At 46.7% G+C, this 57,671-nt stretch carries 58 protein-coding genes (2 of these 58 only partly in view); 39 read left to right on the top strand and 19 right to left on the bottom strand.

Annotation, left to right across the window (positions count from 1 at the left end; translation table 11 throughout):
- On the bottom strand, nt 1–1,935 hold the 5' portion of the coding sequence (locus tag ICN45_RS02280) for a PAS domain-containing sensor histidine kinase (RefSeq protein ID WP_216172616.1). The gene continues 582 nt to the left of window position 1, outside the view; the window shows 1,935 of its 2,517 coding nt (coding positions 1–1,935); the start codon lies at nt 1,933–1,935; its stop codon lies beyond the left edge, outside the window.
- Between the two features lie 204 nt (nt 1,936–2,139).
- On the opposite strand from ICN45_RS02280, the gene aceE reads away from it, so the two are divergent.
- Genes aceE through lpdA form a run of 3 tightly spaced genes read left to right on the top strand, consistent with a single transcriptional unit; the run spans nt 2,140 to nt 7,974 of the window.
- Entirely contained in the window at nt 2,140–4,836 is a 2,697-nt protein-coding gene (gene aceE / locus ICN45_RS02275) for a pyruvate dehydrogenase (acetyl-transferring), homodimeric type (RefSeq protein ID WP_216172614.1), read from the top strand.
- 15 nt (nt 4,837–4,851) lie between these two features.
- Nucleotides 4,852–6,171 carry a dihydrolipoyllysine-residue acetyltransferase gene (gene aceF / locus ICN45_RS02270; RefSeq protein ID WP_216172612.1) on the top strand — a complete coding sequence of 440 codons (1,320 nt, stop codon included), beginning with the start codon at nt 4,852–4,854 and terminating at the stop codon, nt 6,169–6,171.
- 9 nt (nt 6,172–6,180) lie between these two features.
- Nucleotides 6,181–7,974 carry a dihydrolipoyl dehydrogenase gene (gene lpdA, locus ICN45_RS02265; RefSeq protein ID WP_216172609.1) on the top strand — a complete coding sequence of 598 codons (1,794 nt, stop codon included), beginning with the start codon at nt 6,181–6,183 and terminating at the stop codon, nt 7,972–7,974.
- A gap of 102 nt (nt 7,975–8,076) precedes the next feature.
- On the opposite strand, the gene ICN45_RS02260 is transcribed toward lpdA, so the two are convergent.
- On the bottom strand, nt 8,077–8,640 hold the full coding sequence (locus tag ICN45_RS02260; protein ID WP_216172606.1) for a phasin family protein: 564 nt from the start codon (nt 8,638–8,640) through the stop codon (nt 8,077–8,079).
- Nucleotides 8,641–8,820: 180 nt separating this feature from the next.
- On the opposite strand from ICN45_RS02260, the gene ICN45_RS02255 reads away from it, so the two are divergent.
- On the top strand, nt 8,821–9,708 hold the full coding sequence (locus ICN45_RS02255; RefSeq protein WP_216172604.1) for a DMT family transporter: 888 nt from the start codon (nt 8,821–8,823) through the stop codon (nt 9,706–9,708).
- Nucleotides 9,709–9,815: 107 nt separating this feature from the next.
- Nucleotides 9,816–10,835, top strand: coding sequence for a serine hydrolase (locus ICN45_RS02250; protein WP_216172601.1), 1,020 nt, complete (start codon nt 9,816–9,818; stop codon nt 10,833–10,835).
- An 11-nt stretch (nt 10,836–10,846) separates the two neighbouring features.
- On the opposite strand, the gene ICN45_RS02245 is transcribed toward ICN45_RS02250, so the two are convergent.
- From ICN45_RS02245 to ICN45_RS02185, 13 genes are all read right to left on the bottom strand, one after another.
- The gene (locus tag ICN45_RS02245) at nt 10,847–11,671 is read right to left on the bottom strand and encodes an IclR family transcriptional regulator (protein ID WP_216172598.1); all 825 of its coding nucleotides are present in this window, start codon (nt 11,669–11,671) and stop codon (nt 10,847–10,849) included.
- Between the two features lie 114 nt (nt 11,672–11,785).
- Nucleotides 11,786–12,820, bottom strand: coding sequence for a quinone-dependent dihydroorotate dehydrogenase (locus tag ICN45_RS02240; RefSeq protein WP_216172595.1), 1,035 nt, complete (start codon nt 12,818–12,820; stop codon nt 11,786–11,788).
- Between the two features lie 9 nt (nt 12,821–12,829).
- The gene (locus tag ICN45_RS02235; protein ID WP_216172592.1) at nt 12,830–13,576 is read right to left on the bottom strand and encodes an arginyltransferase; all 747 of its coding nucleotides are present in this window, start codon (nt 13,574–13,576) and stop codon (nt 12,830–12,832) included.
- Nucleotides 13,573–14,310, bottom strand: coding sequence for a leucyl/phenylalanyl-tRNA--protein transferase (gene aat / locus ICN45_RS02230; RefSeq protein ID WP_216172590.1), 738 nt, complete (start codon nt 14,308–14,310; stop codon nt 13,573–13,575). Before aat ends, ICN45_RS02235 begins: the two co-directional genes overlap by 4 nt.
- A gap of 10 nt (nt 14,311–14,320) precedes the next feature.
- Entirely contained in the window at nt 14,321–14,881 is a 561-nt protein-coding gene (locus ICN45_RS02225; protein WP_216172587.1) for an NUDIX hydrolase, read from the bottom strand.
- A gap of 9 nt (nt 14,882–14,890) precedes the next feature.
- A complete protein-coding gene (locus ICN45_RS02220) occupies nt 14,891–16,714 on the bottom strand; it encodes a chorismate-binding protein (RefSeq protein ID WP_216172584.1) in 1,824 nt (607 codons plus the stop codon).
- 34 nt (nt 16,715–16,748) lie between these two features.
- Nucleotides 16,749–17,324: a peptidylprolyl isomerase gene (locus ICN45_RS02215; RefSeq protein ID WP_216172581.1), complete on the bottom strand. Its 576-nt coding sequence runs from the start codon at nt 17,322–17,324 to the stop codon at nt 16,749–16,751.
- A 76-nt stretch (nt 17,325–17,400) separates the two neighbouring features.
- Nucleotides 17,401–18,027, bottom strand: coding sequence for a 2-hydroxychromene-2-carboxylate isomerase (locus tag ICN45_RS02210; RefSeq protein ID WP_216172578.1), 627 nt, complete (start codon nt 18,025–18,027; stop codon nt 17,401–17,403).
- A 21-nt stretch (nt 18,028–18,048) separates the two neighbouring features.
- Nucleotides 18,049–19,362, bottom strand: coding sequence for a replication-associated recombination protein A (locus ICN45_RS02205; protein WP_216172575.1), 1,314 nt, complete (start codon nt 19,360–19,362; stop codon nt 18,049–18,051).
- Nucleotides 19,363–19,369: 7 nt separating this feature from the next.
- Nucleotides 19,370–19,849 carry a DUF3429 domain-containing protein gene (locus ICN45_RS02200; protein WP_369411456.1) on the bottom strand — a complete coding sequence of 160 codons (480 nt, stop codon included), beginning with the start codon at nt 19,847–19,849 and terminating at the stop codon, nt 19,370–19,372.
- A 58-nt stretch (nt 19,850–19,907) separates the two neighbouring features.
- Nucleotides 19,908–20,762 carry a 3-hydroxybutyryl-CoA dehydrogenase gene (locus ICN45_RS02195; RefSeq protein ID WP_216172572.1) on the bottom strand — a complete coding sequence of 285 codons (855 nt, stop codon included), beginning with the start codon at nt 20,760–20,762 and terminating at the stop codon, nt 19,908–19,910.
- Nucleotide 20,763: 1 nt separating this feature from the next.
- On the bottom strand, nt 20,764–21,471 hold the full coding sequence (locus tag ICN45_RS02190; RefSeq protein WP_216175587.1) for a glutathione binding-like protein: 708 nt from the start codon (nt 21,469–21,471) through the stop codon (nt 20,764–20,766).
- Between the two features lie 47 nt (nt 21,472–21,518).
- On the bottom strand, nt 21,519–22,718 hold the full coding sequence (locus tag ICN45_RS02185; protein WP_216172569.1) for a methionine aminotransferase: 1,200 nt from the start codon (nt 22,716–22,718) through the stop codon (nt 21,519–21,521).
- Between the two features lie 91 nt (nt 22,719–22,809).
- Between ICN45_RS02185 and yaaA the strand changes: the two genes are divergently transcribed.
- The gene (gene yaaA, locus ICN45_RS02180; RefSeq protein ID WP_216172565.1) at nt 22,810–23,586 is read left to right on the top strand and encodes a peroxide stress protein YaaA; all 777 of its coding nucleotides are present in this window, start codon (nt 22,810–22,812) and stop codon (nt 23,584–23,586) included.
- A complete protein-coding gene (locus tag ICN45_RS02175; RefSeq protein WP_216172562.1) occupies nt 23,586–24,797 on the top strand; it encodes a DUF2863 family protein in 1,212 nt (403 codons plus the stop codon). The genes yaaA and ICN45_RS02175 overlap by 1 nt, the downstream gene beginning before the upstream one ends.
- Nucleotides 24,798–24,883: 86 nt before the next feature.
- On the opposite strand, the gene ICN45_RS02170 is transcribed toward ICN45_RS02175, so the two are convergent.
- Nucleotides 24,884–25,264 carry a hypothetical protein gene (locus tag ICN45_RS02170; RefSeq protein ID WP_216172559.1) on the bottom strand — a complete coding sequence of 127 codons (381 nt, stop codon included), beginning with the start codon at nt 25,262–25,264 and terminating at the stop codon, nt 24,884–24,886.
- A gap of 11 nt (nt 25,265–25,275) precedes the next feature.
- Entirely contained in the window at nt 25,276–26,265 is a 990-nt protein-coding gene (locus ICN45_RS02165) for a malate dehydrogenase (RefSeq protein ID WP_216172554.1), read from the bottom strand.
- A 150-nt stretch (nt 26,266–26,415) separates the two neighbouring features.
- Here ICN45_RS02165 and ICN45_RS02160 point away from each other — a divergent pair, with 150 nt between their 5' ends.
- The 24 genes from ICN45_RS02160 to ICN45_RS02045 all read left to right on the top strand — a co-directional run bounded on the left by ICN45_RS02160 (nt 26,416) and on the right by ICN45_RS02045 (nt 48,924).
- On the top strand, nt 26,416–27,153 hold the full coding sequence (locus tag ICN45_RS02160) for a GntR family transcriptional regulator (RefSeq protein WP_216172551.1): 738 nt from the start codon (nt 26,416–26,418) through the stop codon (nt 27,151–27,153).
- A gap of 132 nt (nt 27,154–27,285) precedes the next feature.
- Nucleotides 27,286–27,705 (top strand): succinate dehydrogenase, cytochrome b556 subunit, encoded by a 420-nt coding sequence (sdhC, locus tag ICN45_RS02155; protein ID WP_216172548.1) that lies wholly within the window; start codon nt 27,286–27,288, stop codon nt 27,703–27,705.
- Between the two features lie 31 nt (nt 27,706–27,736).
- Nucleotides 27,737–28,102, top strand: coding sequence for a succinate dehydrogenase, hydrophobic membrane anchor protein (sdhD, locus tag ICN45_RS02150; protein ID WP_216172545.1), 366 nt, complete (start codon nt 27,737–27,739; stop codon nt 28,100–28,102).
- A gap of 4 nt (nt 28,103–28,106) precedes the next feature.
- On the top strand, nt 28,107–29,885 hold the full coding sequence (sdhA, locus tag ICN45_RS02145) for a succinate dehydrogenase flavoprotein subunit (RefSeq protein WP_216172542.1): 1,779 nt from the start codon (nt 28,107–28,109) through the stop codon (nt 29,883–29,885).
- A 16-nt stretch (nt 29,886–29,901) separates the two neighbouring features.
- The gene (locus tag ICN45_RS02140; RefSeq protein WP_216172539.1) at nt 29,902–30,606 is read left to right on the top strand and encodes a succinate dehydrogenase iron-sulfur subunit; all 705 of its coding nucleotides are present in this window, start codon (nt 29,902–29,904) and stop codon (nt 30,604–30,606) included.
- The gene (locus ICN45_RS02135; protein WP_216172536.1) at nt 30,603–30,872 is read left to right on the top strand and encodes a succinate dehydrogenase assembly factor 2; all 270 of its coding nucleotides are present in this window, start codon (nt 30,603–30,605) and stop codon (nt 30,870–30,872) included. Before ICN45_RS02140 ends, ICN45_RS02135 begins: the two co-directional genes overlap by 4 nt.
- Before the next feature lie 82 nt (nt 30,873–30,954).
- A complete protein-coding gene (gene gltA / locus ICN45_RS02130; RefSeq protein ID WP_216172533.1) occupies nt 30,955–32,268 on the top strand; it encodes a citrate synthase in 1,314 nt (437 codons plus the stop codon).
- Nucleotides 32,269–32,285: 17 nt separating this feature from the next.
- Nucleotides 32,286–33,695 carry a 3-isopropylmalate dehydratase large subunit gene (leuC, locus tag ICN45_RS02125; protein WP_216172530.1) on the top strand — a complete coding sequence of 470 codons (1,410 nt, stop codon included), beginning with the start codon at nt 32,286–32,288 and terminating at the stop codon, nt 33,693–33,695.
- A 13-nt stretch (nt 33,696–33,708) separates the two neighbouring features.
- Nucleotides 33,709–33,915, top strand: a complete 207-nt coding sequence (locus tag ICN45_RS02120; protein WP_216172526.1) for a hypothetical protein — start codon at nt 33,709–33,711, stop codon at nt 33,913–33,915.
- 24 nt (nt 33,916–33,939) lie between these two features.
- Nucleotides 33,940–34,587 carry a 3-isopropylmalate dehydratase small subunit gene (leuD, locus tag ICN45_RS02115; RefSeq protein WP_216172524.1) on the top strand — a complete coding sequence of 216 codons (648 nt, stop codon included), beginning with the start codon at nt 33,940–33,942 and terminating at the stop codon, nt 34,585–34,587.
- 23 nt (nt 34,588–34,610) lie between these two features.
- Nucleotides 34,611–35,681, top strand: a complete 1,071-nt coding sequence (leuB, locus tag ICN45_RS02110) for a 3-isopropylmalate dehydrogenase (RefSeq protein WP_216172521.1) — start codon at nt 34,611–34,613, stop codon at nt 35,679–35,681.
- A gap of 41 nt (nt 35,682–35,722) precedes the next feature.
- Nucleotides 35,723–36,880 (top strand): aspartate-semialdehyde dehydrogenase, encoded by a 1,158-nt coding sequence (gene asd, locus ICN45_RS02105; protein WP_216172519.1) that lies wholly within the window; start codon nt 35,723–35,725, stop codon nt 36,878–36,880.
- Entirely contained in the window at nt 36,880–38,268 is a 1,389-nt protein-coding gene (locus ICN45_RS02100; protein WP_216172515.1) for a FimV/HubP family polar landmark protein, read from the top strand. Before asd ends, ICN45_RS02100 begins: the two co-directional genes overlap by 1 nt.
- An 18-nt stretch (nt 38,269–38,286) precedes the next feature.
- The gene (gene truA, locus ICN45_RS02095; protein ID WP_216172512.1) at nt 38,287–39,117 is read left to right on the top strand and encodes a tRNA pseudouridine(38-40) synthase TruA; all 831 of its coding nucleotides are present in this window, start codon (nt 38,287–38,289) and stop codon (nt 39,115–39,117) included.
- A 17-nt stretch (nt 39,118–39,134) separates the two neighbouring features.
- Nucleotides 39,135–39,797 (top strand): phosphoribosylanthranilate isomerase, encoded by a 663-nt coding sequence (locus tag ICN45_RS02090; RefSeq protein ID WP_216172509.1) that lies wholly within the window; start codon nt 39,135–39,137, stop codon nt 39,795–39,797.
- A 45-nt stretch (nt 39,798–39,842) separates the two neighbouring features.
- Nucleotides 39,843–41,036, top strand: a complete 1,194-nt coding sequence (trpB, locus tag ICN45_RS02085) for a tryptophan synthase subunit beta (protein WP_216172506.1) — start codon at nt 39,843–39,845, stop codon at nt 41,034–41,036.
- A gap of 17 nt (nt 41,037–41,053) precedes the next feature.
- Nucleotides 41,054–41,851: a tryptophan synthase subunit alpha gene (gene trpA, locus ICN45_RS02080; RefSeq protein ID WP_216172503.1), complete on the top strand. Its 798-nt coding sequence runs from the start codon at nt 41,054–41,056 to the stop codon at nt 41,849–41,851.
- Nucleotides 41,852–41,857: 6 nt separating this feature from the next.
- Nucleotides 41,858–42,745: an acetyl-CoA carboxylase, carboxyltransferase subunit beta gene (gene accD / locus ICN45_RS02075; protein ID WP_216172500.1), complete on the top strand. Its 888-nt coding sequence runs from the start codon at nt 41,858–41,860 to the stop codon at nt 42,743–42,745.
- 4 nt (nt 42,746–42,749) lie between these two features.
- Nucleotides 42,750–44,075 (top strand): bifunctional tetrahydrofolate synthase/dihydrofolate synthase, encoded by a 1,326-nt coding sequence (folC, locus tag ICN45_RS02070; protein ID WP_216172498.1) that lies wholly within the window; start codon nt 42,750–42,752, stop codon nt 44,073–44,075.
- Between the two features lie 3 nt (nt 44,076–44,078).
- Complete coding sequence (locus ICN45_RS02065; protein ID WP_216172494.1) at nt 44,079–44,906, top strand: SPOR domain-containing protein; 828 nt, start codon at nt 44,079–44,081, stop codon at nt 44,904–44,906.
- Entirely contained in the window at nt 44,906–45,472 is a 567-nt protein-coding gene (locus ICN45_RS02060; protein ID WP_216172492.1) for a CvpA family protein, read from the top strand. Before ICN45_RS02065 ends, ICN45_RS02060 begins: the two co-directional genes overlap by 1 nt.
- Before the next feature lie 4 nt (nt 45,473–45,476).
- On the top strand, nt 45,477–47,015 hold the full coding sequence (gene purF / locus ICN45_RS02055; protein ID WP_216172489.1) for an amidophosphoribosyltransferase: 1,539 nt from the start codon (nt 45,477–45,479) through the stop codon (nt 47,013–47,015).
- Nucleotides 47,016–47,075: 60 nt separating this feature from the next.
- Nucleotides 47,076–48,284 (top strand): O-succinylhomoserine sulfhydrylase, encoded by a 1,209-nt coding sequence (locus tag ICN45_RS02050; protein ID WP_216172485.1) that lies wholly within the window; start codon nt 47,076–47,078, stop codon nt 48,282–48,284.
- Nucleotides 48,268–48,924, top strand: a complete 657-nt coding sequence (locus ICN45_RS02045; protein WP_369411455.1) for a class I SAM-dependent methyltransferase — start codon at nt 48,268–48,270, stop codon at nt 48,922–48,924. The genes ICN45_RS02050 and ICN45_RS02045 overlap by 17 nt, the downstream gene beginning before the upstream one ends.
- Here the strand turns inward: ICN45_RS02045 and ICN45_RS02040 are convergent.
- On the bottom strand, nt 48,914–50,020 hold the full coding sequence (locus tag ICN45_RS02040) for an ABC transporter ATP-binding protein (protein ID WP_216172482.1): 1,107 nt from the start codon (nt 50,018–50,020) through the stop codon (nt 48,914–48,916). The genes ICN45_RS02045 and ICN45_RS02040 overlap by 11 nt on opposite strands.
- Entirely contained in the window at nt 50,020–50,673 is a 654-nt protein-coding gene (gene modB / locus ICN45_RS02035) for a molybdate ABC transporter permease subunit (RefSeq protein WP_216172479.1), read from the bottom strand. The genes ICN45_RS02040 and modB overlap by 1 nt, the downstream gene beginning before the upstream one ends.
- A 107-nt stretch (nt 50,674–50,780) precedes the next feature.
- Here modB and ICN45_RS02030 point away from each other — a divergent pair, with 107 nt between their 5' ends.
- From ICN45_RS02030 to soxB, 8 genes are all read left to right on the top strand, one after another.
- Nucleotides 50,781–51,116 carry an ArsR/SmtB family transcription factor gene (locus ICN45_RS02030; protein ID WP_216172476.1) on the top strand — a complete coding sequence of 112 codons (336 nt, stop codon included), beginning with the start codon at nt 50,781–50,783 and terminating at the stop codon, nt 51,114–51,116.
- Nucleotides 51,117–51,150: 34 nt separating this feature from the next.
- On the top strand, nt 51,151–52,551 hold the full coding sequence (soxC, locus tag ICN45_RS02025; protein WP_216172474.1) for a sulfite dehydrogenase: 1,401 nt from the start codon (nt 51,151–51,153) through the stop codon (nt 52,549–52,551).
- Nucleotides 52,535–53,626: a c-type cytochrome gene (locus ICN45_RS02020; RefSeq protein WP_216172472.1), complete on the top strand. Its 1,092-nt coding sequence runs from the start codon at nt 52,535–52,537 to the stop codon at nt 53,624–53,626. Before soxC ends, ICN45_RS02020 begins: the two co-directional genes overlap by 17 nt.
- 90 nt (nt 53,627–53,716) lie before the next feature.
- The gene (gene soxY, locus ICN45_RS02015) at nt 53,717–54,169 is read left to right on the top strand and encodes a thiosulfate oxidation carrier protein SoxY (protein ID WP_216172470.1); all 453 of its coding nucleotides are present in this window, start codon (nt 53,717–53,719) and stop codon (nt 54,167–54,169) included.
- Between the two features lie 55 nt (nt 54,170–54,224).
- Entirely contained in the window at nt 54,225–54,533 is a 309-nt protein-coding gene (soxZ, locus tag ICN45_RS02010; protein WP_216172468.1) for a thiosulfate oxidation carrier complex protein SoxZ, read from the top strand.
- A gap of 44 nt (nt 54,534–54,577) precedes the next feature.
- The gene (soxA, locus tag ICN45_RS02005; protein ID WP_216172467.1) at nt 54,578–55,390 is read left to right on the top strand and encodes a sulfur oxidation c-type cytochrome SoxA; all 813 of its coding nucleotides are present in this window, start codon (nt 54,578–54,580) and stop codon (nt 55,388–55,390) included.
- 19 nt (nt 55,391–55,409) lie between these two features.
- Entirely contained in the window at nt 55,410–56,048 is a 639-nt protein-coding gene (gene soxX, locus ICN45_RS02000) for a sulfur oxidation c-type cytochrome SoxX (RefSeq protein WP_216172465.1), read from the top strand.
- 45 nt (nt 56,049–56,093) lie between these two features.
- Nucleotides 56,094–57,671: the 5' portion of a thiosulfohydrolase SoxB gene (gene soxB, locus ICN45_RS01995; protein WP_216172463.1), read on the top strand. Its footprint extends 153 nt past the window's final position; 1,578 of the gene's 1,731 nt are visible here — the first part of the coding sequence; its start codon is at nt 56,094–56,096; its stop codon lies off the right edge, out of view.

Here is a 57,671-nt window from a genome sequence, read left to right as displayed (position 1 = left end):
GTGGGCTTGTTCGGATGCTTTTTCCAGCGCAGGAAGAATTTCTTTATTGAGGGCGGGATCAATATGACCATCGAGGCGCTTGGCAACGCCCATGCAGTAATTCGAGATTGCGGAGAGTGGTTGATTTAATTCGTGTGCTAGCGAAGAGGCCATTTCACCCATCGTCGTCAGACGACTTGTAAATTGCATGCGTTCTTCTTGTTGGCGGGCCAATTCATCAGCCTCTTTACGCATCGTAATATCAGTGGCAATTAACAATTGCGCAAGATGGCCATCTACCCAGGGGATAAAACGACGGCGAACCTCGTACCATTGATTGATATCGTCAAGCTGAATTTCTTCTGATTCAGATTCTTGATACAAGAAAGAGGTCGGAATCCCCGGCGGTGATTCATGAAGATCTTCCGCAATATCATGCAAGGTCTCGATGTTATTGCTGTCTCCAGCTAATCTGAAGTGACCTTTTGAATCATTACCAAAGTTCTCACGATAGAAACGATTGGCAAACAACAGCTCATCCGTTTCAAGGTCTACTACTGACACTGCGGCGTCCAAGCCTTCAAGAACAGTAATGAAGCGCTCTTGAGAGGCGGCTAATTCCTCGCGAATTTTTTTCGGCTCTGAGATATCAATTAATGAAGTGACCCAGCCAGTTTGCCTGCCTTTTTCATCAATCAGTGGAGCGATAAAGGTACGAGTTTGTATGAGGGTACCGTCACGGCGCAAAATGGCCCCCTCAATTCCTGCTTTGGATACGATCTCTGACTTCAGGGCCCGATTCATCTTTTCTCCAAGCTCCTCTCGCCTGTCATCAGGCCAGAATGGAAAAGGCGGTGAGAGACCAATCAGTTCTTTAGGAGACCAGCCAGTCATGTCGCAAAACGCTCGATTCACATAAGTAATGCGTTTTTGCATGTCATGTGCCCGAATCCCAATAGGCGTGGAATTTTCCATGGCATTTCTAAAGCTGGTTTCGGTACGCAGATTGGCCTCTGCTTCTTGACGTACTTGCATCTGCCTTAAAACAGACCATAAGCTCCAGACGACGAAAGCACATAAACCAATTACCACCCCAATCAACATGCGGAAAGTCAGATTGGTAGGGGGTGGGTAGGTATCTATCTGCAGCGTGAGGTTTGGGCTGAGCACACCGATGTCCAGGCTAGTCTGATTACTAAATGCCCGCTTGGGCATGCCCCGATCTGAAGAGATGGCGAGTACTTTTTCATTATCGGTTAAGAGTGTGAAGCGGTAATGGGCTTTGAGCTCTGCTGGTATTACCTCTAAGACTCCTTGGGCGGTATACAGGGCTGCCAAGTAGCCAACAATTTCTCCGCCAGCAATATTGGGCACCACTTGCCAGAAAACTACCTTTCTTTCATTTGCTAGAGGATCATCTTCTGACGTATTTAAGGAAATGAACGGACTAAATGCTGCTCGACTCGTAGTGCGACTTAATTCAATCGCGCCGGCAAGCCCAACATTGATCAGCTGTTCGTTTGGATTTTTCCGGGGGGAGTCTGCTTTGGGATCGTGCGGGGGTGCCGTCCATTGGACTTGGCTTTTTTCATTTAACGCAATAATTTTGATGAATTCATGATTATTAAAGACCAGGTCATTAGCTTGTTCATAGGCGATTTGTTTTAGCTTGACTTGCTCTTCACTGGCGACAATTTCACGGTTGATTGTGGTCAGTGCATCAAAATTATTCACAAATCGCAATTGGATGCGCTGCTTAGCAAAAGACAACTCTCTGAATAGAGCAGACTCTTGTTGAGTCTTTTCCTGCAAATGCAGCGTGCCTAAGATGACACCCATAACGGATGTAAATAGAACAATTGCTAGTAAGGGTGTGTATACGAGTCTAAATCCCCGTATTTTTCGGAGCCATTTGAATGGGCTGAGGAGTAGGCTAGATAAAGCTGAAAATTTCATGAATGAGGGTCATTTTGCCCTATTAAAGCCCAGAAATTCCATATTTCGACGCCCTAGTTTGTAAATCTTGCATTGCAATAAAATATCATATTATGAGAAATACTATCATTATGTGGAAAATTGCTTGTTTACACTCATATACCTTCCTAGAATATTGCCTATAAAGTTAATTACTAATAATGATTTATATATCGGAGATAAATTATGGCTGCCGTTCCAGACCAAATTTTAGGTAAACAGAATGCCCTCGATGCGGATCCAGGTGAGACCCAAGAATGGTTGCAAGCCCTTGATGGCGTCATTCGTAATGAGGGTGCTGAGAGAGCTGCCTACTTAATCGATCAACAAATTTCTCATGCGCGAGTCAATGGTGTAGTTCAACCTTTCCACGCAGAAACTCCTTACATTAATACGATTCCCGTTGAGAACCAAGCGCGTTTACCTGGTGATCAAAATGTAGAGCATCGTATTCGTTCTTATACACGTTGGAATGCAATGGCGATGGTCTTGCGCGCTAATAAAGATACCAATGTCGGCGGACACATTTCTTCCTTCCAGTCTGCAGCCACTTTATATGACGTCGGTTTCAATCATTTCTGGCATGCACCCTCACCAGAACATGGGGGTGATCTGATTTTTGTTCAAGGTCACTCAGCCCCAGGGATATACGCAAGAGCCTATATGTTGGGCCGCTTGTCAGATGAGCAACTAAATAATTTCCGCCAAGAGGTCGGTGGTAAAGGAATTTCTAGTTACCCACACCCATGGTTAATGCCGGATTTCTGGCAGTTCCCAACAGTATCTATGGGCTTAGGTCCGATCATGGCGATTTATCAAGCGCGCTTTATGCGTTACTTGCAAGACCGTGGATTTATTAAACATGAAGGCCGCAAAGTCTGGGCATTCTTGGGTGACGGCGAAACTGATGAGCCAGAATCCTTAGGTGCAATTGGTATGGCTGGCCGGGAAAAGTTAGATAATCTGATTTTTGTAGTGAACTGTAATTTGCAACGCTTGGATGGGCCGGTACGAGGTAATGGGAAAATTATTCAAGAGTTAGAGGGCGAGTTCCGCGGCGCGGGATGGAATGTCATCAAAGTGGTGTGGGGTGGTCACTGGGATGCTTTATTTGCTCGCGACAAAAAAGGCATCTTGATGCAACGCCTTGGTGAGATCGTTGATGGTCAATATCAAACCATGAGATCGAAGAATGGCGCTTATATCCGTGAAATCGTTTTCAATACACCAGAGCTCAAAGCCTTGGTGAATGACTGGAGTGATGATGAGATTTGGCAACTGAATCGTGGCGGCCATGACCCCTATAAGGTGTATGCCGCATTCCATGCAGCCGTAAACCATCAAGAGCAGCCAACGGTGATCTTGGCGCACACCATTAAAGGATATGGCATGGGCGGATCTGGTGAGGCGATGAATATTGCTCACCAAGCGAAGAAGATGAATGACGATGATGTGCGTCGTTTCCGGGATCGCTTTGAGATTCCCGTTAAAGATGAACAGTTAGATGACATGCCTTTAGTAAAGTTTGCTGATGGCAGTCCCGAGTTGGAATACATGAGGACGCGTCGCCAGGAGTTGGGTGGTTATTTACCGCAACGCCGTACGAAGGCAGAAAGCCTGCCAGTTCCCGCCTTGGATGTCTTCGCTCCCTTGCTGGAAGCAACTGCTGAAGGGCGTGAGATTTCTACCACGATGGCTTTTGTCCGTATGCTCAACACCGTTGTGCGCGACAAGGTCTTAGGTAAGCGCGTAGTGCCGATTGTTCCGGATGAGTCACGTACTTTTGGTATGGAAGGCATGTTCCGCCAGTTGGGTATCTGGAGTCAGCTTGGTCAACTCTATACCCCAGAAGATCATGATCAATTGATGTTCTACAAAGAGGATAAGACAGGGCAGATCTTGCAAGAGGGCATTAACGAAGCTGGTGGCATATGCGATTGGATTGCAGCTGCTACTTCTTACTCTACGCATGGTGTTCCCATGCTGCCTTTTTATATCTTCTACTCCATGTTTGGTTTCCAGCGCGTGGGTGACTTAGCTTGGGCAGCAGGAGATATGCGCAGCCGAGGCTTCCTCTTAGGCGGTACAGCTGGTAGAACAACCTTGAATGGCGAAGGTCTCCAACATGAGGATGGCCATAGTCACCTTTGGAGTGGAGCGGTTCCAAATTGCATCAGCTATGACCCGACATTTTCATTTGAATTAGCCGTAGTGATTCAGGATGGTATGCGTCGCATGTTGACTGAGCAAGAGGATGTGTATTACTACATTACTTTGATGAATGAGAACTATGCTCATCCAGGAATGCCAAAGGGTGCAGAAAATGACATCATCAAGGGCATGTACAAACTGAAGTCGGTTGGTGATGCTAATGCGAAACTGCGTGTGCAACTTCTCGGCTCAGGAACGATCTTCCGCGAAGTGATTGAAGCAGCAGAAATTTTGCATCAAGACTGGGGTGTTGCTTCTGATTTATGGGGTTGCCCAAGTTTCACTGAGTTGGGACGCAATTGGGCTACAGTGCATCGTGCCAATCTCTTGAATCCAACATCAACACCCATTCTTTCTCATGTTGAGAAATGCTTAAAAGATACATCTGGCCCGGTGATTGCTGCCACTGATTATGTTCGCTTGTTTGCTGAGCAGATTCGTCCAGCTATTCAGCATCTGGGTCGTCGCTATGAAGTATTGGGTACTGATGGCTTTGGTCGCTCAGATACTCGTGAAAAACTCCGTGACTTCTTTGAGGTAGATCGCCGTTGGGTTGTCATCACAGCATTGAGATCTTTAGTTGATGCAGGTCAGCTTGATCGTCAAAAGCTCGCTGAAGCAATCAAGAAATACAACATCGATACCACTAAACCAAACCCAATGACGGTTTGATAAGAGATAAATAATATGAGTCAAATAATCGAAATCAAAGTCCCGGATATTGGAGATTACAAAGATGTGCCTGTGATCGAAGTCTTGGTAAAAGCCGGCGATCAGGTTGAGAAAGAACAATCGATTGTTGTTCTCGAATCCGATAAAGCCACCATGGATGTTCCTTCATCACACTCCGGTGTTGTGAAGGAGGTCAAAGTGAAGATTGGTGACAGCCTATCTGAAGGCTCCGTGGTGATTACCTTAGAAGAAGCTGCCGCTAGTGCCACTAGTACAGCTGCTCCTGTTCAGGTAAGCCCTGCAGTAGCGCTAGCAACAGCGCCTGCAGCTGCCAAGCCTGTTGCCGTTGAACCTCCGATTGTGCGCGCACCAGCACCGCCTCCCATCAGCAATACATTGCCACCAGTGGATTCAGTGGTAAGCCATGCAAGTCCATCAGTGCGTAAATTTGCTCGCGAGCTTGGCGTAACAATTACGCAAGTGAAGGGCTCTGGTCCCAAAGACCGGATTACTCAAGAAGATGTGCAAGCTTTTGTCAAAGCGGCCATGAGTGCCGGCGCTGGTAATCCTGCCAATGCATCTAGTGGCGGTAGTTTGGGTGGCCTCAATTTGATTCCTTGGCCGCAAGTGGATTTCACAAAGTTTGGTGAGATTGAACGTCAGCCACTGAACCGGATTAAGAAACTCACTGCAGCAAACTTGGCTCGCAACTGGGTCATGATTCCTGCCGTGACTTATCACGAAGATGCAGACATTACGGATTTAGAGGCTTTCCGCGTGATTACCAATAAAGAGAATGAGAAAAAGGGCGTCAAGATTACGATGCTCGCTTTCTTGATGAAGGCGGCTGTAGCTGCTCTGAAAAAATACCCAGAGTTTAATAGCTCACTCGATGGCGATGATTTGATTCTCAAGAAATATTTCAATATTGGATTTGCTGCCGATACCCCGACAGGTTTGGTAGTGCCAGTGATTAAACATGCCGATAAGAAGGGTATCTTTGAGCTTGCCCAGGAAACTTCGGAGTTAGCAGCGCTTGCGCGTGAGGGCAAATTAAAGCCAGACCAAATGCAAGGCGCAAGCTTCACGATTTCTTCCTTAGGCGGCATCGGTGGCACCTATTTCTCACCGATCGTGAATGCTCCAGAGGTTGCCATCTTAGGGGTAAGTAAAGCGGCGATGAAACCCGTATGGGATGGTAAACAATTTGTTCCACGTCTCCTGTGCCCTCTCTCACTCTCTGCAGATCACCGCGTTATTGATGGTGCATTGGCTACGCGTTTCACTGTCTACATTGCCCAACTCTTAGCCGACTTCCGTCGCGCTAGTCTGTGAGGAGGGTCTATGGCTAAGCAAACGATCCTTGTTCCGGATATTGGTGATTACTCCGACATACCCGTGATTGAAGTCCTGGTTAAGGTCGGAGATGTGATTGAAAAAGAGCAAGCCTTATTGGTGCTTGAGTCCGATAAAGCAACCATGGAAGTTCCTGCAGATGCCGCAGGAACGATCATCAGCATTGCCCTGAAGTCAGGCGATAAGGTCAGCAAAGGGAGTGTGATTGCTGAGATAGAGACGAGCGCTGCATCTACCTCAACTCCTGCAATACCAAGCGTACCACCTGCAGCACCAGCAGTATCAACCTCGGCACCGGCTGCACTTGCACCAACTCCAGTAGCTGGGCAGTACAGCGGCAAAGTAGATCATGAGTGCGAAGTATTGGTACTAGGTGCAGGTCCTGGCGGTTATAGTGCGGCCTTTCGCAGTGCGGATTTAGGTATGAACACCGTGTTAGTGGAGCGATACCCCACTTTGGGCGGTGTCTGCTTGAATGTCGGTTGCATTCCATCGAAAGCATTGCTGCATACCAGCTCCGTAATGGAAGAAGTCAAGACCATGGCTAAACATGGCATTACCTTTGGCGCGCCGAAGATCGAGATCGATCAATTGCGTGGCTATAAAGAGTCAGTGATTGCAAAACTCACCGGTGGACTAGCTGGTATGGCAAAAGCCCGCAAGGTAAAAGTTGTGCGGGGCTTGGGTCGTTTCTTAGACGCTAATCATGTCGAAGTAGAGATGACGGATGGCTCTGGTCAAGATCTGACAGGACAAAAAGAAGTGATTCGCTTTCAGAAAGCGATTATTGCTGCAGGTAGCCAGCCTGTCATGTTGCCTTTCTTACCCGAAGATCCACGGATTGTGGATAGTACTGGCGCCTTATTGCTGAAGAGTATTCCCAAAAGAATGCTGGTAATTGGTGGCGGCATTATTGGTTTGGAGATGGCTACTGTTTACAGTGCGCTCGGTTCACGGATTGATATTGCAGAGATGATGGATGGCCTGATGGCGGGCGCTGATCGTGATTTAGAAAAAGTCTGGGAGAAGTTCAATGCCGGACGTTTCGAAAAAATTATGCTCAAAACTCGTGCTACTAAAGCGGAAGTCAAACCCGATGGGATACAAGTCACTTTTGAGGGCGACAATGCACCAGCACAGCCACAAACATACGACTTGGTATTGGTAGCAGTTGGTCGTACTCCGAATGGTAAGAAGATTGATGCAAGTAAAGCAGGTGTGCAGGTAGACGAGCGGGGCTTTATCCCGGTCGACAAACAAATGCGCACCAACATCCAAAACATCTTCGCAATTGGTGATCTAGTTGGTCAGCCGATGTTGGCGCATAAGGCGGTACACGAGGGTCATGTTGCAGCAGAAGCAGCGGCAGGGCAGAAGTCTTATTTCGATGCGAAACAGATCCCATCCGTTGCCTATACTGATCCTGAAGTAGCTTGGGCTGGCTTGACTGAAGAGCAATGTAAAGCGCAAGGCATTGCTTACGAAAAAGGGTTATTTCCGTGGGCTGCTAGTGGTCGCGCCATTGCCAATGGTCGTGATGAAGGTTTCACAAAATTACTCTTTGATGCAACTACCCATCGCATTATTGGCGGCGGTATTGTAGGCACTAATGCGGGGGATTTAATCGGTGAAGTTTGTCTAGCCATTGAAATGGGTGCAGACGCTGTGGATATTGGCAAGACCATTCATCCGCATCCAACCCTAGGTGAATCTGTTGGCTTAGCTGCAGAGGCTGCAGAGGGTCATTGCACTGATTTACCGCCGGTAAAGAAGAAGTCTTAGTTTCTGTTTGCCTTAGCAGTGCAGTTACAGCACAGTTCCAAAAGAAAAAGCCCCAAGAGATTGGGGCTTTTGCATTACGGGATGTATTTGTGAAGCAAACGATTATGTCGACGTTTTCTTCTTAGGAGCTTTGCTTGCGGTATTGGTCGTTTTCATCACAGTGTCAGTAGCGCTATTGATATTGGTTTGAGCAACTTCAACGGCATGCTTGACCGCCTTTTGGCTAGTTTCAAATACATTACTAGCAGAAGCAATTGCTTGCTTCATGGCTTGAACAGCAGCATCAGAACCGACTGGTGCATTCTTAGTCCATTCCTCAACTAAAGCATTAATCTTTTTCTGGCCGGCCTGAAATTCTTTTTCAGCAGACTGTGTGAAGCTATCTTGGGTTTCATGTGCCAACTCGTACAAATGACGGCTATACGCCATAATTTTTTCAGCCATGGGTTTCACTGCTTCAGCTTGATGGGCGAGGAGCTGTTGAATATCTTTTATTTCCAAGGCTTTCTTAGCGCTATTCATACTGTCACCCAAACTTTGTTTGGCGATGTGCATATTTAGCTCTACTAATTTTTCAATACTTTGGAGTGCTTGATTGGTCAAGCCACTCAAAGTTTCTAAATTCGCTTTTTGTGCTGCTGCAATTTGTTCTGGTGTTAAGTTCATCTCAATCCCTTTCAACTGGATTCACATTGCGCTTGTACTCTAAGCCATGTACCCACTTTAATCGGTATTGCACTATTTTTATAGCATTGATACTGCGATGCAATACATTAGGGGTTTCAATAAAAAAGCCTAAAATCGACCCTTAGTTCAAAAAACCTCAATATTTTCAGTAAGTTATCCATGAAACTCACCTTAGACAATGCCATTGCCCCTTTCTTTGTACTCATTTGGAGCACGGGGTTTGTCATTGCACGACTAGCCATGCCTTATGCCGAGCCAGCAACCTTCTTATTTTGGCGTTTTGCAGGGGTTTTGGCGGCGATGGCTGCGCTAAGTTTAATTTGGCGTATTACCTGGCCAAGTCGGATACAAATGAAGCACATTGCTGTAGCAGGCATTCTGATGCAGTTCGGTTATTTACTTGGCGTCTGGTGTGCGGTTCGATTGGGAATGACTGCTGGTTTAGTAGCCATCATTGTTGGTCTTCAACCGATTTTGACCGCATGGTTCGCTGCTTGGATTTCCGAGAGAGTGTCACCACGTCAATGGATTGGCTTGGCCTTTGGTTTTGCTGGGGTCGCCTTAGTCGTGATGGAGAAGGTTAGTTTTGCGCATATTCCATTTGTAAGCTACGTCCTGGCATTCGTTGCTTTGCTGTCAATTACTTTTGGCACTTTGTATCAGAAAAAATATTGCCCCGTCTTTGATTTGCGGGCTGGCTCGTCGATTCAGTTCGGTGTTTCTGCGGTGCTCTGTTTTTTCTGTATGTATTTTTTTGAGAGTGGTGTGATGGTTTGGAATGCCCCCGTGATTGGTGCTTTGCTATGGGCTATCTTTCCCCTATCGATTGGCTCTATCAGTCTGTTATTTATGATGATTCGAAAAGGTGCTGCCACCAAAGTCACCAGTTTGCTGTATTTAACCCCACCTACCACTGCGATCATGGCTTGGTTCATATTTGATGAACCATTTACTACTTGGATGGCAGTTGGTCTCGGCTTGACAATGACCGGAGTCGTTTTAGTCAATGCGCGTCATAGCAATACTGTGGCAACCATTGCAGAGTAGGCCTGGTCTAGTGGCATGGATTCATCAAGATAGGGCAAATAAATCAGCCTCAGCCTTGGAAATTAACTATCATTCCGTATGTTGAAAGTTTTGGAAGGTATTTTGGGATGCGTTTGAATCGATTTTGGCTCTTTAGTGTTACTTTGCTCTTTGCGTGTAGCGCTTTTATCACTGCACCAGCAATAGCTGCCACTAAAGATAAAGAAAAACAAGCCAAGACCACCAAGGTAGTCCTAACTAAAACCGCTAGCAAATCTGCTAAAAAATCAAAGACTGTTCGCGTCACAGTCACTCGACCAACTGAACCCGCTGTTCCCACTCGACCATCTTTTGCAACTGCCTTGGGTTTGCGCGGCCAGAATGATGAACTCAGTCTTAAATCTAGCGTAGCAATGGTGGTGAACCAAGATACTAAAGAGGTGTATTTTGAAAAAAATTCTTCAGTGAGTCTACCGATTGCCTCTATTACGAAATTGATGACCGCAATGGTTGTCTTGGACTCTAAGCTTCCTCTGAATGACACCATCGTAATCAATGCCGATGATGTGCATATTTATGCTAAATCTCGCTTGGCTGGTGGTACTGAATTAACCCGTGAAGAGGCTTTATTACTAGCACTCATGTCCTCTGAGAACCGAGCTGCCTATACCTTGGGTAGAAACTATCCTGGGGGCATTCCGGCATTTGTGGATGCCATGAACCGTAAGGCTAAAGAATTGGGCATGGAGCATTCTCGTTTTGCTGATCCGACTGGTCTACTGAGTGAGAATGTTGCCACGGCAGAAGATCTCACCCGAATGCTCAATGCGGCCTATCAATACAAAATGATTCGGGAGTTTTCCACTTGGCCAGACTTGACTATGGTGATAGCTAAGCGCCCGCAAAAGTTTTTAAATACCAACCGCTTAGTGCGTTCAGGTGATATGAATATCGGCTTGCAAAAGACCGGCTTTATCAATGCAGCAGGCAAGTGCTTAGTGATGCAAGCTAGAGTCAATAACACACCATTGTTATTGGTTTTCTTAGACTCAGTTGGAACCCAATCGCGTTTTGCGGATGCAGTGCGTGTGCGTGACTGGTATGAACGCATGCCTTCAGGTGTCCAGCCAATTCGTCGCTTAATGTAGCTAATGCCTGACTAGGCTGAAGTTCCTGGCTCAGGGGATTTGGGTTTGTAACCCATCCCTTTAGAAATCTGCAAGGCAGTGTCTTGCAAGGCTTTTAGCCAATCTGCTTGCATACGGTCTGTTGGAGAGCTTAGCGATAAGCCGGCAACCAGTTTGCCACTGTCATCCAAAATGGCGGCAGCTAAGCAACTGACACCAAGCTCGAGCTCCTCATCATCGCGCGCATTGCCATCTTTGCGAACCTGATTAAGGGCAGTTTCTAATCTGCTTAAGTCGGTAATACTATTGCGGGTATGTCCCGACAATCCTGTCCGCGTCACATAGGCGCGCACTTGACCTGGATCATCACTCGATAAAAACAATTTTCCAACTGAAGTGAGGTGTAATGGCGCACGTCCACCAATCGCACGGACTACTTGCATACCTGAGCGTTCACTGTAAGCACGATCGATATACACGATTTCATCGCCTTGGCGAACCGATAGGTTGACGGTTTCACCGGTGATCTTGTGCAGACTGCGCATGGGTACTTGTGCTGCCTCGCGCACAGAGAGTCGAGCCTTCACCAAATTACCAAGCTCTAGAAGCTTTAAGCCAAGACGATAGGTGCCACCATCACCACGCTCAACGAGTCGGCAAGCGACTAGGTCATTCAGAATACGGTGGGCGGTAGAGGGGTGTAAGCCCGTTTGCTCAGCCAGATTCTTAAGACTACTAGATTCTTCTTGCTCAGCCAAGGCATCGAGCAAGTTCATCATGCGCTCGACTACCTGGATGGCTGTTTTACCAACTTCACCAGAGTTTTTAGCATTTTTGACGGGTTTACTCGTATTCATAGGGATTATTGTAGCGATTTCATAAGCGATTGCATATTATGAAATGCTATTCAAGCCCTGAGTCATTGCCAAGTTATGGGGCAATCTGAAGTTCAGGGATGTCTTATGGATATCTCAGGGATATCTTAAGGCTCTTGCACAGGCATTCACCAGCTCAGGGCCTTTATAAATGAGACCGCTGTAGATCTGAACTAGGCTGGCACCCGCCATGATTTTCTCGCGCGCATCGGCCCCTGACAGAATTCCACCAACGCCAATAATTGGTAAGGAATTGCCTAATCTTGCTTTGAGGGTTTTAATTATTTGGTTAGAGACTGCTTGTAGTGGGGCACCAGATAAACCGCCTGCCTCTCCTCCATGCGCCATTCCCAGCACAGCATCGCGTGCAATGGTTGTATTGGTTGCGATCACGGCATCAATACCAAACTCGAGCAATAAATCAGCAATGAGATTGATGTCGTCGGTATCTAAATCCGGAGCAATTTTGAGGAACATCGGTTTACGAATACCATAGCGATCGCTCAAGCGTTTTCTAGCTTCATCTAAGCTGCTTAATAGTGAGCGGAGCATTTCTTCGCCTTGTAAGGCACGCAGATGTTGGGTATTTGGTGAAGAGATATTCACCGTAATGTAAGTGGCAATCTCATAAACTGCCTCCATTCCCAAGATGTAATCGCTTGCTGCCTCTTCAATTGGGGTGCTGGCGTTCTTGCCAATATTCATCCCTAAGACGCCCCCTTTTTGCCAAAAATGGGAACGATGGACGCGCGCCACACAGGCATCGACTCCATCATTATTAAATCCCATACGATTAATGATTGCTTGAGCTTCCGTTAGACGAAACATACGTGGCTTTGGATTGCCAGGCTGAGGTTTTGGGGTAACGGTACCGATTTCTAAAAAACCAAATCCCAGTGCTGCGAGGGCATCAATGTGCTTACCGTCTTTATCAAGGCCAGCCGCTAAACCAACGGGATTCGGAAAGGTGATGCCACACAGTGTTTGGGGATCAGCAATCGGTTTAGTGATAAAGCGTTCTAGCAAACTCCAGCGTTGTGCACGATCTAAATTGCTGAGCGTGAGGTTATGGGCTTGTTCAGGGTCTAGACAAAATAGCCAAGGGCGTAAGAGAGAATAAGGATCGATCATGAGTGGATATTATGACCCAGACAATGGCTGCCAGTGATCATCGATCAAACCCTCCATGGGCTGATACTTTGCCTTATAGGACATCTTCTCACTCTCTCGAATATAGTAACCAAGATAGAGATAGGGCAGCCCAAGTTCTTTTGCTTGGGCTATTTGCCACAGGATGCTGTAGCTGCCGAAGCTTGCTGTGTGCTCTGAGGTGTCAAAGAAGGTATATACCGAAGAAATTCCCTGTTCGAGGATATCAATCATGCTGACCATGCGTAGGCGACCAGGATGAGGGTCATGCGGCCCATCCCGAAACTCCACAATTCGGGAGTTCACACGACTTTGTAATAGGAACTGCATGTACTGGTCTTGATCATCGTTATCCATCTCGCCGCCAGCATGCCTGTCATTTTGGTAGTGTTGATAGAGTTGGTAATGCTCTTCTTGGTAGCCCAAGTTCAGAACAGTTGCTTCTAAGCCAAGATGTTTTTTCCAGGCACGGCGTTGACTACGAGAGGGATTAAATTGGTTTACTAAGATACGAGTGGCGATACAAGCTTTGCATTCGTCACAATAAGGGCGATAGGTATAAAGACCGCTGCGACGAAAACCGGCATTTAACAGTTCGTTATAAATATCCGCATGAATGAGATGCGATGGCGTTGCAACTTGAGAGCGTGCTATGCGATTGGGAAGATAGCTACAAGGATAGGGCGCTGTTGCATAGAACTGCAATGCGGTAAGCGGGAGTTCTTTAAGCTGCGTCATAACCAGTATGTCAGGATAACTTTGTCAAAAGTCCAAGATGTCTCAATCTTAGTTTGATTTAAGGATATTTGCAGTTGTTCTAAAAATTCTTGTCTAGCAATGGGCGCTGCACCCAATGAACGAAGATGGCCCGTTTCTTGCTGGCAATCGATCATGGCGATGTGATTTTGGATAGACCAGGCGCACAGGGCTGCCAAAGCAATCTTAGAGGCATCGGGCTTGCGGCTAAACATCGATTCTCCAAAAACCATGCCTCCAAATGCAACACAATAAAGGCCACCAATGATTTGACCATTCTCGACCAGGGCAATGCTATGGGCATGACCCTGTTCGTGAAGAGCAGTGTAGGCATCCATGATTTCATGGGTGATCCAAGTACCGTCTTGATCTTTACGCTTACTGGTAGCGCAAGCACGAACGATAGACCCAAAGTCTTGGTCTACTAGGATTTGAGAGTGGGCATCTTGGCAAAAGTGACGAATGCTCTTTTGTAGTGAGTCACTGCACTTAAATGCATTTGGTTTTAGTACCATGCGCGGATCAGGTGACCACCATAAGACGGGTTGATTATCGGAGTACCAAGGAAAAATACCCAGTTGATAAGCATCCGAGAGTTGGCCAGGGTAAATCCGTTCGCTTACTGCAATCAGTCCAGGTACGCCGGGATCAGGATCGGCTTCAATAAGGGGGTTTGGAAAGGAATCATGAGGCCCTAGCCAAGAGATCTGACTCATGGAGGACTCGCTAAATTCTCTCGGAAGGGAGGACATCTCGACTGCGCACAGACAATTCGTTTCCGGAATCTAAAAGGCCGGCAGCACGATCTGCAAAGAACCACTCTAAGGTTTGTTTCACCGTGGGAAAGGCTAACTCTCCCCAAGGAATTTCCTGCTCATCAAAAAGGGCGACTTCAAGACTTTCTTCCCCAGCGGAAAAATCGGCAGAGTGCATGGTTGCCAAATAAAACAGATGCACTTGCTCAGCATGAGGAACATTCAGCAAGGAATAGAGCTGGCCAATTTCTACATGGGCACCTGCTTCCTCAAGGGTTTCTCTAGCGGCACCATGACTAGTGCTCTCACCCAATTCCATAAAACCTGCAGGCAGTGTCCAATAACCATGACGAGGCTCAATCGCACGACGACATAGTAAAACTTGATGGCCGTAAACCGGAATGCTGCCCACGACGTTGCGGGGATTTTGATAATGAATGCTCCCGCAGGCTTCGCAAACATAGCGCTCTCGAGAATCATCTACCGGAATCTTGATCGTCAATACGGAGGCGCAGTTAGGGCAATACTTCATGCTGACTTTCTAAAAATGGGCTTTGATTACGCCACGCAGGGCATTACTAAGAATAATCTCTTCTGCTATTGAAACATCATTAATAGTCAGGTTAGCCTCACGGGCATTCATCTTAGGGTCAGCCAGGAGAGCTGCACGCATCACACCAGGCAGTAGGCCCGCAGTGATAGGTGGGGTAAGCCACTCTAAGCTGCCTTTAGGTTTAACAAAAATGCTAGTTCTCCCACCTTCGGTAACAAAACCCTGCTCATTGGTAAATAAGGCATCAAAGCCACCCAGCTTCATAGCGGCTTGCCAGGCGCGATCATAAAGACCGCGATTGCTAATTTTGTGACGCAATAAAGCATCTCCTGAAAGCATGCTGACATCTTCTGCAAGAATGTCTTTTGCCCAAAAGAGTTTGACGGGCTCAGTCAGCGGCTCAAGCACACCGGCCCTTACAGAAAAGTCTCCGTTGGGGGCTAGATCTAGTCTTAATCTACACAACAAATTAGCATCAAGTGAGGCACAGGCATTCTCAATCATGGCTTTTGCTTTTGATTGATCGAAAGTGATTCCCAAAGCGAAGGCAGATGCTTGCATGCGATTCAGATGTGTAGCCAGTCGTTGAGGTTTGGCATCCTGAATAGCAATCGTTTCAAAAATACCGGTAGTGCTCGGTAAATTCATTAAGAAGGCGGACTTAATCCGACACTCACGCCACTCTTGCTTAGCATCGGAATCAATCGTAATTCCAGCACCCACACCCAAAGTAAAGCTGGAGGCATGTGTCAGGGCATCTGCTTGGATCTCCACGGTACGAATCGGAACACTAAAAGCAAAGTCCCCATTGGGATCGAGCCACCCTAGAGCACCACAGTAATAACCGCGTTCTTCGGTTTCAAGCTCTTGAATGATTTCCATACTGCGCTTCTTGGGGGCGCCGGTAACGGAACCGCAGGGAAAGACTGCATTGAGAATGTCAAACAAAGAAGTATTGGGCTTAGCTTGACCTTGCACGGTTGATGTCATTTGTAGGACATCGCCATGCCTTGCAACTTCAAATAAATTGGGTACGGTGACACTACCCGGCAAAGAGATACGACTCAAATCATTGCGCAAGAGATCCACAATCATGACGTTCTCTGCGCGGTTCTTTGGATCCGCTGATAAGTCTGCAGCAGCAGATGAAAGGGCGCTCGCTGTTCCTTTCATCGGCATTGCTTTTAAGGTATCGCCTTCGCGAGCAATAAAAAGTTCAGGGGATTGAGAAAGTAAGCATGTATTCCCCTCTGCAATATAGGCGCCAAACCGACCTGGTTGACGGTCACGTAAACGACTATATAAGGCTAAAGGAGAGCCGTATACTTTTCCCTTGAGGCGATAAGTGTGATTGATTTGATAGCTATCACCACTACGAATGTATTCCTGAATTGCTGCAATATCGGCGGTAAATTGCGCTTCATCTATGGACTCAACTATATCCAGTACACCAGCAAGTGTTTGCGTTTCGGCTAGCTGCTCTATGAATTTAGAAATCAAGGCATCCACTTCTGGCTTAGAAAGCTTAGCCACGTTTTTGAACGACCATGCCTCTATCAGTGGGTGAGTAAGAGAGGCATCAAGTGGCTGAGAGAGTTTATGAATAGACCTACCCAATTCATAAGCAAAGGCCGCAACTACAAATTCACCTCGATTAAGTGCATGAGAGATCTCCTCTAAACACTCTTGGGTGGAGAGGAGGTCATGGGCATGATTGCTACTGGGAAGAATACGCCAGTAATGAAGTGGGTTTTCATAAAGGCGACTGGATGGTTTAGCCGAAGTACTTTGCGCGTCGTCGAGCAAAATCATGAGGGCTAAGCTAACTAAATGAGTGGCTTACAGCTTACTTCAAGATGGTGGCAGATTCGATCGTCACGGTCTTGCTTGGTACGTCACCCATTCTGCCCATCCTTGGTGCTGATGCAGTCGTCGTTGGTACTTTGCGGATGGCATCAATCGTCTGCGTTCCAGAAATCACTTTACCGAAGACCGTATAACCATTACCCATGGCATTGGGATAGTCCAAGGCTTGGTTATCTTTGACGTTGATAAAGAATTGTGAAGTAGCTGAATCGGGATCTGAAGTGCGAGCCATCGCAATTGTGTAAGTGTTATTTTTCAAACCATTCGTGGCTTCAGAAACCACGGGTCCATCGGTTGGCTTTTGCGATAAGTCAGGAGTAAAGCCACCACCTTGAATCATGAAGCCATCTATGACACGATGGAAAATAGTACCGTTATAAAAACCACTCTTCACGTAGTTCAGAAAGTTCGCAGTAGTTTTTGGAGCCTTATCTGCATCCAGTTCGACAACAAAATTACCCATTGTCGTTTTAAACTCGACCTTAGGACCTGCTATTGCTGCTTGACTAGCAAAGCAAGAGGCAATCAGAACGAGGCTAGCTATTAGCTTACGCATACAAACTCCTTGAGTTAGTTAAATGAATACAGTTGATTGTATTGTGCAATGTAATGGACTTGAGGATCTCCATAAATTAAGTTAGCCCATTGGGCATATTCGCAGCAGAGGCATAAGAAGCTTCCTCAAACATTCCAGGCCTAGCTAGATAATCTAAAGTCCAGTCGATGGTATCTACACCCCAGAAACAGTGTTTATTAAGGATCAGGGCTGGTACACCAAAAGCGCCATCCATTTTGGCTTGATTGGTATTGGCGATGAGTGCTGCTTTAATTTCAGGGGTATCCGGTTTTGGAGTTTCAGCCGCTAAGCCCAAATAAGTGCAAAACTCTGACCAAGACAAGTTGGGATCTTTGCCCTCTAACCAAACATAATCAAAAGCACGTTCTACCATTGCCCAGTCGGCATTCTGCTCTAGGAGAAGGCGTTGCGGTACAACCGTCAAGAATGGATGGTGCTCAGGAAAGCGGAAGGGGATACCTAACTTTTCGGCTTGCCAAACACAAAATTGATAGGTATGCGGTCGTTTAGCGGCAATCTCACCGGGACCTTTATTCTCCGTTGCTCTGAAGAGTCCGCCCAACAGAATGGGTACTGGCGTGATATCCAGTTTGTGTTCTAGTCGTTGCCGTTGTTTGATGTAGATGTAAGCAAATGGCGAGATGATGTCGTAGTACAAAGTCGCTGCAGGTTTTAAGCTCATCGTGGATCCATTCCTTATTTCTTATTTCTTTTTAGACTCTTCATCGAGTTTGCGTAAGAAGGCCATCTTCTCTTTAATTTGACTTTCCAGGCCGCGCTCCACTGGTGTATACCAATGGGGTTCTTTCATGCCTTCGGGTAAATAGGTTTCGCCGGCTGCATAGCCATGAGGCTCATCATGGGCATAGCGATATTCTTTGCCATGACCAAGTTCTTTCATAAGCTTGGTAGGCGCATTACGTAAGTGATTAGGCACCGGTTTAGATTGATCTTGAGCGACATAAGCACGCGCGGCATTAAAGGCGCTGTAGCTCGCATTACTCTTGGAAGCCACAGCCAAATACACTACGGCTTGACCTAAGGCTAGTTCACCCTCTGGAGATCCCAATCTTTCAAAAGTTTGTGCAGCATCATTAGCCAATTGCATCGCCCGCGGATCAGCCAGTCCGATGTCTTCCCATGCCATGCGAATAATGCGACGAGCCAAGTAACGCGGATCAGCGCCGCCATCAAGCATGCGGCAAAACCAATATAGCGCTGCATCCGGGTTGGAGCCCCGCACAGATTTATGTAGTGCAGAAATCTGATCATAAAAATGATCACCCCCTTTATCGAAGCGACGCGCTTGCGCGGCAAGGGCATTTTCAACAAAGGCTTGATCGACTATTTGAACCGCAGAGTTGGGTGTTAATACGGCATTGCGGATTTGCTCTACAAGATTGAGTAGGCGCCGTGCATCACCATCTGCATTGGATATAAGGGTGTCAATTGCGGCATCTGCGAATTGCACATCCGGCATAACATGCTGATGGGCTCGTACAAAAAGTTGTTGCAGTTCTGCAGCCTCTAGAGACTTCAGGACATAGACCTGCGCGCGAGAGAGTAAAGCCGAGTTCACTTCAAAAGAGGGGTTTTCAGTAGTAGCACCAATGAAGGTAAATAAGCCAGACTCTACATGCGGCAGTAAGGCATCTTGCTGGCTTTTATTGAAGCGATGAATCTCATCAACAAACAAAATCGTTTGCTTGCCGTATTGCGCCATATTTTGTTGCGCTTGTTCTATCGACTCTCGAATTTCTTTTACACCGGCTAATACTGCAGAGATGGCAATGAATTCTCGATCAAATGCTTTTGCCGAAAGACGTGCAAGCGTGGTCTTGCCAACGCCTGGCGGACCCCACAAAATCATGGAGTGCGGTTTGCCAGAAGCAAAAGCTAAATTGAGGGGTTTGCCAGGAGCTAATAGATGGGTCTGACCAATGACTTCTTCGATTGTTTTTGGGCGCAAAGCTTCCGCTAAAGGCGGCGGTGGGGTGCTATCGAAGAGACCGCTCATTGAACCATCATGATTGAATGTAGAGAATGACTAGTGCAGCCCAAGTGAGACAGGCGGCAGCGATATAAGTTAAGCGATTTCGAATGGTCATAAAAGCAAGCCGGGCGGCATCGCTTGAGAAATAGTACTGATAGGTATTTTGATCAATATTGCGCTGAATGATTAAGGTGGATGCCAAAATCAACAGACCAACCGGAATATAAACATGCAGTGCCACCCAGGCAACCAATGCCGGGATTACGCCCCAAATCCAAGCATTGCGGTCTATCCAGCGATCACCGCTAGGGACTTTTCCTAAGGTATGTAAGCTCGCACCCCAGTGCATCGCTCCCATAAATGCCGTAATGACGGCACCATAACCTGCCAGCGATTCTGCGCTTAAATAATTGAGCGGTGTGGATGCCAGTTGCACCATCAATGCGAGACCAATAAATGGAATTAGGCCTGCGTATGCCAGTTTACGAACAAGAGGTGGAATAGGATTCACGTGGGCTTTTTAGTGGGTTACGAGTTTAAGAGTGGGAGAGGATGTGAGAAAGTGTGAATTACTTATCGTAGGTGTATACGCCGCGACCAGTTTTACGCCCGAGGTAGCCAGCGGCAACCATTTCACGTAGGAGTGGGCAAGGGCGGTACTTAGAGTCACTGAAGTTTTCAAAATACACTTCCATCACCGCTAAGCAAGTATCTAATCCAATTAAGTCTGCCAACGCTAGAGGACCAATAGGTTGATTGCAACCCAATTTCATACCCGCATCGATATCTTCTGGGCTGGCGAGTCCTTCAGATAGAACAAAGAAAGCCTCATTAATCATAGGCAACAAAATCCGATTGACCACAAAGCCTGGTGAGTTCTTGACAGTGATGGGCTCTTTGCCAATGCGCTTGGCCATTTCAAGAATGGCTGCATGGGTCTCGTCACTAGTCTGCAAGCCACGAATCACTTCCACTAGGGCCATGAGAGGCGGTGGGTTAAAGAAGTGCATACCAATGAAGCGTGCTGGATTGGAATCTAAGGCAGCTAATTTGGTGATGGATAAAGAAGAAGTATTCGTTGCGATGATCGTATCTTTGCTAACAATCTCATCTACTTGCTTCAGAATCTTTTCTTTGACTGCTTGATTTTCAGTGGCGGCTTCAATCACTAAATCCAGGCCTTTGAAATCTCCATAAGAGGTACTCCCTTTAATATGCTTGAGAGCGGCCTCCTTTGCTGTACCACTGAGGACTTCTTTTTTAACGAGACGATCCAAACTCTTGCCGATCTGATCCAGGCCACGTTGTACAGCCGCTTCATTAATATCAACCATGACGACATCTAGTCCGGCAACCGCGCAGACCTGCGCAATGCCATTACCCATCGTGCCTGCACCGATTACGCCAACGGATTGAATCTTCATTTCATTTCCTTTTTTGATACTGAGTTGAACCAAATAACTGCTCTCTAGCTTTATCATCATGCAAGGGTTTGCGTAATGCGGTCAATACTTCACAACCACGCTTTACTGCTGGACGCTCGCCAACCAGGTCAAACCAACGCTTGAAGTATGGATAGTCATCTAGATTCATCCCCTGATTTTTCCAGTTCCGCGTCCAAGGATAAATCGCTATATCTGCTATGGAGTAGGTTTTACCGGCAATGTAAGGATTATCTTTCAGTTGGCTGTCCAGGACCCCGTAGAGTCTTTTGGCTTCATTGGTATAGCGATTGACGGCGTATTCAATTTTCTCAGGCGCATAGAGTCGAAAGTGGTGGTTTTGTCCAAGCATAGGGCCTAATCCACCCATTTGGAACATGAGCCATTGCAATACCTCGTATTTAGCTCGAGTCGTTTTGGGTAAAAACTTCCCAGTCTTCCCTGCCAAGTACAACAAGATGGCACCAGACTCGAACAGATGAATGGGTTTGCCATCCGGTCCATGGGGATCGGTAATGGCGGGGATCTTATTGTTGGGGCTGATTTCTAAAAACTCTGAACCGAACTGATCACCCGCACCAATATCAATCGGGTGGGCGACCCAATCACGGTCCAATCGATAGCCGCATTCCTCAAGCATGATGTGTACTTTATGGCCATTGGGCGTTGGCCAGCTGTAAACATCAATCACATTCGATTTATTCATTGCCATATGTTTCCCTTATTTTCCTAAATTCCCTACAAAGATTGCAAACGTTGCAAAGCATTACTTAAAGTTTGCTCTTGTTTAGCAAAACAAAAACGAAGCACACCAGATTCTGTTGCTTGATGATAAAAAGCGGAGACTGGTATCGCTGCCACACCAATCTGCGTAGTGAGCCACTTACAAAACGCTGCTTCGTTCAACTTGGCTTGTGGAATATTGAGAGCAGAGTAATCCACGCACTGAAAATAGGTTCCCGGACTTGGCAATAATTTAAAGCCTGTATTGGCTAGGCTAGCTCGAAAGAAATCCCGCTTCGCTTGATAAAAAGCGGGAAGATTTAAATAATGCGAGGCATCTGCAAGATAAGAAGCGAAGCCATGCTGCATAGGCGTATTGACGGTGAAGACATTGAATTGGTGAACCTTACGGAACTCCTTAGTGAGCGCGGGTGGAGCTGCAACGTAACCTATCTTCCAGCCGGTGACGTGATAGGTCTTACCAAAGCTAGAGATCAAAAAGCTCCTTGCCGCCAAGAGGGGATGAGAGGCTACGCTGTGATGGCTAGCGCCATCGTAGACCATATGCTCATAGACTTCATCACTCAAGATCAGCGCTGAAGTATCTTGAACGAGGTCGGCCAAACGATCCAGATCCACTCTTTGCCACACCATGCCAGTTGGGTTATGCGGGGTATTCATGATGATCAGGCGCGTTTTGGAATGGATTGCATTGGCTAACGCTTCCCACGGGATTTCATAGGAGGCAACTTGGCCTTGCTCATCACGCACTACTTGCAGAGAAACTGCAATGGCTTTGCCGCCAGCCAACGCAATTGCAGGTCGATAACTATCGTAAGCAGGTTCAATAATGACCACTTCATCACCTGGGCTAACGCAAGCCAGAATGGCTGTCAGAATACCTTGGGTAGCACCAGCAGTGATAGTGATTTCAGAATCAGGATCGTATTGATGGCCGTATAACTGCTGGATCTTGTGAGCAATACCACTACGCAGTTCTTTTACTCCGAGCATGGAAGGATATTGATTGTGATCCGCTAGCATGGCTTCATTCACACTAGCGATTAATTGACGATCACACGGAAAGTCCGGAAAGCCTTGCCCCAGGTTAATTGCTTCATGTTCAGCAGCCAATGCAGACATCACCGTAAATACCGTAGTGCCTACATGGGGTAGACGACTCGGAAATCCGGGGGTGATATTGGGGGGATTCATGGGGGGAGGGATATAGGGCGGCTATTGAGCTTTTAGGGCAGATAAACCGGGTAGTCGCTAGAATGGTAAAAATACATAAACAAATTGTGCCATGCTGATCGTACTTTCACCCGCCAAATCCCTAGATTACAAGACTCCTGTCCAGGTCAAGACACCGACATTGCCTGAATTTGTCTCGGAATCAGCCAAGTTGATTGCAGATCTTCAAAAGCTTTCCCCCCAGGACGTGGCTAAGTTAATGGGCTTATCAGATCAATTGGCTGCATTGAATGTGGGTCGTTACCGTGACTGGTCTAAAAAATTTACCGCAGAAAACAGCAAACCGGCTATTTATGCTTTCGATGGGGATGTCTATGATGGTTTTGATGTCAAAACCTTGAATGCCAAGGATGTGGCTTTTGCGCAAGATCACATGCGGATTTTGTCGGGTTTGTATGGTGCCCTAAAACCCTTGGACTTGATGCAAGCCTATCGCTTGGAGATGGGTACTAGCTTCAAGAACGCGCGAGGAAAAGACCTATATGCTTTTTGGGGCGGCAGGGTAACCGATTCCTTAAAAAAGGTTTTAGAGAAGCAGAAGAAACCGGTATTACTAAATCTGGCTTCCGAGGAGTACTTCAAAGTATTGCAGCCTAAAGAATTAGACTGCCCTGTGATTGCCCCGGTGTTTCAGGATGCCAAGGAAGGCAAGTACAAAATTATTTCCTTTTATGCCAAACGGGCACGGGGCTTAATGGCCCGCTATGTTGTCGAAAACCGCATTACTGACCCTGCAGATTTAAAGGGGTTTAATGTGGATGGCTACAAATATTTTGCCGCAGAATCAACGTTAGAGAAGCCCATATTTAGACGGGCGGAAAGAAAATAATGGCTGTACACCGGAGCAAATCTTCACAACGTTCCTCGCCTGAAGTAGAGCGCCTAGTTGCCGACTCGATTTCTTTGGCGGCCTCGGGCAGTCAGTTAGAGGATCGCTTTTGGGAGGAGCGCCTGAATGTGAGATTGATGCGTTTGCTGAAAAGTCAAAATCAAAATGTGATTGATGCGGCACTAGATCAAACCTTTCGCATTAATACCGTCGCCTTTGAGGTTCTCGCTGATTCTGCTGAAACCCTGGCCGAGTCTCTGCATATAGAGCATGAGGGACAAGGGTGGGATGTGTTGTTGATGGCCATGCCGATTGTTGCGCATACCCGTTATCAAATTCCATCAGGACCGTTGTCGACCCATATCATTGAAGCTACCGCGCAAGCCTTGAATGATTTTGTAGCTGCTCCGGATACCCGTCTTGCAATCATTCCTTGGCTTTATAGTATTGATCAGATGCCGCATTCCCATTGTCAAACGCGCGTACTCACTGAGGCTTTAGCAACGGCGGCAATCTCTGCTGCAGATGTGAAGTTAGAGCTACGTGATATGTCTGAGACGATTGCAGTGTTAGCCGATCCCCGTTTCATCATTGCGGCATTAAGCGCCCCTAGTGGCTCCCCCATCTTTCGCTGGCAGGCCGAAGCTCCAGCGCGTCAAGAGCGCGGTGTGAGTTTGATTGGTTGGCAAAACGCCATGCATGATCCGATCGCTTCTTTACTGCCTGGATGTGAATTTGAGCTCTTACTGCCTGAGGCTTATTTCACGAATTGCCGCTTGGCAGATAAACATGTGCGCCCTTTAAGTATTCGTGCAGCTGCGAATTATTTGGAAGGTACCTTAGGTATTCTCCCGGCTGGTTTATCGTGTGTGGTCGGCGCCTTTGGCGATGAGCAGGCTGATGAATACCGTATTTCGTTTAGCGCTAAGGGTTCCGCTGAAATCATGTATGGAGTCATTTGGCCCCTTTATGATCGGGAAAGCGTTGCAACTGATGCGCTCAATGATTTATCTGATGATGAGAGTCCAATCAAGAAAATCTGCGATGCTCTGCATGATGCGGGTGTAGAGGATGTATTCCGTCACGCGATGCTGTTTGATCCAGAGTTATGCGATGACTGTGGAGCACCATTATTTCCGGATCGTTCTGGTGAAGCGGTGCACGCGGAAATGCCTGAGGATGCGCCAACCCAACAGCCGCTATTTCATTAGAGAATAAACAAGCGCTACCAAAAGAAAAAAGCCGAGAATTTCTCGGCTTTTTTCATACTGTGACACTGCGATACTGTAATGAGAGATTAATTCGGTACAAAGGGTTCTGTACCAGCAAACAAATGGGGTAATTTACCGGCTTTCATTTCTGGTGTTTGACAAAAATCAGCGAGTCTGACACCGGCTTTGATGTTAAACAGCATTGCTTTATTGCCCAAGACAACAAGGTCATGACCACTATTCATGTTTTTGTAACGCAGGCTACCTGGCAAAGAAGTTTGACGATCTAAGTCATAAGTTTGGGCATCCCAAGTTAAGCGAACTCTTTCGGTAGTACCAGTGCTAGTGGTTTTGAACTGCTTGCTTTCACTGCAGCTCCATGTAACAACTTCTTCAGCAGCGCTTGCACTTGCAGAGATAAACAGACTTGAAAGCGCAACGCTCATGACGAGAAGGTTTTTCTTCATTGGAATTTTCCTTAGGAGAGTAAATGCTTAACGCCTGCTTGCTCTTCGAGCAACTCGTTAAGGGTGTGAGTCATGCGCTCACGGGAGAATTCGTCGATCTCTAAACCTTCGATCATCTTGTACTCGCCGTTTTCGCAAACTACTGGGAAACCATAAATCACTTCAGCTGGAATATCGTATTCACCCTTAGAAGGAATACCCATGGTGACCCATTTGCCATTAGTGCCGAGCACCCAATCATGCACGTGATCAATCGCTGCATTTGCAGCAGAGGCTGCAGAAGAAAGGCCGCGAGCCTCAATGATGGCCGCCCCACGTTTACCGACAGTAGGAATAAAGGTATCTTTATTCCAAGCTCCATCATTAATAGCCTCTTTTACAGATTTGCCATCGACCGTTGCAAAGCGATAGTCAGGGTACATCGTTGGGCTGTGATTCCCCCAAACGACGAGCTTCTCAATATCAGCAACCGGTTTATTCAACTTACTAGCCAACTGGGAGAGGGCGCGGTTGTGATCCAGTCGCAACATTGCAGTGAAGTTCTTCGCCGGAATATCAGGCGCTGATTTCATAGCGATGTAGGCGTTGGTGTTTGCTGGGTTACCAACAACCAATACTTTGACCGTTTTCTTAGCAACGGCATTTAATGCTTTGCCTTGGGCTGTGAAAATTTGCGCATTAGCGGAGAGCAAATCTTTACGCTCCATGCCAGGACCGCGTGGACGTGCGCCAACCAAAAGAGCAATGTCGATATCTTTAAATGCCGTCATTGGATCGGAATGGGCAGACATGCCAGCCAAGAGTGGGAATGCGCAATCATCCAATTCCATCATGACGCCAGCTAGGGCTTTTTGCGCTTTTTCATCAGGAATCTCAAGCAACTGGAGGATAACGGGCTGATCTTTGCCCAACAGGTCGCCATTAGCGATGCGGAACAGCAGGGAATATCCGATTTGACCGGCTGCACCGGTTACAGCGACACGCATTGGGGCTTTTGCCATTACTAATAACTCCAGGGAAAGGTTAATTAATGAAAACTTTTCTATTATCCATTCAAGTGTAGGAACTTTAGCTTTACACTGTCAATGATGTCTTATAGAAGACTAGAATTACCCTGAATTTTATCCAATTGATAGCGTCATGGAGTGAATTTGCCAGATTTAAGCATGCCAGTGGCCTCATTTAGCCCTCTGTACGAACAGATTAAGGCGATGATCTTAGCCAGTCTACAAGCCTCTGAATGGCTTCCTGGGGATGCTATTCCCAGTGAAATGGAGCTTGCAGCCCGCTATGCTGTCAGCCAGGGTACGGTGCGTAAGGCTATTGATGAGTTAGCCGCGCAAAATTTATTAGTTAGACGTCAAGGTAAGGGTACTTTTGTGGCTACCCACCAGGAGGATGATTGGCAGTATCGATTCTTACGGCTAGCGCCGGATTCCGCAGAGAAAATTCACTTAGTTAGCCAGTTTTTAGCTTGCGTTAAGACAAAAGCGACTCCCTATGTCGCGAATTTGCTTAAATTGAAGGCAGGTGACGCGGTTATTCATATTGATCGGGTGCAGAGCTATGCAGGCAAACCCATTGTTTTTGAAGAGATTTGGTTATCTGGTGGCCGATTTAAGGATTTGGACCTCGATGCACTTCATGCTTGGCATGGCCCGGTTTATGCCTTGTATGAAAGCCAGTACTCTACCCATATGGTGCGAGCGGAAGAAAAAATTAAGGCTATCGCCGCCAGTGAAATATTAGCCAAACATTTGAACTTAGCAGTAGGGGCGCCTTTGTTATCGGTGGAGCGGGTCGCTTTTACTTATGGCAATAAACCAGTAGAAATTCGGCACGCTAGGTACGACACCACTGAGCAGCACTATGAGAACAAATTAAACTGAGCTTATCCGTTAAAACCCCTAATAAACCCCTTTAAACGCTAAAAAATCCCCACCGTCCCTAAGGTTTCCAATAGAATATGTTGCAACACAACAAAACCACAATAAACCTCCCTTCGAATGTAGAGATTACCCATGGTTGATGCACAGCAAGACGTAAAAAAAGATAGACCGGTTTACCGCAATATTGGTCTAGCCCAGCTAATTAAATACCGCCTCCCATGGGCAGGTAAGGTTTCCATTCTTCATCGCATCAGCGGAGCAGTCATGTTCCTGCTACTACCATTTATTTTGTACCTTTTTGATCAGAGCCTAGCTTCTGAGTTGAGTTATCAACAGTTTCAAGCCATCACTAGCAATATTTTGGTAAAGCTGGTTTGCCTGGGTTTGATCTGGTGTTTCTTGCACCATTTCTGTGCCGGTATTCGCTATCTCTTGCTCGATTTAGAGATCGGTGTAGAGAAGTCAGAAGCCAATCGTTCTGCCATTTTTGTTTTCTGCATTGGCGTAGCTCTGACTGCAGTAGTGGGTCTCAAAATGTTCGGCTTGTATTAAGCGCTCAGCATATCTTCATTAAGGGAATTTCATGCCTATTTATCAAATTGGACCAAAGCGCTTAGTTGTCGGTGCTCATTACGGTCTCAAAGAGTGGATCATCCAGCGCATTACTGCAGTAGTGATGGTGGTGTTTACGATTGTTTTGCTCGTTGACTATTGCATCACTGGCAGTGCTACCTACGAAGGTTGGTCTGGTTTGTTTAGTAATCAGTTCATGAAGCTCTTAACGCTCTTGACTTTCCTTAGCCTGTTCTATCACGCCTGGATTGGTATGCGTGATATCTGGATGGACTATATCAAGCCTGTCAGTATTCGTTTAACACTGCAAGTGTTGACTCTTCTGTATCTCGTAGCCTGTGCGGCCTATGCCGTCCAAATTTTGTGGAAAGTGTAATTTAATGACTGCAATTCAAAAATCATTGCCGCGCCGCCGTTTTGATGCGGTGATTGTTGGAGCGGGTGGCTCAGGGATGCGCGCTTCCTTGCAATTGGCTGAAGCTGGCTTGAATGTTGCTGTATTAACAAAAGTATTTCCAACCCGTTCGCATACGGTTGCTGCACAGGGCGGTATTGGTGCTGCCTTAGGTAATATGAGTGAAGACAATTGGCACTATCACTTTTATGACACGATTAAAGGATCTGACTGGTTAGGTGACCAGGACGTGATCGAGTTTATGTGCCGTGAAGCGCCAAAAGCAGTTTATGAGCTTGAGCATTTTGGTATGCCTTTTGACCGCAACCCAGATGGCACGATTTATCAGCGCCCCTTTGGTGGTCACACTGCAAACTATGGCGAGAAGCCAGTGCAACGCGCTTGTGCTGCTGCTGACCGCACTGGTCATGCCATGTTGCATACACTGTATCAACGTAACGTTCGTGCAAAAACCAATTTCTTCGTTGAATGGTTAGCGCTGGATTTAATTCGGGATGATGCAGGTGACATTGTTGGTGTTACTGCTCTTGAAATGGAAACAGGCCAAATTTATATTTTGGAAGCCAAGGTAGTCCTCTTGGCAACTGGTGGTGCGGGTCGCATCTGGGATGCCTCTACAAATGCTTTTATTAACACGGGTGACGGCATGGGTCTTGCTGCTCGTGCAGACATTCCATTGGAAGACATGGAGTTCTGGCAATTCCACCCAACCGGCGTAGCCGGTGCTGGAGTGTTGTTGACTGAAGGTTGCCGCGGAGAAGGCGCTATTTTGCGCAATAAAGATGGTGAACGCTTTATGGAGCGTTATGCACCCACCTACAAAGATCTCGCGCCAAGGGATTTCATTTCACGTTGTATGGATCAAGAAATTAAAGAAGGGCGCGGTTGTGGTCCTAACGGTGATTATGTGGTGCTCGACCTAACGCATATTGGCGCAGAGACCATCATGAAGCGTTTGCCTTCTGTGTACGAGATTGGGATTAACTTTGCCAACGTTGACGTCACCAAAGAGCCAATCCCAGTTGTGCCAACGATTCACTATCAGATGGGCGGCATACCTACAAACATCCATGGTCAAGTAGTTGTGCCTGCTAATGGCATTCACAATGAAGTTGTCAATGGCCTGTATGCCATTGGTGAGTGCTCGTGCGTTTCTGTGCATGGCGCAAACCGCTTAGGCACCAACTCATTGCTCGACCTGTTAGTGTTTGGTCGTGCCGCTGGTAAGCACATCGTTGGTTTAGATCTGAAGAATCGTGAATTCAAGCCATTACCTGCCAATGCCGGTGAGCAAACATTAGCTCGTGTTGCTGCGCTGGATAACTCCACCTCTGGTGAGTACGCACAAGATATAGCAAACGATATTCGTAAGTGTATGCAGAAGTATGCTGGTGTATTCCGCAACCAAGAGTTGATGGATGAAGGTGTTCGTCAAATGGCGAAGTTGACTGAGCGTGCCAAGCACTTATGGGTTAAAGATAAATCTGAGATTTTCAATACTGCGCGCATTGAGGCTTTGGAAGTGGCTAACTTGGTTGAGACTGCAAATGCAACCATGATTTCAGCTGCAGCCCGTAAAGAAAGTCGCGGCGCACATTCGCATGATGATCACCCTCATCGCGATGATGAAAATTGGATGAAACATACCCTTTGGTATAGCGCAGGAAATAAGGTGACTTACAAGCCAGTTGTCTTAAAGCCTTTAACTGTTGAGTCCTTCCCTCCTAAAGAACGTACTTTCTAAGCAAGAGAGATAGCAGATGAGTGATACCCGTATATTTGAAATTTACCGTTACGATCCAGATGTCGATGCAGCTCCGCGTATGCAACGCTATGAGCTTGAGCTCAATGGCGAGCGCATGTTGTTAGATGCTTTGATTGCCTTGAAGAAACAAGACGAAACCATTTCCTATCGTCGTTCATGCCGTGAAGGTGTATGCGGTTCAGATGCAATGAACATCAACGGTAAAAATGGCTTAGCGTGTTTGACCAATATGTTGACATTACCTAAGGTCATTACATTACGACCATTACCTGGCTTGCCAGTAGTGCGCGATTTGATTGTCGACATGACATTGTTCTTTAAGCAATACCTATCGATCAAGCCTTACTTAGTAAACGACAATCCACCTCCTGAAAAAGAGCGTCTCCAGAGTCCTGAAGAACGGGAAGAGTTAAATGGTTTGTATGAGTGCATCTTGTGCGCTTCATGCTCTACCGCGTGTCCATCCTTCTGGTGGAATCCAGATAAGTTTGTTGGACCTGCTGGCTTGTTACAGGCCTATCGCTTTATTGCGGATAGTCGTGACGAAGAAACCAATCTGCGCTTGGATAACTTAGAAGATCCGTATCGCCTGTTCCGTTGCCATACGATTATGAATTGCGTGGATGTATGTCCTAAGCATCTGAATCCAACCAAGGCGATTGGCAAAATCAAGGAGTTGATGGTTCGCAGGGCAGTATGAGCCTCGGAAATGCGGAGTTATATCGTTTAAAAAGTGATGCTCGCAGGGGCTTGCTAGAAAATGATTTGATTCTGCAACGTTTCTTTGAGCGCTACGGCGCTGAGCTAAGCGTGGATGATGGAAAAGTATTAAGCCAGTTATTGGCCTTAGATGATAATGACCTCATGGATTTATTGATTGGTCGTAAGGATTCAGTGGCTACCCTGGAACAAGAGCTGCAGTCGGACTCTTTTAAAGCAGTGTTACATAAGCTGAGAGAGAAGTAAGTCAGCCTTTTGCTGCGACGGTAGCGGAAGCATGTGATCGAATAGCGTATTAATCTTAATTTTGAATGACTAAGGATTAGAAATGATTGAATCGGACATCAAAGCAAAACTGTCGTTTTCGGATGGAACACCAGATATTGATCTGCCAATTTACAAAGGGACTGTAGGTCCTGATGTAATCGATATTCGCAAGCTCTATGGTCAGACTGGTAAGTTCACTTACGATTCCGGCTTTCTTTCTACTGCATCATGTAATAGCAAAATCACTTATATCGATGGCGATAAAGGTGAGTTGCTCTATCGTGGTTACCCCATTGAAGACTTAGCGAACAACTGTGATTTCTTGGAAGTGTGTTATCTCTTGATCCATGGTGAATTGCCAAACGCGACCGTAAAAAAAGATTTTGAAAATATGGTCATGCACCACACGATGGTTCATGAGCAAATGCAATTCTTCTTGCGTGGTTTCCGTCGCGATGCCCATCCGATGGCGGTGTTAACTGGTCTAGTTGGCGCTATGGCAGCCTTCTATCATGATCAAATTGATTACAGCGATCCACATGCTCGTGAAATAGCGCAAATTCGGTTGATTGCGAAGATGCCGACCTTAGTAGCAATGGCTTATAAGTATTCCGTTGGACAACCATTTATCTATCCAGATAACTCTTTGTCATACACCGCAAACTTTATGCGCATGATGTTTGCAACACCATGTGAAGAGTACAAAATAAATCCAGTATTAGTACGTGCCTTAGATCGGATCTTCATCCTGCATGCAGACCATGAGCAAAATGCGTCTACATCAACCGTGCGCTTGTGCGGTTCTTCTGGCACAAATCCTTTTGCTGCGATCTCTGCTGGTATCGCTTGCCTCTGGGGCCCAGCCCACGGTGGTGCAAACGAAGCTTGCTTGCAGATGTTGAATGAAATTCAAGCAAATGGTGGTGTTGATAAGATTCATGATTTTATTGCTCAAGTAAAAGATAAGAACTCTAGCGTTCGCTTGATGGGCTTTGGCCATCGTGTATATAAAAACTTCGATCCTCGCGCAAAATTGATGCGTGAGACTTGCTATGAAGTATTGAATGAACTCGGTCTACAAGACGATCCATTATTCAAGCTGGCAATGACTCTTGAGAAGATCGCTTTGGAAGACGAGTACTTTGTCAGTCGTAAGCTCTATCCAAACGTAGATTTCTACTCTGGTATCGTGCAACGTGCGCTAGGCATTCCAACAGAAATGTTTACCTGTGTTTTTGCCTTGGCAAGAACGGTAGGTTGGATTGCGCAGTGGGAAGAAATGATTACCGATCCTGAGTACAAGATTGGACGTCCACGTCAGTTGTATGTTGGTGAAACAACCCGTAAAGTTCCTAATATCTCAGTTCGTAAATAAGCATTTAAAGGATCCGCATGTCTCGTACCTTGTATGACAAATTGTGGGATGACCACATTGTTTACTCTGAAGAGGATGGCACCGCTACGATCTATATTGATCGTCAGTTGTTGCATGAGGTAACTAGCCCTCAAGCATTTGAAGGTTTGAGTATGGCTGGGCGTCCTGTTTGGCGCATCTCCGCCAATTTGGCAGTCTCAGACCACAACGTACCGACAACGGATCGTTCTGAAGGCATTGCAGATCCAATCTCAAAGTTACAAGTAGATACCTTAGATCAAAACTGCGATGCTTTTGGTATCACCCACTACAGAATGAACGATACCCGCCAAGGAATTGTTCACGTGATTGGCCCAGAGCAGGGCGCTACTTTGCCTGGTATGACGGTAGTGTGCGGAGATTCTCATACGAGTACGCATGGTGCATTCGGGGCTTTGGCTTTTGGTATTGGCACCTCTGAGGTTGAGCATGTATTGGCAACTCAAACCTTGCTCATGAAAAAGAGCAAAAATATGTTGGTACGAGTTGATGGTCGTTTACAACCAGGCTCTACCGCTAAAGATATTGTCCTCGCAGTGATCGGTAAGATCGGCACTGCCGGTGGTACGGGCTACACCATTGAGTTTGCAGGCGAGGCGATACGCAACCTTTCCATGGAAGGTCGCATGACGATTTGCAATATGGCAATTGAAGCAGGTGCCCGTTCTGGTTTGGTTGCAGTTGATGAAACCACGATTGAATATATTCAAGGTCGCCCATATGCTCCTAAGGGCCCTGCAATGTTGCAAGCTGCGCAATATTGGAGAACCTTACATTCAGATGCTGATGTAATATTTGATGCAGTAGTGGAGTTGCGCGCAGAAGAGATTGCTCCTCAAGTAACTTGGGGTACTTCACCAGAAATGGTTTTGGCTATTAGCGAACGTGTACCTGATCCAGAAAAAGAACGTGATTCAAATAAGCGCACTGCTATGGAGCATGCCTTAGAGTATATGAATCTGATTCCCAATACGCCCTTGAGCAGTATCTTTGTCGACAAGGTATTTATTGGCTCTTGCACTAATAGCCGCATTGAAGATATTCGGGCTGCCGCTAAAGTAGTTGATCGCCTCGGTAAGAAGGTTGCCGCCAATGTGAAGTTGGCCTTAGTTGTTCCTGGCTCAGGTTTAGTAAAAGCCCAAGCAGAGCGCGAAGGTTTGGATCGCATTTTCAAGGCGGCAGGCTTTGAATGGCGTGAACCAGGTTGCTCCATGTGTTTAGCCATGAATGCGGATCGCTTAGAGCCAGGCGAGCGTTGTGCATCAACTTCTAACCGGAATTTTGAGGGTCGCCAAGGTAACGGCGGCAGAACCCATTTGGTTAGCCCAGCAATGGCTGCAGCTGCTGCAATCGAAGGCCATTTTGTTGACGTTCGTAAAATTTCGTAAAGGTAATTCAAGCATGAAATTTTCTTCAATCTCTTTAATTAGCCGATTAAGCATCGTTGGTATTGCAGGCTTACTCATTTCAGCGTGCAGTAGCACCATGGAAGGCATGGGTAAAGATTTGCAGAATATGGGTAATTCAATGGGTGGCGCGAGCTCAACCCAGCAAAATAATCAGTCGCAAACTAAGGGTAAGGATGTTGTTATTACCCCTGTGAAGTAATCAAGCAAAATTAAAGTCAGAATCATGGATAAATTTACGGTATATAAAGGTTTAGTTGCTCCACTTAATCGCGAGAACGTGGATACCGATGCCATCATTCCAAAACAGTTTCTGAAGTCGATTAAAAAGACTGGTTTTGGCCAAAACCTGTTTGATGCCTGGCGCTACCTTGATCATGGTGAGCCCGGTCAAGATTGCAGCAATCGCCCCATTAATCCCGATTTTGTTCTCAATCAAGCTCGCTACAAAGGTGCGGGCATCCTCCTAGCGCGTAAAAACTTTGGTTGCGGAAGCTCTCGTGAACACGCGCCTTGGGCTTTAGATCAATATGGGTTTAGAGCAGTCATTGCCCCCAGTTTTGCCGATATTTTCTTCAATAATTGCTTCAAAAATGGTCTTCTGCCGATTGTTCTCTCCGAGCAGCAGGTAGACCACCTCTTTAATGAAACCCTGGCATTTAATGGCTATGAGCTCACAATTGACCTCGAGCGCCAGGAAGTGATTGCCCCCGATAACAAGACGTATAGCTTCGAGGTAGCCCCCTTTAGAAAGTATTGCCTTCTCAATGGCTTGGACGATATTGGCTTAACCCTGCAACATGCAGATAAAATCAAGGCTTATGAAGCTGAGCGCATTCTGAAAATGCCTTGGCTTACAACACAATTGCCGTAATTTTGCAGAGTTAAAGGCCTTTCATGAAAATTGCAGTTCTCCCGGGCGACGGTATTGGCCCGGAAATCGTTGCTCAAGCCGTCCGTGTCTTAAACGCACTCGGCCCCAAGTTTGATCTAGAGGAAGCTCCAGTCGGAGGTGCTGCCTACGACATCGCTGGTCATCCATTGCCACCAGCTACGCTTGAGTTGGCAAAAAAAGCCGATGCTATTTTATTTGGTGCAGTAGGGGATTGGAAGCACGACACCCTTGCGCGTGAACTGCGCCCAGAGCAGGCAATCTTAGGCTTGCGTAAACACTTGGAGTTATTTGCGAATTTCAGGCCAGCGATTTGTTACCCAGAGCTCACTGCAGCATCTAGTCTCAAGCCAGAAATTATTGGCGGCTTAGATATTTTGATTATTCGTGAACTCAATGGCGATCTTTATTTTGGGCAGCCACGCGGTATTCGGACTTCAGAGCTACCATTGTTCAAAGGTGCACGTGAAGGTTTTGACACTATGCACTACAGTGAACCTGAAGTAGAGCGCATTGGTCACGTTGCTTTTGAAGCGGCGCGTAAGCGTGGCAAAAAAGTATGCAGCGTAGATAAGGCAAACGTTTTAGAAACATCACAGCTATGGCGTGAAGTGATGATTCGGATCTCTAAAGAGTATCCGGATATTGAGCTAAGCCATATGTATGTGGATAACGCGGCAATGCAGTTAGTCAAAGCCCCGAAAGCATTTGATGTCGTTGTTACTGGCAATCTTTTTGGTGATATTTTGTCGGATGAGGCGGCTATGTTGACTGGCTCAATTGGGATGCTGCCTTCAGCATCCTTGGATAAGAACAATAAAGGCCTATATGAGCCAAGCCATGGTTCTGCACCCGACATCGCTGGCAAAGGCATTGCCAATCCATTAGCAACCATACTCTCTGCGGCGATGATGCTGCGCTATTCCTTGGAAATGCCTGCAGAAGCAGATCGTATTGAAAAGGCTGTGCAAAAAGTATTAGCACAAGGCCTGCGTACGGTAGACATTTATACAGAAGGCACACAACAGGTGAGCACTGTACAAATGGGTGATGCAGTTGTTGCAGCATTAGCCTAAACAATAAACAAGTAAATATATTCACTAGATAGTTAGTCATCATGACAAATACAAAAATACCATTGGTAGGTTTAGTTGGCTGGCGCGGCATGGTCGGCAGCGTTCTGTTAGAAAGAATGCTCGCTGAAAAAGATTTTGATTTGATCGAACCTGTCTTTTTTAGCACTAGCCAAGCTGGTGGAGAAGTACCTTTGCTGAATGGTCAAAAAGTCACTAAAAGCGAAAGTACATTGCAAGATGCCAATGACATTAAAGCCCTGTCTCGCTGCGACATTATCCTGACCTGTCAGGGTGGTGACTACACCAATGAGATTTTTCCTAAGCTGCGTGCGGCTAGCTGGAATGGTCACTGGATTGATGCGGCAAGTGCTTTGCGTATGCAAGACGATGCGGTGTTGGTCTTGGATCCCGTGAATCGCCTGGTAATTGACAAGGCTTTAGCTGCAGGAGGCAAAAATTGGATAGGCGCCAATTGCACAGTGAGCTTGATGATGATGGCCATGGGTGGTTTGGTGAAGGCAGACATGGTGGAGTGGATTAGCGCCATGACTTATCAAGCGGCATCGGGAGCAGGCGCACAAAATATGCGGGAGTTACTCCTGCAGATGGGTGCATTGCGCGACAGCGTTGCCACCGAATTAGCCGATCCTTCCTCATGGATTTTAGATATTGACCGTAAAGTTACTGAAACATTGCGTTCACCCGATTTTCCGAAACAGAATTTTCGGAATACCCCATTAGCCGGTAGCTTAATTCCTTGGATCGACGTAGCAGTTGAGCATGGTCAAACTAAAGAAGAGTGGAAGGGTGGTGCTGAGTTCAATAAGATCCTCGGTCGTCCCGCATTTCGTAGTCCTGGCAGCATACCGGTTGATGGCTTGTGCGTGCGCGTAGGTGCAATGCGTTGTCATTCACAGGGTTTGACTGTGAAATTGAAGAAAGATATCCCGCTCAAGGAAATTGAAGCTATTTTGGCTAACGATAACCAGTGGGTCAAAGTCGTTCCGAATGATCGCGAAACGACTGAACGTGAATTATCACCAGCGGCAGTAAGTGGCACTATGACTGTTCCGATTGGCCGTTTGCATAAATTAGCAATGGGTCCAGAGTATCTTGGCGCGTTCACTGTTGGCGACCAATTGCTCTGGGGTGCTGCTGAACCATTGCGCCGTATGCTCAGAATCTTGCTCGAAAAATAATGCGACGAGTTTGCCAATGCAGCTTTGTAAAAGCACTTTGCTTTGTTTGGCTTAGTTGGTCGTGTACAGCTTGGGCGATTACCTTGGGCTCACCTCAGGTTCAGTCAAAAGCGGGGGAGCCACTGCGTGTGGAAATTCCGATTCGAATGACGGCTGATGAAGCTACTGCTTTAGATAGTCTGAAGGCAGTCACGCCCAATAAAGCCGCCTATGAGCGTCTTGGTATTTCTCAAAAGATTCTGGAGCTCAATCCTCAGGTGATGGTGTACCGCAATCGCCAAGAGCAACTTATGGTCTTGGTAGAGACGGTCAATGCTGTACCAGTTGCCGAGGATCCCTTTGTCGATGTTTTAGTCAATCTCAACTGGGCAAGCGGAAGCCTGACCAAAACCTACACTTTGCTCTTGGGTGATGTACAAAAAGTACTGGTGAAGCCTGGGCAAACGCTCTCTGAAATTGCTGCCATGATGGCTCCGCAATTAGAGGGCGCGACTTTAGATCAAACGATGATGGCTTTATACAAAGCCAATCCGGATGCATTTGCTAGCGGCAGCATTAATCGCTTAGCTGCGGGTGCTGAATTAAACAAGCCAAGCCAAGCACTGCTTCGCTCGATTAGCCCTGCAGAGGCAAACCAATTTGTGGCTGATGCAAATGCCGAGTGGCTTGCGGAAAAAGAGGATAAAGGTTCGGTCACAGGAACATCTAAATCTGGCGATGCCAAGGCTGGGGCGTCAATCCCGAAGGATCGCCTGAAGATAGGCTCAAGTGCAGAAGGAAATGAGCAAGAGCGCCGCTATACCGAAGAGCTCGTTGCCCAAGAAAAACAACTAGAGCAAGCTAAAGCACGCGTCACTGAGCTAGAAAAAAATATTGCTGATCTTCAAAGCCTCTTGGATAAATCCAAAGAGAAAAAAGCAGTTGAAAATAACTTTGGACTGGGTGGTTTTGCTCCAGCTGTTTTGGCAATCGGTTTAATTGCATTAACTGGTCTATTGCTTTGGGGTTTTGCCCGCAATGCCCGTCGCTCTGAACAGGGTAATTTCCAGGCAGCAAGAATACCCGCTGCACATAGCTCAGAAAAACCAGCTTCAGGTTCTCACTTCGAAATGCCTGAGCGCACTAAAGCGCTATTTGCAGGTATTGATTTAGACCTCCCTAAGCCAGTCAATGAAATTCCGCAGGACGCGTCAATAGGGCTTGCAAATCCATTGGCAGATACCTTGCGCGTCAAACTAAATCTAGCACGCGCCTACATCACGATTGAAGATTTCTCTGCTGCGAAGAAGTCATTAGAAGAAGTCATCCGTTTGAGTAATTCAGAAGATCCTACTATTACGATTGAAGCGCAAGGTTTATTGGCAGAGCTTTCGCAGCGCAATGCCTAAGGTCAAGAGTGTGAAGCAATGCGCATAGCACTCGGCCTTCAATACGACGGCAGCCCCTATTCTGGCTGGCAAACTCAAGTCAATCAACATTCAGTTCAAGATGAATTAGAGAAAGCCATTTCTGCTTTTGTGGGCGAGGAATCTTGCAAGGATTTTCCTATTCGGACCATTACTGCAGGGAGAACGGATACTGGGGTACATGCCTTAGGTCAGGTTGTGCACTTTGATACCAATGTTGAACGCGAAGCATTCTCTTGGGTTAGAGGCATCAATTCTTTTCTACCTAGTTCTATCGTAGTCAATTGGGCTAAAGAAGTTTCTACAGAATTCAGTGCGCGCTTTTCTGCATATGAGCGTACCTATATTTATGCCTTACAGGCAGGCCCCTGTCGATCACCGCTGGTAAATGCTAGGGCAGGTTACTTATTACTCCCCCCAAATCAATGGTTTGATGTGGATGGCATGAAAGAAGCAGTCCCTTGTCTTATTGGCGAACATGATTTCAGTTCTTTTAGATCTTCGGAGTGTCAGAGCAAGACACCAGTCAAAACCTTGTATTCAATTGAAATCATCTCCGAAGAGCCCTGGCTCTATTTTTCTATTCGGGGAAATGCCTTCTTACATCATATGATTCGCAATCTCGTTGGTTGCTTTCTGCAAATTGGACAGGGAAGGCAAAAGCCAGAGTGGATGGCTGAGGTCTTAGAAGCCAAAAATAGACAAATAGCCGCACCGACTTTTATGGCTGATGGCCTATATTTGACCAAGATTGCTTACCCAGAAGGGTTTGCGATTCCAGAGCCTTGGCTAAAAAACGCTTGGTTACCAACCCAAATCATTACTGCATAAGGCCTTATTATTCATTTATGGGCTTACTGACACACTCACTTGGACGAACAAGGGTCAAAATTTGCGGCTTAAGGACTTCTGCAGATATTGACGCGGCTGTTGCTGCGGGAGTGGATGCCGTGGGATTCGTGTTCTATCCGCCCAGTATTCGTGCGGTAAGTCCCCCTGTAGCTGCCCAGCTAATTACTAGACTACCTGCAGGAATAGACGCTGTTGGATTGGTCGTCAACGCTACAAATACCGAGTTTGCAGCCATAAAAAGCCTTGCCCCGATCACCTTATGGCAATTTCATGGGGATGAGTCCCCGGAACGCTGTATGGAGCTTGCCGCTGGGATGCCTTGGATAAAAGCGGCTCGGGTAGGGCAAGACTTCGCATTTGGTGAATTTTCCCTACAATATAGGCAAGCAAATGCTTTTCTACTGGATGCCCTCGTCGAGGGTTATGGTGGCGGAGGCGTTCCTTTTGATTGGCAAGGGATTCCACAGACATGGGTAAGCGAAAACGCGCTTCGGGTCGTTTTGAGTGGTGGATTGAACACGCACAACGTGGGCGAGGCGATTGCACGTCTGCATCCTTGCGCGGTTGACGTCTCTAGTGGCGTAGAAATCAGCAGGGGTGTTAAAGATCCTGTGCTCATGGCTGAATTTGTAAAGGCAGTGCGCGCAGCAGATGAGTAATCATCATCCCAATAATTTGCTGTAGATAAATCAAAAGAGGTAACTATGTACGACAAGCCAGATGCACGAGGACACTTCGGTCCCTACGGTGGAGTCTTTGTTTCTGAGACACTGATGTATGCATTAGATAAGCTCAAAGAGGCTTATGCTAAATACCAATACGACCCAGAGTTTATTGAAGAGTTTCATTACGAGCTCAAACACTTTGTTGGAAGACCATCGCCGGTATATCACGCAAAACGCTGGAGTGAAATGCTGGGTGGTGCACAGATGTATCTCAAGCGTGAAGACTTAAACCACACTGGCGCTCACAAAATTAATAATGTGATTGGTCAGGCAATGCTGGCTAAGCGTATGGGCAAGCCGCGCATTATTGCGGAGACTGGAGCGGGGCAGCATGGTGTAGCTACTGCTACTATTTGCGCGCGCTTTGGCTTGGATTGCACGGTTTACCAGGGTTCAGTAGACGTAGCTCGCCAAGCCCAAAACGTCTTTCGCATGAAGCTGTTGGGTGCCAAAGTGGTGCCCGTCGAATCAGGGACTAAAACATTAAAAGATGCACTCAATGAAGCGATGCGCGATTGGGTCACGAATGTAGACAACACTTTCTACATCATTGGCACTGTCGCTGGACCACATCCGTATCCGATGATGGTGCGCGATTTCCAGAGTGTTATTGGTGAAGAATGCAAAATACAAATGCCGGAAATGACGGGTCGTCAACCGGACTATGTTCTTGCTTGCGTGGGTGGTGGTTCGAATGCCATGGGTATTTTTTATCCCTACATTGATTTTCCAGAAGTTAAACTCATTGGTGTGGAAGCTGCAGGTCATGGGCTAGGTAGCGGCCTACATTCTGCTGCGCTATGCGTTGGTAAGCCTGGCGTATTGCATGGCAATCGCACTTACTTGCTGCAAGATGAGAATGGTCAGATTTCTGAAACGCATTCAGTATCGGCAGGCATGGATTATCCCGGTGTGGGTCCTGAGCACGCATGGTTAAAAGATTCTGGACGCGCTGACTACGTTGCCATTACTGATGAAGAAGCTTTGCAAGCATTTCATGATTGTTGCCGTATCGAGGGCATCATTCCTGCTCTGGAGTCAGCTCATGCTATTGCTTACGCCTGCAAGCTTGCCAAGACTTTACCAAAAGACAAAACCATTTTGATAAACCTTTCTGGTCGCGGCGATAAAGATATGCATACCGTTGCACAAGCCACTGGTTCCGAAGGTTAATTAAAAAAGAAATTCGTATGTCAAAAATTACTGCGCTCTTCAAGGAGTTAAAAGCCACAGGTAAAAAAGGACTCATTCCTTTTATTACTGCAGGCGATCCAGATCCAAAACTCACTGTTGAGTTGATGCATGCATTAGTTCGGGGCGGTTCAAGTGTGATTGAGTTAGGTGTACCGTTTTCAGATCCAATGGCTGACGGTCCTGTTATTCAAAGATCTTCAGAGAGAGCATTAACCCAGGGAGTGACCTTGCATCGTTGTCTCGAGATGGTCAAAGAGTTTCGGCAAAAAGATGCCAACACACCAGTAGTCTTGATGGGTTATGCCAATCCTGTTGAGCAAATGGGTGCTGAGCGTTTTGCCACCGAAGCAAAAGCGGCTGGTGTAGATGGTGTCTTGGTGGTAGATTATCCGCCGGAAGAGTGCGTTGATTTTGCTGCGCGCATGCGCGTCGCGGGTATTGACCCCATTTTCTTATTGGCACCCACTTCATCACCTGAGCGTATTAAAGAGGCTGCCAAAATTGCATCTGGCTATATTTACTATGTGTCGATGCGTGGGGTGACTGGTGCTTCCCACTTAAATACTCAAGATGTGGCGAGCATCATCCCGAAAATTCGGGAGGTAACGGATATTCCAATTGCCGTTGGCTTTGGAATTAGTGATGCAGCTAGTGCGAAGGCGGTATCCGCTAGCGCTGATGCAGTCGTGATTGGCAGCCGAATTATCCGTCTTTTAGAGGAAGCGGCTCCTGGTCAGGCAGTACAATCATTGGAAACCTTCATTCGTGAGATTCGCGATGCATTGGATAGTTAAAAACTAATGAGCTGGATAGATAAATTACTCCCACCCCAAATTCAACATACTGATCCTGCCAATCGCAAATCAGTACCAGAAGGATTGTGGGTCAAGTGTCCGAGTTGTGAAACAGTGCTTTACAGCACCGATATTGAAGCCAATCTCTCAGTTTGTCCAAAATGTAGTCACCACATGCGCATTGGTGCGCGTCAACGCTTAGATAAATTATTAGACCCTAAGGGCCGTTATGAAATCGGCGCTGATATTTATCCAATCGACCCACTGAAATTTAAAGATTCTAAAAAATATACCGATCGTATTAAAGAGGCCAACGATGCGTCTGGTGAATCAGAGGCATTGATGGTGATGGGTGGAAAAATAGAAAGCATTCCCGTTGTCGCAGCGTGTTTTGAGTTCCAATATATGGGCGGCTCAATGGGTTCAGTTGTGGGGGAGCGTTTTGTACGGGGTGTACAAGAAGCGATCGATAAAAAATGTGCCTTCATCTGTGTTACTGCTACCGGCGGTGCACGGATGCAAGAAAGCTTGTTATCTCTCTTTCAGATGGCTAAGACGAATTCCATGTTGACCTTATTGTCTAAAAAAGGTTTGCCATACATCAGTGTGTTGACGGATCCTACTATGGGTGGCATCTCCGCCAGCTTCGCTTTTATGGGTGATGTTGTGATGGCTGAGCCAAAAGCCTTGATTGGTTTTGCTGGTCCACGCGTGATTGAGCAGACGGTTCGTGAAAAATTGCCGGAAGGATTCCAACGTTCGGAGTTCTTGATGCAAAAAGGCGGAATCGATATGATTGTTGACCGTCGTCAAATGCGGAGTGAGATTGCGCGGCTATTAGCGCTCTTGCAAAAACTTCCAGAGCCTGCGATTGCGGGTAGCGCGGTCGTTTAAGCGCTTGAGTACAGCACACCAAGCCCCCATTCTGTTTTCTAGCCTAGAGGCATGGCTTAGCCACCTCGAAACTGCTCACCCTGTTGGTATTGACATGGGTCTAGAGCGCATCAATCGAGTGAAAGCAGCTTTGGATCTGCATTTTGACTGCCCTGTCATTACTGTAGCCGGTACGAACGGCAAAGGCTCTACCTGCGCTTATCTTGAGAGTATTTTGTTGGCGTCTGCTTATCGGGTTGGCTGTCATACTTCGCCGCACTTACTGAAATTTAATGAGCGTGCACGCTTGAATGGTGAAGAGGTCAATGACTCTCTTTTACTGGAGCACTTTGCTGCTGTTGAAAAAGCGCGGGTGAGTTTGGTGGATGCACCAACGCTAACTTATTTTGAATTCACTACCTTAGCCATCATGCATTTATTTGCTAAATCCAATTTAGATGTGCTTGTATTGGAGGTTGGTATGGGTGGTCGTTTGGATGCAGTCAATATCGTGGATGCGGACTGTGCCATTGTGACAAGTATTGATATTGATCATGCAGACTATTTGGGCAATACCCGCGAAGCAATTGGTCTTGAAAAAGCAGGCATTTTCCGTCCAGGACAAATTGCCGTCTGTGGAGATCCCATTCCACCGCAATCATTAGTCGACTATGCCGAAAAATTAGGCTGTGATCTTTGGTTGCAGGGCCGTGATTACAACTTCCAAGGTGATAAACAACAATGGGGTTGGGCAGGGCGTAAAAAACGTTTTAGTGGACTTGGTTATCCTGCTCTCAGAGGGGCAAACCAAATTCTGAATGCCTCGGCAGTGATTGCTGCCTTGATGGCCTTGCATCAGCGCTTGCCCGTTAGTGCACAGGATATTCGAAATGGCTTTGCTTTAGTTGACCTACCTGGCCGCTTTCAGGTGCTACCTGGACAACCTACAGTAGTCTTAGATGTTGCCCATAATCCCCATGCGGCCGCTACCTTAGCGCAGGGCCTGGATAAGATGGGGTATCACCCTTATACCTACGCCGTTTTCGGTGCTATGGCAGATAAGGACCTTGACGGTGTAATGAAGCCCTTGCTAGGTATTGTGGATTTTTGGTTTTGCACAGATCTGCCAACCCCTCGGGCTGCTAGCGCTCAAGTCTTGGCCCAGAAGCTCGAGACATTAGGCGTAAAGCCAAATAATGGTGCAGAAGGGGGCATTGAATGCTTCCCAGACCCTGCTGCATCGTATCAAAAAGCGCTGTCTAAAGCGGGTGAGGGTGATAGAATTGTGACCTTCGGATCTTTCTATACCGTTGCAGGCGTAATGAGTTACCGAAACAACCAGGCCCATTGATCCATGATTCGTTTACCGAGCTTTTTTAAGCGAAAAACAACGGCTGATGACCTTAGACTAGGTTCAGTAGGGGCAAGACGTCCCACTAAAAAGCCAAGCCCACGCAGTTTTCAGCGTTCAGTTGAAGCAGAAGAGCTGGCCCTCACAGAAGATCCAGAACAACAAAGAGCACGCCATCGCTTAATTGGTGCTGCAGTCTTGGTTCTCATTGCTGTTGTAGGACTCCCCAGAATTTTGGATAACAAACCAAAATCTGCTCCCAACGATATCGCAGTCAATATTGTTAGCAGCTTACCCATCCCTGGCTCAGATGCGAAGCCTGAAGATAAAGCAAAAACCGGAATCACTGCAGAGACTCCAAAAGAAGTAGCAAAGCCAGTCATTGTTCCAGAGCCAAAGGCAGAAGCAAAATCCGAACTTAAGCCAGAAACGAAGCCTGCACCCGCAGTAAATAAAGCGCCTGGCTTGGGCTTGGCAGCTGGTGAAGAAGTGGTTGCCGCCACTAATGCAAAACCCAAAGCAGATAACTCCGCCAAAGCTACTAGCAGTAATGCGGATAACGATAGTAGCAATGGCGCTACAAATGGCTCTGGTAAATATATTATTCAGATCGGTGCGTTTGCCTCTGAAGAGCGTGCTAAAGGTTGGATTACAAAACTCAAGGATCAAAAGATTCCGAACTCTGTTTCAAGTAAGACCGGTACTGACGGCACCAAACTCTATCTTTTGCGGGCCGGCCCATTTGCAGATAAAGATGCTGCCGATACCGCAGAAAAGAAAATCAAGGCGATGGGCTTATCCCCAAGAGTCGTCGAGATAGGTAAGCAGTAATGGAATACTTATCCACCCTCAAGTTAACATCGGTGGATTATTTCACTCTAGTCGTGTTGTTGGTGTCTGCGCTGGTAGGTATTTCTCGGGGCTTATTTAAAGAGGTGCTTGCCTTAGCTTCTTGGTTTGTTGCTGCATGGATTTCTTACCACTACAGCAACTACCTCTCTACTGAATGGCTTTCTACATTTCATCTAGATGAACTCCTCAGCCTAGGCATCAGCTTTACCATTCTTTTTGTTTTGACTTTGATTATCTGCGGTTTGTTTGGTGGAGTAGTACAAAAAATCCTTTTGTCTGCTGGACTCAGCATGACGGATCGATTTTTAGGCTTAGTTTTTGGTCTAGCACGCGGTGGGCTAGTCGTAGTGATCCTGGCAACACTGGCTGCACTCACACCCATCCCACAAAGTATGGCCTGGAAAAATGCCATTACCAGACCAGCAATCGATATGGCAACCGGTTTAATTAAAGGTTGGCTGCCAGCCGACTGGGCGAAGCAATTGGGTGAAGCAATGCCCAAAGTTACGCCTACCATTACTCCTAAATTAACAATAGGAATCTAGAGATATGTGCGGCGTCGTCGGAACTGTTTCTCACTCACCAGTAAATCAACTTCTCTATGATGCCTTGTTGCTTTTGCAACATCGCGGACAGGATGCAGCCGGTATGGCAACCATGAATGGCAATTCCTTCGCTATGCATAAAGCGAATGGCTTGGTGCGTGACGTCTTTAGAACTCGCAATATGCGTAGTTTGGTCGGCAATGCTGGTATTGGTCAGGTTCGCTATCCTACAGCTGGATCTGCAAGCAGCGAAGAAGAGGCTCAGCCTTTTTATGTCAGCGCTCCTTACGGCATTGTTTTGGCACATAACGGCAATCTGACAAACGCATCCAGCTTGCGTGTGGAGATGGCTTATCGTGACCGCCGTCATATTAATACCAGCTCTGATACGGAAGTGTTATTAAACGTATTGGCTGATGAACTTCAAAAAGAAACCAATAGTGCGGCATTAGATGAGAGCGCTATGTTTAATGCGGTTACGGGAGTGACGAGTCGGGTTAAAGGTTCTTATGCTGTTGTTTCTCTGATTGCTGGTTATGGTTTGCTAGCGTTTCGCGACCCATTTGGTATCCGTCCTCTTTGTATCGGGCGGATTGATACCCCCGAAGGTCCTGAATGGATAGTGACATCTGAGTCAGTAGCCCTTGAGGGCTTAGGTTTCACCTTTGTCCGTGATGTCAATCCAGGCGAAGCAATTTATATTGATTTGGATGGCAATTTCTACTCACGACAGTGCGTCCCCAATGCCATTCTGGCACCTTGCATCTTTGAATACGTATACATGGCCCGGCCAGATTCCACCATTGATGGGGTCACTGTTTACAACGTGCGCATGCGCATGGGCGACTACCTTGCAGAAAAGATTCGTAAGGAGACTAATGTAGATGAGATTGATGTGGTTATGCCGATTCCGGATTCGAGTCGTCCAGCAGCCATGCAAGTAGCTAAAAAGTTAGGTATTGATTATCGCGAAGGCTTCTTTAAGAACCGGTATATCGGTCGCACCTTCATCATGCCTGGACAAGCGGTACGCAAAAAGTCAGTCCGTCAAAAACTGAATGCGATGCGTATTGAGTTCAAAGATAAGACGGTGCTAATCGTGGATGACTCTATCGTGCGGGGTACTACCTCATTTGAGATCGTCCAAATGGCTCGAGAGTCTGGTGCGAAGAAAGTGATCTTTGCCTCGGCGGCACCACCAGTGCGTTTCCCGAACGTGTATGGTATCGATATGCCTACTCGTAGCGAGCTGGTTGCTTATGGCCGTACCGATGAAGAGATCAACAAGATGATTGGTGCTGATCAATTAATCTACCAGAGCGTCGAAGATATGAAGCAGGCAGTTCGCGATATCAATCCCGATATCCATCAATTTGAAGCTTCCTGCTTTGATGGTAATTACATCACTGGCGATATCACAGAATCCTATCTTGATGCCCTAGAAGCCGCTAGAAATACTTCTGAGGCACAAGCGGATCGTCAGCGGGATTCTAGCGACTTTGCGCGTTCCCAGCTCCATCTGCATTTGGCTACCGAAGACTAAAAAGCGACAGGGATTTGTCTCTAGCGAGGCAATTCCCCAATTCGGTGTCAAAATAGCAGTATGACAAGTAAAACTACCCGTAAAAAACCGGACTTTTCTAAGTTGGCATTAGAGACCTTGGCGGTCCGTGCCGGTACACGTCGCACCGCTGAATACCAAGAACATTCAGAGGCGATGTTTCTGACTTCGAGCTTCTGCTTTGATAGCGCTGAATTAGCAGCCGATGGATTTGCTCATGCTGACCAAGGCTTTATCTATTCCCGTTTTACTAATCCCACTGTCAGTATGTTTCAAGATCGCTTGGCTGCCCTAGAAGGTGGTGAAGCCTGTATCGCAACTGCCTCTGGTATGTCAGCTATCTTGACAATGGCGATGGCTCATTTACAAGCTGGTGATCACGTGGTGTGCTCACGCTCAGTATTTGGTGCAACGATTCAGTTATTCACCAATATCTTGGGTCGTTTTGGAATTACTACAACTTACGTTGACTTGGCGGATACCAAGTCATGGCAGTCTGCTGTCCAAGCAAACACCAAACTCTTTTATTTAGAGACGCCATCGAACCCCTTAACTGAAATTGCGGATATCAGAGCCATCTCCAAGATTGCTAAGAAAGCCAAAGCCTTATTTGCAGTAGATAACTGCTTTTGCACCCCAGCACTCCAGAAGCCGTTGGCTCTGGGTGCTGATGTAATCATTCATTCGGCGACCAAGTATTTAGATGGGCAGGGCAGAATGGTCGGTGGTGCGATTGTGGGTAGTAATGACTTCATTATGGGCAAAGTATTTCCTTATGTTCGTACTGCTGGTCCAACATTGTCTGCGTTTAATGCCTGGGTATTTCTGAAAGGCCTAGAGACTCTTGAGTTGCGCATGAAGCAACAGAGTCAAAATGCGCTCGCCTTAGCGCAGTGGCTTGAGAAGCAGCCTGGTGTTGAGCGTGTCTACCATCCCGGCCTCACATCCCATCCGCAACATGCTTTGGCAAAACGCCAGCAAAAAGCAGGCGGCGCAATTGTGTCATTCACACTTAAAGGTGGCAAGAAAGCTGCCTTCAAAGTGATTAATCAAACCAAGCTTTGCTCAATCACGGCAAACTTGGGCGATACCCGCACGACTATCACTCACCCAGCGACAACGACTCACTGCCGTGTTTCTCCAGAAGTTAGAAAGGCTGCGGGCATCACTGATGGCTTAGTACGTATCGCAGTTGGCCTTGAGAACATCAACGATCTAAAGAGTGATCTCGTTGGTGGATTCAAAAAATAAGCAAGTACATCAAGACAAACCTATGGGGTTCTCTGATGCTACCCAGTTCTGGAATGAACGCTTCGATAAGGCGGAATTCATATTCGGCAAAGAGCCCAATGAGTATCTCGTTGAGCAAACCCAAAAATACTTAAAGCCGAAAGATAAAGTACTTTGCATCGCTGATGGTGAAGGGCGTAACGGCGTTTGGCTGGCTAAGCAGGGCATACAAGTGATTGGCTTTGACGCATCGGATATTGCTCTCAGTAAAGCGAAGCAATTTGCCAAAGAGAATCAGGTAGAAGTTGAATATGCTTTCTCAGACACAGATAGCTTCGACTGGCAAGCAAATACATACGATGCAGTGATTGCGATCTTTATTCAGTTTGCAGATCCGCAGATGCGTGAACGTATTTTTCAGAAAACCTATGAAGCACTTAAGCCAGGTGGAATGTTCATTCTGCAAGGCTATACACCAAAACAGTTGGAATACAAAACTGGTGGCCCATCTTTGATTGAGCATCTCTACACCGAGGAAATGATTCGAGACCTGATAAAAGAGTTTGAAATCCTAGACTTGTGTTGCTATGAAAAAGAGCTCAATGAAGGTGCACGACATGCAGGCATGTCTGCCTTATTAGGCCTTGTTGCTAGGAAGTAAAGCGACGCGGGTCATTGATGGAGCGCAGCGGCATGATATGAATCTTGCTGCCATCAATTTCAACATGGGTATTTTTGCCGGGCTCTAATTCCAACCGTCTCACTTCCGCGGCTGAGGCCTCCCAGGTAATAGTATGGGCAGCATTATTCACTAGCAGCTGAATCACAGCTATTTGTCCTAGGGTGCTGATCTTTTCTACATAAGCCTCAATTGAGTTTACGTTTGACTCATTGTGGAGGCTAAGGCCATCTGCGGGAATAACCCAGGCAACTGGAGTACCAGGTGGAATTTTGCCTTTATCAACTACATCAAAAGTATGGTTGCTCTGGTTCCAAGTGAGCTTACCTGAGGAAAACACCCCCTCAAATAGATTGCCGATACCCACTAACTCTGCAACTCTGGAGTTTCTGGGTTTCTGAAATAGTACCTGGGGGGCTGCCGTTTGTAATCCAAGCCCTTGATCTATTACCGTGATGCGATCTGCTAATAAATCCGCTTCACGTAAATCGTGGGTAACCAGCAAAATGGGAATATTTAATTCCTTACGCAGCTCAGCCAGAATCTTGTACAGGCTTTGACGGGTAGGGGCATCGATGGCTGAAAAGGGTTCATCGAGTAATAAGGCACTGGGTTTTTTAGCCAGCGCTCTTGCTAAGGCGACGCGTTGCTGTTGCCCTCCGGATAGTTCGTATGGCATGCGCTGCGCAAGATCAGCAATACCCATCTGCCTCAACCAATCCAAAGCAATCGTTTTGCGCTTTGCTAGTTCAAAGCCGGAATTCTGTAATGGAATACAGACGTTTTCAAGGGCTGTGAGGTGCGGAAAGAGGGCGTATTGCTGGAATAAAAATCCACAAGTACGTTCTGCTGGAGAAAGTAATTTGATGACACCTTGTAAAGCATTAGCCTCAAACCAAGTTTGATTGCCGCACTCAATCTTTCCGAGGCTAGCATTACTAAGACCGGCAATCGTCCGTAAGACGGATGTCTTACCACTGCCAGAGGGGCCTACCAGAGCATGGAGCTCTCCTGAGGCACATTCAATATTGATTTGCAGGGGATTGGGGGATATCTGGGAGATATTTACTTTTAGCATCAGACTCTCCACCGCTTCTGACGAGAGGGGTTCTGCCCAAAGATTCCGTAGGAGACTGCAATTGCTACTAAGGAGATTGCTAGCAATAGTAATGAGAGTGCGCCTGCGCCGGTGGCATCAAAACTTTGTACCTTGTCATAAATAGCAATAGAAACCGTTTTCGTTTCGCCGGGGATTGCACCGCCCACCATGAGAACTACTCCGAATTCCCCAAGAGTATGGGCAAAGGTAAGCACAGCTGCGCTAGTGATGCCGCGCCAAGCTAACGGCAATTCAATTAAGCGAAAGATTTGCCAATTAGAAAGACCGCTTACTTGAGCGGCCTCAATAATTTCTGGATTGATGGCTTCAAAAGCCCGTTGGATTGGCTGTATAGCAAATGGCAAGTTGACGATAAGCGAAGCAATCAAAATGCCTGTAAAGGAAAAGACCAGTGGAACGCCAAAAAAGCTCTTGCCGCCAAGCCCAACCAAAAGGTAGTAACCCAAAACTGTCGGTGGCAGAACAAGGGGTAGAGCTAAGCTTGCCTCAATCCATGACTTGCTTTTGCCCATTCTTTGGAGTGAATGGGCAACCCAGACCCCAAAAGGCAGTATGAGGACGAGAGTCCATAAAGCCAGCTTTAACGAGAGAAGAATGGCATCCATATCCATGATTGGATTGTATCTGCTGATGTCCTCAGGGTATTTCTCTATATCAAGTCTCTTTTGATCTAGGTCAAATATACGTTTATACGCATATATTCATATTGATAGACCATATGAAATCTAAAGTTCAAAAAGCAACTCAGAATTTATCTCCTAAACAGATGGAGAAGGTATTTTCTAAAGTAGCAGCCTATTTCAATGTACTGTCAGATCCAGTCCGTTTACGGATCATGTATGCGGTGTGCGCTGGAGAAAAATCTGTTTCTGAAGTGGTGGAGATGTGTGGCACGAGTCAAGCCAATGTCTCTAGGCATCTATTGGCATTGCATAAGTTCGGAATCTTACTTCGACGTAAAGAGGGTGTCACGGTATATTACTCAATTGCAGATAACGCCACCGTAGAGATGTGTCAGACAGTCTGTGCAAAGATAGCTGAAGGTATTCATTAAGCTTTACAGAATTGAATTTTTAAGTAGAGATCAAATGACTAAGAAGCAAATTGAATTGAGTGCTAAGGATATCTCGGCAGTAGAGAAGCCTGCTAATCGGGCTCGCCTCATTAACGCGCCAGAGCACTTTATTTCCCAAGAATTAATTACTGAGATTAACGCCAATGGCCTTGATGAAACCCGTCGTGGCTTTTTGCGTAAAGGATTCTTTTCGGCTTTGGGTACTGCGGCTGCAGGCTTGGCAGCACCAATGGCATTTGCAGCTGATGAGGGTGATCCAGCGATCTTAGAAAAACAAGAATGGCAGACTACCCTTGGTAAGAACGTAGCAACGATGCCGTATGGTGTGCCATCGATTTATGAGGCCAACCTCATTCGCCGTGAATCGCCAGGCTTAACTCGTGTATCTGCTGCCTCCGTTGCCTTTACACCCCTGCAAGGCTTATTTGGAACGATTACGCCAAATGGTTTGCATTTTGAACGTCATCATCAGGGTTGGTACAACCTGAATCCTGAAACACATCGCTTGATGGTCAATGGCTTGGTGAAGAATGCCCGTGTCTTTACGATGAATGACTTAATGAGGTTACCTTCGGTTTCGCGTACGCATTTTATTGAGTGTGGTGCCAATACCGGCTTGGAGTGGGGTAACGTTGCGGTACCAACTGTGCAATATACCCATGGCATGTTATCTTGCTGCGAATTTACTGGCGTACCCCTCAAGGTTCTGTTGGAAGAGTGCGGCGCTGATTTGAAAAAAGGCAAGTTCATGCTTGCTGAGGGTGGCGATGGCTCGGGTATGACGCGCACTATTAATTTAGATAGCTGTCTGGATGACACTATCGTTGCCTGGGGTATGAATGGAGAGATGCTACGACCTGAGAATGGCTTCCCATTGCGCTTAGTGGTTCCAGGAGTTCAAGGCGTTAGCTGGGTTAAATGGCTACGTCGTCTAGAAGTAGGGGATATGCCCTGGAATGCAAAAGACGAAGCAGTTCACTACATTGAGTTGATGCCCGATGGCATGCATCGTCAATACGCATCAATCCAAGAATGTAAATCCGTCATTACCACCCCATCCGGTGGTCAGCAATTGCTCGATAAAGGCTTCTATAACGTGAGCGGTATGGCATGGTCCGGTCGTGGCAAGATTAAACGGGTTGATGTGTCATTTGATGGCGGTAATAACTGGCGTACTGCGCGTTTAGAAACTCCTATTCTGACTAAGTCCATTACCCGTTTCAATATTGACTGGATATGGGATGGCTCGCCGGCAATTCTGCAATCTAGAGCCATTGACGACACTGGTTATGTACAACCATCGATCAAGATGCTGCGTGATGTTCGAGGCAATCGCTCGATCTATCACAACAATGCTATTCAGTCTTGGAAGTTAGATGCAAATGGTGAGGTGAGCAATGTACAAGTGGGATAAATCATTTGCTCGTATAGCACTCTTTGGTTTAGCAGTATTTTCTGCGCAGCTTGCTTACGCTCAAAATATGCAAGGTTCTGCCAAGTTTCCTGGAATTGGCCGCAATGCTACTCCAGCTGAGGTAATTGCGTGGGATATTGATGTGCGCCCAGACTTTAAAGGACTACCAAAAGGATCTGGCTCGGTAGAGCAGGGTCAAGTGATCTGGGAAGCCAAGTGCGCTAGTTGTCACGGGGTCTTTGGCGAATCTAATGAAATCTTTACACCCATAGCTGGTGGAACTACCACTGATGATATTCAGACTGGCAAAGTTGCCTCTTTGGCGGATCGGAAGCAGCCACAACGGACAACTTTAATGAAGGTCCCCACGGTTTCTACCTTGTGGGATTACATTTATCGCGCAATGCCATGGAATGCTCCAAGATCCTTAACGCCCGATGAAACGTATGCTCTCGTTGCCTTCATTTTAAGTTTGGGCGAAATCGTTCCCGATGACTATGTCTTGAGTAATAGCAATATCGCCGAGGTGCAGAAGAAGATACCTAACCGGAATGGCATGATTCGAAATCATGGCTTTTGGAGTGTAAACGGCAAGCCCGATATCAACTCGCCGGCTTGTATGAACAATTGCGTGAAGTTTGTTCAAATCGGATCTACATTGCCGGATTTTGCTAGAAATGCCCATGGCAATATTGCAGAACAAAATCGCCTGTATGGACCCTATCGCGGCTCCGATTCCACTAAGCCACCCATTGCGAAACTTCCAGGATCGACTGGTGAGGGTTTGGCCCATGCTGCAGAAACCCATGCCGCCAGTACAAAAGGACCCGCTGCATTGTTTAAGAATGAGAACTGCGGAGCATGCCATGCACCGAATGCCAAATTGGTCGGTCCATCTATTACTAACATTTCTGCGAAGTACCAAGGGCAGGGTGGCGCTGTCGATCAATTAATGGCTAAGGTAAAGAATGGTGGGGCAGGCGTCTGGGGCTCTATACCGATGCCTCCACAAAGTCAGTTATCCGACGAAGATCGCAAGACATTAGTGGTTTGGGTTCTCTCAGGGGGCAAATAAGGTCCTCATAACAAATTACCAGCAAATTATCAGTACGTTTTATTGGAAGGTAGATAATATTCATAGTATGAGATTAATAAGGGAGTTTTTATGAATCAGCAGCGACGTAGTGTATTGAAATACTCAGCCGTATTCGGCTTGATGGCTTCTGCGGGTCTTATCAGCGTAGCCCAAGCCCAAGAGTGGAATAAAGCCGCTTTTGAAGGCAAGAGTCTTGACGACGTATTCAAAATCTTGGGTGCAGGTAGCCCAGACAAATCAGGTGCCGTTACTTTAAATGCGCCTGATATTGCAGAAAATGGTGCGGTAGTTCCAGTTGGAATTACCACCACACTCAAAGCAGAACAACTGGCAATCTTGGTCGAGAAAAACCCCAGTGCCTTGGCTGCCCAATTCTTTATTCCTGCTGGCACTGAACCATTTGTGACTACGCGTATCAAGATGGGTCAAACCTCTAACGTATACGCCTTAGTAAAAGCTGATGGCAAGTGGAGTATGGCGGTTAAAGAAGTGAAAGTGACTTTAGGTGGTTGCGGCGGTTAATCGCCTCAAGCTCATTAAATACTATTAACTAATTCATAGATTACAAGAGGAAAAAATGGCTGATCCAATGCGCGTTAGAGCTGCTGAGAACGGTGGAATTGTGGATGTAAAGATTTTGATGAAACACGATATGGAATCTGGTCAGCGTAAAGATGCTGCTGGCAAAGTGATTCCTGCATGGTTCATCAGCACTATTAATGTCAAAGCCAATGGTAAAGATGTCTTGAATGGTCAATTTGGTCCAGCAGTGTCTAAGGACCCATTCTTGAACTTCAAGTACAAAGGCGCTAAGGGCGACAAGATTGTTGTGAGCTGGGTTGATAGTAAGGGTGACAAGCGCTCTGACGAAGCAACTGCTTCTTAATGCCGGTCGTCTTCACCACTTCAATGGTTCTGAAAGGGTAACAAATGCAGCGTAAATTCACCTTGGGTTTAGCCTCAGGATTATTAGTAACCCTGATGTCAATTTCACCTTCATCCTATGCTCAAAATGCGACAGATGATATTGCAAAGTACCGTGAGATGATTGCCGATGGAAATCCTTCAGAACTATATGAGGCTGCCGGTGAAGTGCTTTGGCAGCAAGCTGCTGGTCCTAAGAATGCTACGCTAGAGAAGTGTGATTTAGGCTTAGGGCCTGGCGTTGTGAAAGGGGCGGCAGCACAGTTGCCACGCTACTTTAAAGATACTAATCAGGTTCAAGACCTCGAGTCCCGTTTGATGACTTGTATGCAAAAGCTGCAAGGTCGTGATCCACAAGAGATGATCGATGCACCATTTCAAAAGGGTCCTAAGAAAGATATGGAAGCCATTGTGGCTTACGTAGTGACCTTATCTAAAGGTGACAAGATCAAAGTCAGCACCAATCATCCCAAAGAAAAAGAAATGTATGAGCTAGGTAAGCGCGCATTCTTTTTCCAGGGTGGCCCAATGGATTTCTCCTGCGCTTCTTGCCACGGTGAAGATGGCAAGCGGATTCGTTTGCAGGACTTACCGAATATCACCACCCAAAAGGGCGCTGCTTTGGGTTGGGGTTACTGGCCTGCCTATCGTGTCTCAAGTGGGCAGTTCTGGACAATGCAGCAGCGTTTGAATGACTGCTATCGTCAGCAACGCTTCCCATTCCCAATTTATGGCTCTGATTTAACTGTTGCGATATCGATGTATATGGCAAAGAACGCCAATGGCGGCATAGTTGAAACCCCTGGTTTGAAGCGTTAATGGATAAGAGACAGAGAAAATGACCATGAATAATATGAAATCCCTCTTAGCCCTCAGTATTTTTGTAGTAGCTGCATTTGCAATCCAAGGCTCTGCAAGCGCACAGCAAGCAAACAACCCTAAGTTCAATAAGATGATGAAGGATGGTTTTAGGGCGGATGGTATTGCTGGGCTAGACCGTATTGATCAAGATGCAACCCAAAAGTTTTGCTCCGACCCAGTGTTTGCTGGTAGTAAGCAGGGTCAGAACATGCGGGAGACGATCCAAAAAGTGAATATGGATTCGATCAAGCAGCCCTCCGATGGTAAATATATCGGTGATTGGAAGAAGGGTGAGGCAATTGCACAAAGTGGTCGCGGCGCCACTTGGACTGATAAAGCCGACACCCCCGTTGGTGGCGGTTGCTATAACTGTCACCAGATCGATAAGAAAGAAATTTCTTATGGAACGATTGGGCCGACGCTCTGGAATTACGGTAAGTTGCGTGGCTATTCACCTGAGGTGCTTACCTATACCTGGAACCGCGTCAATAACTCCAAGGCCTATAACGCTTGTAGCAATATGCCGCGGTTTGCCCACTTCAAGCTCTTAAATGAGCAGCAGATTCAGGATGTGATGGCTTTACTTCTTGATCCAAATTCGCCAGTCAATCAATAAAGAAATAAAACAGGCCGACAGGCCTGTTTTTACAAAGGGAATGTTATGTATTTAAGTCGTCGTGATTTTTTGCAAGCCTTAGCTATTGCATCGGCAGGAGGGATGAGTTTGCAATCCAATTTTGCGAATGCCCAAACTACTGCCCAAAAATTTTATGACTTGCCAAAGTTTGGTAATGTTCATTTCTTACATTACACCGATTGTCATGCTCAGTTACTCCCGATTTATTTCCGCGAGCCCAATGTCAACATCGGTATTGGTGCGCAAGAGGGCAAGACTCCACACTTAGTTGGGGAATATTTCCTGAAAGCGAATGGCATTGCTGCAGGTTCTCGCGATGCCCATGCTTTTACCTATTTAGATTATGTTGCTGCCGCACAAAACTACGGCAAGATGGGTGGCTTTGCGCATATGGCAACACTGATCAAACAAATGAAGGCTAATCGCCCTGGAGCTTTATTACTTGATGGTGGTGATACTTGGCAGGGTTCTGGCACTGCTCTCTGGACTAATGGCCAAGATATGGTGGATGCCGCTCTGGCTCTAGGTGTAGACGTGATGACACCGCATTGGGAGATGACGCTCGGTGAAAAGCGCGTTATGGAAATTGTCAATGGCGATTTTAAGGGCAAGGTCTCCTTCATTGCGCAAAATATTAAGACAGCTGACTTTGGTGACATGGTGTTTAACCCCTATGTCATGAAAGTTCAGAACGGGATCCAAGTGGCCATCATTGGTCAAGCCTTTCCCTACACGCCGATTGCTAACCCGCGTTACTTCACTCCGGATTGGACCTTTGGTATTCAGGAAGAGAATATGCAAAAGACCATTGATGAGGTGAGATCAAAAGGGGCAAAAGTCGTTGTGCTCTTATCGCATAACGGTATGGATGTGGATTTGAAGATGGCTTCCCGTGTGCGTGGTTTAGATGCCATCTTGGGTGGCCATACTCATGATGGCGTGCCTATTCCGGTGAAGGTCAAGAATGCCGGCGGCGTAACGTTGGTTACCAATGCTGGATCTAATAGCAAGTTCTTGGGCGTATTGGATTTTGATGTGAAGGGCGGCAAACCGGTGGATTTCCGCTACAAACTCTTCCCAATCTTTTCCAATATGATTCCTGCTGATCCAGCGATGAGCAAACTCATTGCGAAGATCAGGGCCCCTTACGAGACAAAGTTAAATGAGAAGCTAGCTACAACCGAAGGGCTGTTGTATCGCCGTGGTAATTTCAATGGTAGTTTTGATCAACTTATTCTGGATGGCCTCATGTCGCAAAAGAATGCGGAGATCGCTTTCTCACCAGGCTTTCGTTGGGGTACGAGTCTTTTGCCAGGACAAGCCATCACCCGTGAGAACCTTTTAGACCAAACAGCGATTACTTATCCCTACACCACTGTCACGAATATGAGTGGAGAGACAATCAAAACCATTCTCGAGGACGTAGCTGATAACCTATTTAATCCTGACCCGTATTACCAGCAGGGCGGTGATATGGTGCGTGTTGGTGGAATGCAGTACACCATTGATCCTGTCCAGACTGCGGGCAAACGCATTTCGGATATGCGCTTAAACGGCAAAGCAATTGAAGCCAATAAGATCTATAAGGTCGCTGGCTGGGCA

The organism is Polynucleobacter alcilacus, from assembly GCF_018881545.1.
Taxonomy (GTDB): domain Bacteria; phylum Pseudomonadota; class Gammaproteobacteria; order Burkholderiales; family Burkholderiaceae; genus Polynucleobacter; species Polynucleobacter alcilacus.
This window is presented reverse-complemented; position numbering and strand designations above follow the sequence as displayed.

Excerpts from the sequence above, each read along its gene's own strand:
- aceE (WP_216172614.1), top strand. The coding sequence starts at position 2,140 with ATGGCTGCCGTTCCAGACCAAATTTTAGGTAAACAGAATGCCCTCGAT.
- aceF (WP_216172612.1), top strand. The coding sequence starts at position 4,852 with ATGAGTCAAATAATCGAAATCAAAGTCCCGGATATTGGAGATTACAAA.
- lpdA (WP_216172609.1), top strand. The coding sequence starts at position 6,181 with ATGGCTAAGCAAACGATCCTTGTTCCGGATATTGGTGATTACTCCGAC.
- ICN45_RS02260 (WP_216172606.1), bottom strand. The coding sequence starts at position 8,640 with ATGAACTTAACACCAGAACAAATTGCAGCAGCACAAAAAGCGAATTTA.
- ICN45_RS02255 (WP_216172604.1), top strand. The coding sequence starts at position 8,821 with ATGAAACTCACCTTAGACAATGCCATTGCCCCTTTCTTTGTACTCATT.
- ICN45_RS02250 (WP_216172601.1), top strand. The coding sequence starts at position 9,816 with ATGCGTTTGAATCGATTTTGGCTCTTTAGTGTTACTTTGCTCTTTGCG.
- ICN45_RS02245 (WP_216172598.1), bottom strand. The coding sequence starts at position 11,671 with ATGAATACGAGTAAACCCGTCAAAAATGCTAAAAACTCTGGTGAAGTT.
- ICN45_RS02240 (WP_216172595.1), bottom strand. The coding sequence starts at position 12,820 with ATGATCGATCCTTATTCTCTCTTACGCCCTTGGCTATTTTGTCTAGAC.
- ICN45_RS02235 (WP_216172592.1), bottom strand. The coding sequence starts at position 13,576 with ATGACGCAGCTTAAAGAACTCCCGCTTACCGCATTGCAGTTCTATGCA.
- aat (WP_216172590.1), bottom strand. The coding sequence starts at position 14,310 with ATGAGTCAGATCTCTTGGCTAGGGCCTCATGATTCCTTTCCAAACCCC.
- ICN45_RS02225 (WP_216172587.1), bottom strand. The coding sequence starts at position 14,881 with ATGAAGTATTGCCCTAACTGCGCCTCCGTATTGACGATCAAGATTCCG.
- ICN45_RS02220 (WP_216172584.1), bottom strand. The coding sequence starts at position 16,714 with ATGATTTTGCTCGACGACGCGCAAAGTACTTCGGCTAAACCATCCAGT.
- ICN45_RS02215 (WP_216172581.1), bottom strand. The coding sequence starts at position 17,324 with ATGCGTAAGCTAATAGCTAGCCTCGTTCTGATTGCCTCTTGCTTTGCT.
- ICN45_RS02210 (WP_216172578.1), bottom strand. The coding sequence starts at position 18,027 with ATGAGCTTAAAACCTGCAGCGACTTTGTACTACGACATCATCTCGCCA.
- ICN45_RS02205 (WP_216172575.1), bottom strand. The coding sequence starts at position 19,362 with ATGAGCGGTCTCTTCGATAGCACCCCACCGCCGCCTTTAGCGGAAGCT.
- ICN45_RS02195 (WP_216172572.1), bottom strand. The coding sequence starts at position 20,762 with ATGAAGATTCAATCCGTTGGCGTAATCGGTGCAGGCACGATGGGTAAT.
- ICN45_RS02185 (WP_216172569.1), bottom strand. The coding sequence starts at position 22,718 with ATGAATCCCCCCAATATCACCCCCGGATTTCCGAGTCGTCTACCCCAT.
- yaaA (WP_216172565.1), top strand. The coding sequence starts at position 22,810 with ATGCTGATCGTACTTTCACCCGCCAAATCCCTAGATTACAAGACTCCT.
- ICN45_RS02175 (WP_216172562.1), top strand. The coding sequence starts at position 23,586 with ATGGCTGTACACCGGAGCAAATCTTCACAACGTTCCTCGCCTGAAGTA.
- ICN45_RS02170 (WP_216172559.1), bottom strand. The coding sequence starts at position 25,264 with ATGAAGAAAAACCTTCTCGTCATGAGCGTTGCGCTTTCAAGTCTGTTT.
- ICN45_RS02165 (WP_216172554.1), bottom strand. The coding sequence starts at position 26,265 with ATGGCAAAAGCCCCAATGCGTGTCGCTGTAACCGGTGCAGCCGGTCAA.
- sdhC (WP_216172548.1), top strand. The coding sequence starts at position 27,286 with ATGGTTGATGCACAGCAAGACGTAAAAAAAGATAGACCGGTTTACCGC.
- sdhD (WP_216172545.1), top strand. The coding sequence starts at position 27,737 with ATGCCTATTTATCAAATTGGACCAAAGCGCTTAGTTGTCGGTGCTCAT.
- sdhA (WP_216172542.1), top strand. The coding sequence starts at position 28,107 with ATGACTGCAATTCAAAAATCATTGCCGCGCCGCCGTTTTGATGCGGTG.
- ICN45_RS02140 (WP_216172539.1), top strand. The coding sequence starts at position 29,902 with ATGAGTGATACCCGTATATTTGAAATTTACCGTTACGATCCAGATGTC.
- ICN45_RS02135 (WP_216172536.1), top strand. The coding sequence starts at position 30,603 with ATGAGCCTCGGAAATGCGGAGTTATATCGTTTAAAAAGTGATGCTCGC.
- gltA (WP_216172533.1), top strand. The coding sequence starts at position 30,955 with ATGATTGAATCGGACATCAAAGCAAAACTGTCGTTTTCGGATGGAACA.
- leuC (WP_216172530.1), top strand. The coding sequence starts at position 32,286 with ATGTCTCGTACCTTGTATGACAAATTGTGGGATGACCACATTGTTTAC.
- ICN45_RS02120 (WP_216172526.1), top strand. The coding sequence starts at position 33,709 with ATGAAATTTTCTTCAATCTCTTTAATTAGCCGATTAAGCATCGTTGGT.
- leuD (WP_216172524.1), top strand. The coding sequence starts at position 33,940 with ATGGATAAATTTACGGTATATAAAGGTTTAGTTGCTCCACTTAATCGC.
- leuB (WP_216172521.1), top strand. The coding sequence starts at position 34,611 with ATGAAAATTGCAGTTCTCCCGGGCGACGGTATTGGCCCGGAAATCGTT.
- asd (WP_216172519.1), top strand. The coding sequence starts at position 35,723 with ATGACAAATACAAAAATACCATTGGTAGGTTTAGTTGGCTGGCGCGGC.
- ICN45_RS02100 (WP_216172515.1), top strand. The coding sequence starts at position 36,880 with ATGCGACGAGTTTGCCAATGCAGCTTTGTAAAAGCACTTTGCTTTGTT.
- truA (WP_216172512.1), top strand. The coding sequence starts at position 38,287 with ATGCGCATAGCACTCGGCCTTCAATACGACGGCAGCCCCTATTCTGGC.
- ICN45_RS02090 (WP_216172509.1), top strand. The coding sequence starts at position 39,135 with ATGGGCTTACTGACACACTCACTTGGACGAACAAGGGTCAAAATTTGC.
- trpB (WP_216172506.1), top strand. The coding sequence starts at position 39,843 with ATGTACGACAAGCCAGATGCACGAGGACACTTCGGTCCCTACGGTGGA.
- trpA (WP_216172503.1), top strand. The coding sequence starts at position 41,054 with ATGTCAAAAATTACTGCGCTCTTCAAGGAGTTAAAAGCCACAGGTAAA.
- accD (WP_216172500.1), top strand. The coding sequence starts at position 41,858 with ATGAGCTGGATAGATAAATTACTCCCACCCCAAATTCAACATACTGAT.
- ICN45_RS02065 (WP_216172494.1), top strand. The coding sequence starts at position 44,079 with ATGATTCGTTTACCGAGCTTTTTTAAGCGAAAAACAACGGCTGATGAC.
- ICN45_RS02060 (WP_216172492.1), top strand. The coding sequence starts at position 44,906 with ATGGAATACTTATCCACCCTCAAGTTAACATCGGTGGATTATTTCACT.
- purF (WP_216172489.1), top strand. The coding sequence starts at position 45,477 with ATGTGCGGCGTCGTCGGAACTGTTTCTCACTCACCAGTAAATCAACTT.
- ICN45_RS02050 (WP_216172485.1), top strand. The coding sequence starts at position 47,076 with ATGACAAGTAAAACTACCCGTAAAAAACCGGACTTTTCTAAGTTGGCA.
- ICN45_RS02040 (WP_216172482.1), bottom strand. The coding sequence starts at position 50,020 with ATGCTAAAAGTAAATATCTCCCAGATATCCCCCAATCCCCTGCAAATC.
- modB (WP_216172479.1), bottom strand. The coding sequence starts at position 50,673 with ATGGATATGGATGCCATTCTTCTCTCGTTAAAGCTGGCTTTATGGACT.
- ICN45_RS02030 (WP_216172476.1), top strand. The coding sequence starts at position 50,781 with ATGAAATCTAAAGTTCAAAAAGCAACTCAGAATTTATCTCCTAAACAG.
- soxC (WP_216172474.1), top strand. The coding sequence starts at position 51,151 with ATGACTAAGAAGCAAATTGAATTGAGTGCTAAGGATATCTCGGCAGTA.
- ICN45_RS02020 (WP_216172472.1), top strand. The coding sequence starts at position 52,535 with ATGTACAAGTGGGATAAATCATTTGCTCGTATAGCACTCTTTGGTTTA.
- soxY (WP_216172470.1), top strand. The coding sequence starts at position 53,717 with ATGAATCAGCAGCGACGTAGTGTATTGAAATACTCAGCCGTATTCGGC.
- soxZ (WP_216172468.1), top strand. The coding sequence starts at position 54,225 with ATGGCTGATCCAATGCGCGTTAGAGCTGCTGAGAACGGTGGAATTGTG.
- soxA (WP_216172467.1), top strand. The coding sequence starts at position 54,578 with ATGCAGCGTAAATTCACCTTGGGTTTAGCCTCAGGATTATTAGTAACC.
- soxX (WP_216172465.1), top strand. The coding sequence starts at position 55,410 with ATGACCATGAATAATATGAAATCCCTCTTAGCCCTCAGTATTTTTGTA.